Source organism: Planococcus sp. A6 (assembly GCF_028823615.1).
In the GTDB taxonomy this organism is placed as follows: Bacteria; Bacillota; Bacilli; order Bacillales_A; family Planococcaceae; genus Planococcus.
The window spans coordinates 1-40,530 of sequence record NZ_JAPEHT010000014.1; the positions used below are offsets into that span (position 1 = coordinate 1).

General features: G+C 49.6%; 43 protein-coding genes and 1 riboswitch. Of the genes, 17 read left to right on the top strand and 26 right to left on the bottom strand.

What is annotated here, in order from left to right; genetic code table 11:
• The 3 genes from ON064_RS03525 to ON064_RS03535 all read right to left on the bottom strand — a co-directional run.
• Positions 1-1,166: fructose PTS transporter subunit IIA (locus ON064_RS03525; protein WP_274623645.1), on the bottom strand; the 1,166-nt coding region annotated here is incomplete at its 3' end.
• A complete protein-coding gene (pfkB, locus tag ON064_RS03530) occupies positions 1,163-2,095 on the bottom strand; it encodes a 1-phosphofructokinase (RefSeq protein ID WP_274623646.1) in 933 nt (310 codons plus the stop codon). The genes pfkB and ON064_RS03525, both read right to left, overlap by 4 nt.
• Positions 2,092-2,844, bottom strand: coding sequence for a DeoR/GlpR family DNA-binding transcription regulator (locus ON064_RS03535; protein ID WP_274623647.1), 753 nt, complete (start codon positions 2,842-2,844; stop codon positions 2,092-2,094). The genes pfkB and ON064_RS03535 overlap by 4 nt, the downstream gene beginning before the upstream one ends.
• A gap of 146 nt (positions 2,845-2,990) precedes the next feature.
• On the opposite strand from ON064_RS03535, the gene ON064_RS03540 reads away from it, so the two are divergent.
• Together ON064_RS03540 and ptsP are read left to right on the top strand one after the other, a co-directional pair.
• The gene (locus ON064_RS03540; protein WP_101805477.1) at positions 2,991-3,260 is read left to right on the top strand and encodes a phosphocarrier protein HPr; all 270 of its coding nucleotides are present in this window, start codon (positions 2,991-2,993) and stop codon (positions 3,258-3,260) included.
• A complete protein-coding gene (ptsP, locus tag ON064_RS03545) occupies positions 3,257-4,969 on the top strand; it encodes a phosphoenolpyruvate--protein phosphotransferase (RefSeq protein ID WP_274623648.1) in 1,713 nt (570 codons plus the stop codon). The genes ON064_RS03540 and ptsP overlap by 4 nt, the downstream gene beginning before the upstream one ends.
• Before the next feature lie 46 nt (positions 4,970-5,015).
• Here ptsP and ON064_RS03550 read toward each other — a convergent pair whose 3' ends face one another.
• The 3 genes from ON064_RS03550 to ON064_RS03560 form a co-directional block, all read right to left on the bottom strand.
• Positions 5,016-5,738 (bottom strand): 3-ketoacyl-ACP reductase, encoded by a 723-nt coding sequence (locus ON064_RS03550; RefSeq protein WP_274623649.1) that lies wholly within the window; start codon positions 5,736-5,738, stop codon positions 5,016-5,018.
• Between the two features lie 113 nt (positions 5,739-5,851).
• Positions 5,852-6,787 (bottom strand): MBL fold metallo-hydrolase, encoded by a 936-nt coding sequence (locus ON064_RS03555; RefSeq protein WP_274623650.1) that lies wholly within the window; start codon positions 6,785-6,787, stop codon positions 5,852-5,854.
• Between the two features lie 99 nt (positions 6,788-6,886).
• A complete protein-coding gene (locus ON064_RS03560) occupies positions 6,887-8,026 on the bottom strand; it encodes a M14 family zinc carboxypeptidase (protein WP_274623679.1) in 1,140 nt (379 codons plus the stop codon).
• A gap of 386 nt (positions 8,027-8,412) precedes the next feature.
• Between ON064_RS03560 and ON064_RS03565 the strand changes: the two genes are divergently transcribed.
• Positions 8,413-9,267, top strand: coding sequence for an NAD(P)H-hydrate dehydratase (locus tag ON064_RS03565; protein WP_274623651.1), 855 nt, complete (start codon positions 8,413-8,415; stop codon positions 9,265-9,267).
• 316 nt (positions 9,268-9,583) lie between these two features.
• On the top strand, positions 9,584-10,351 hold the full coding sequence (locus ON064_RS03570) for a c-type cytochrome (protein WP_274623652.1): 768 nt from the start codon (positions 9,584-9,586) through the stop codon (positions 10,349-10,351).
• 45 nt (positions 10,352-10,396) lie between these two features.
• On the opposite strand, the gene ON064_RS03575 is transcribed toward ON064_RS03570, so the two are convergent.
• Positions 10,397-10,999 (bottom strand): class I SAM-dependent methyltransferase, encoded by a 603-nt coding sequence (locus tag ON064_RS03575; protein WP_274623653.1) that lies wholly within the window; start codon positions 10,997-10,999, stop codon positions 10,397-10,399.
• A gap of 158 nt (positions 11,000-11,157) precedes the next feature.
• On the opposite strand from ON064_RS03575, the gene ON064_RS03580 reads away from it, so the two are divergent.
• The 3 genes from ON064_RS03580 (at position 11,158) to ON064_RS03590 (ending at position 12,863) form a co-directional block, all read left to right on the top strand.
• The gene (locus ON064_RS03580; RefSeq protein ID WP_274623654.1) at positions 11,158-11,778 is read left to right on the top strand and encodes a hypothetical protein; all 621 of its coding nucleotides are present in this window, start codon (positions 11,158-11,160) and stop codon (positions 11,776-11,778) included.
• Positions 11,775-12,347 carry a peroxiredoxin family protein gene (locus ON064_RS03585; protein ID WP_211654227.1) on the top strand — a complete coding sequence of 191 codons (573 nt, stop codon included), beginning with the start codon at positions 11,775-11,777 and terminating at the stop codon, positions 12,345-12,347. The genes ON064_RS03580 and ON064_RS03585 overlap by 4 nt, the downstream gene beginning before the upstream one ends.
• A gap of 96 nt (positions 12,348-12,443) precedes the next feature.
• Positions 12,444-12,863, top strand: a complete 420-nt coding sequence (locus ON064_RS03590) for a DUF2892 domain-containing protein (protein ID WP_121299640.1) — start codon at positions 12,444-12,446, stop codon at positions 12,861-12,863.
• 36 nt (positions 12,864-12,899) lie between these two features.
• Here ON064_RS03590 and ON064_RS03595 read toward each other — a convergent pair whose 3' ends face one another.
• Positions 12,900-13,997 (bottom strand): acyltransferase family protein, encoded by a 1,098-nt coding sequence (locus tag ON064_RS03595; RefSeq protein WP_274623655.1) that lies wholly within the window; start codon positions 13,995-13,997, stop codon positions 12,900-12,902.
• Between the two features lie 211 nt (positions 13,998-14,208).
• The gene (locus ON064_RS03600) at positions 14,209-14,898 is read right to left on the bottom strand and encodes an SGNH/GDSL hydrolase family protein (RefSeq protein ID WP_211654229.1); all 690 of its coding nucleotides are present in this window, start codon (positions 14,896-14,898) and stop codon (positions 14,209-14,211) included.
• A 138-nt stretch (positions 14,899-15,036) separates the two neighbouring features.
• Here ON064_RS03600 and ON064_RS03605 point away from each other — a divergent pair, with 138 nt between their 5' ends.
• Entirely contained in the window at positions 15,037-16,038 is a 1,002-nt protein-coding gene (locus ON064_RS03605) for an ion channel (RefSeq protein ID WP_274623656.1), read from the top strand.
• Between the two features lie 189 nt (positions 16,039-16,227).
• A complete protein-coding gene (locus ON064_RS03610; protein WP_274623657.1) occupies positions 16,228-16,959 on the top strand; it encodes a YqcI/YcgG family protein in 732 nt (243 codons plus the stop codon).
• A 47-nt stretch (positions 16,960-17,006) separates the two neighbouring features.
• Here the strand turns inward: ON064_RS03610 and ON064_RS03615 are convergent, their stop codons facing one another.
• The 5 genes from ON064_RS03615 to ON064_RS03635 form a co-directional block, all read right to left on the bottom strand.
• Complete coding sequence (locus ON064_RS03615; RefSeq protein WP_274623658.1) at positions 17,007-17,993, bottom strand: LacI family DNA-binding transcriptional regulator; 987 nt, start codon at positions 17,991-17,993, stop codon at positions 17,007-17,009.
• Between the two features lie 330 nt (positions 17,994-18,323).
• A complete protein-coding gene (locus ON064_RS03620) occupies positions 18,324-19,214 on the bottom strand; it encodes an HNH endonuclease (RefSeq protein ID WP_274623659.1) in 891 nt (296 codons plus the stop codon).
• 123 nt (positions 19,215-19,337) lie between these two features.
• Positions 19,338-20,120 (bottom strand): cytochrome c oxidase assembly protein, encoded by a 783-nt coding sequence (locus ON064_RS03625; RefSeq protein WP_274623660.1) that lies wholly within the window; start codon positions 20,118-20,120, stop codon positions 19,338-19,340.
• Between the two features lie 4 nt (positions 20,121-20,124).
• Positions 20,125-20,604 carry a DUF2243 domain-containing protein gene (locus ON064_RS03630; protein ID WP_274623661.1) on the bottom strand — a complete coding sequence of 160 codons (480 nt, stop codon included), beginning with the start codon at positions 20,602-20,604 and terminating at the stop codon, positions 20,125-20,127.
• Between the two features lie 65 nt (positions 20,605-20,669).
• The gene (locus ON064_RS03635; protein WP_274623662.1) at positions 20,670-21,098 is read right to left on the bottom strand and encodes an Hsp20/alpha crystallin family protein; all 429 of its coding nucleotides are present in this window, start codon (positions 21,096-21,098) and stop codon (positions 20,670-20,672) included.
• 369 nt (positions 21,099-21,467) lie between these two features.
• On the opposite strand from ON064_RS03635, the gene ON064_RS03640 reads away from it, so the two are divergent.
• On the top strand, positions 21,468-21,665 hold the full coding sequence (locus ON064_RS03640; RefSeq protein ID WP_058380680.1) for a hypothetical protein: 198 nt from the start codon (positions 21,468-21,470) through the stop codon (positions 21,663-21,665).
• Here ON064_RS03640 and ON064_RS03645 read toward each other — a convergent pair.
• The 7 genes from ON064_RS03645 to ON064_RS03675 form a co-directional block, all read right to left on the bottom strand.
• Positions 21,627-21,920, bottom strand: coding sequence for a hypothetical protein (locus tag ON064_RS03645; RefSeq protein WP_274623663.1), 294 nt, complete (start codon positions 21,918-21,920; stop codon positions 21,627-21,629). The genes ON064_RS03640 and ON064_RS03645 overlap by 39 nt on opposite strands.
• A 193-nt stretch (positions 21,921-22,113) precedes the next feature.
• Positions 22,114-23,628 carry an AbgT family transporter gene (locus ON064_RS03650; RefSeq protein WP_274623664.1) on the bottom strand — a complete coding sequence of 505 codons (1,515 nt, stop codon included), beginning with the start codon at positions 23,626-23,628 and terminating at the stop codon, positions 22,114-22,116.
• 21 nt (positions 23,629-23,649) lie between these two features.
• A complete protein-coding gene (locus ON064_RS03655; RefSeq protein ID WP_274623665.1) occupies positions 23,650-24,963 on the bottom strand; it encodes a helix-turn-helix domain-containing protein in 1,314 nt (437 codons plus the stop codon).
• Positions 24,947-26,194 carry a M20 family metallo-hydrolase gene (locus ON064_RS03660; RefSeq protein WP_274623666.1) on the bottom strand — a complete coding sequence of 416 codons (1,248 nt, stop codon included), beginning with the start codon at positions 26,192-26,194 and terminating at the stop codon, positions 24,947-24,949. Before ON064_RS03660 ends, ON064_RS03655 begins: the two co-directional genes overlap by 17 nt.
• On the bottom strand, positions 26,187-27,500 hold the full coding sequence (locus tag ON064_RS03665) for an amidohydrolase (RefSeq protein ID WP_274623667.1): 1,314 nt from the start codon (positions 27,498-27,500) through the stop codon (positions 26,187-26,189). The genes ON064_RS03660 and ON064_RS03665 overlap by 8 nt, the downstream gene beginning before the upstream one ends.
• Positions 27,501-27,511: 11 nt before the next feature.
• Entirely contained in the window at positions 27,512-28,687 is a 1,176-nt protein-coding gene (locus tag ON064_RS03670) for a M20 metallopeptidase family protein (RefSeq protein WP_274623668.1), read from the bottom strand.
• A gap of 213 nt (positions 28,688-28,900) precedes the next feature.
• Positions 28,901-29,692 (bottom strand): hypothetical protein, encoded by a 792-nt coding sequence (locus ON064_RS03675; RefSeq protein ID WP_274623669.1) that lies wholly within the window; start codon positions 29,690-29,692, stop codon positions 28,901-28,903.
• A gap of 459 nt (positions 29,693-30,151) precedes the next feature.
• Here ON064_RS03675 and citZ point away from each other — a divergent pair, with 459 nt between their 5' ends.
• Positions 30,152-31,270 carry a citrate synthase gene (gene citZ, locus ON064_RS03680; RefSeq protein WP_274623670.1) on the top strand — a complete coding sequence of 373 codons (1,119 nt, stop codon included), beginning with the start codon at positions 30,152-30,154 and terminating at the stop codon, positions 31,268-31,270.
• 157 nt (positions 31,271-31,427) lie between these two features.
• Positions 31,428-32,888, top strand: a complete 1,461-nt coding sequence (locus ON064_RS03685) for a protein adenylyltransferase SelO (protein ID WP_274623671.1) — start codon at positions 31,428-31,430, stop codon at positions 32,886-32,888.
• A gap of 63 nt (positions 32,889-32,951) precedes the next feature.
• Here ON064_RS03685 and ON064_RS03690 read toward each other — a convergent pair whose 3' ends face one another.
• Entirely contained in the window at positions 32,952-33,164 is a 213-nt protein-coding gene (locus ON064_RS03690) for a hypothetical protein (RefSeq protein ID WP_274623672.1), read from the bottom strand.
• Between the two features lie 182 nt (positions 33,165-33,346).
• Positions 33,347-33,451, top strand: a riboswitch (TPP riboswitch).
• A gap of 80 nt (positions 33,452-33,531) precedes the next feature.
• Between ON064_RS03690 and ON064_RS03695 the strand changes: the two genes are divergently transcribed.
• Positions 33,532-34,137 (top strand): YkoF family thiamine/hydroxymethylpyrimidine-binding protein, encoded by a 606-nt coding sequence (locus ON064_RS03695; protein WP_274623673.1) that lies wholly within the window; start codon positions 33,532-33,534, stop codon positions 34,135-34,137.
• Positions 34,138-34,256: 119 nt separating this feature from the next.
• Here ON064_RS03695 and ON064_RS03700 read toward each other — a convergent pair whose 3' ends face one another.
• The 3 genes from ON064_RS03700 to ON064_RS03710 all read right to left on the bottom strand — a co-directional run bounded on the left by ON064_RS03700 (position 34,257) and on the right by ON064_RS03710 (position 36,936).
• Positions 34,257-34,676, bottom strand: a complete 420-nt coding sequence (locus tag ON064_RS03700; protein ID WP_274623674.1) for a sporulation protein — start codon at positions 34,674-34,676, stop codon at positions 34,257-34,259.
• Between the two features lie 67 nt (positions 34,677-34,743).
• The gene (locus tag ON064_RS03705; RefSeq protein ID WP_121297486.1) at positions 34,744-35,934 is read right to left on the bottom strand and encodes an AI-2E family transporter; all 1,191 of its coding nucleotides are present in this window, start codon (positions 35,932-35,934) and stop codon (positions 34,744-34,746) included.
• A 57-nt stretch (positions 35,935-35,991) separates the two neighbouring features.
• Positions 35,992-36,936: an LCP family protein gene (locus ON064_RS03710; protein ID WP_121297487.1), complete on the bottom strand. Its 945-nt coding sequence runs from the start codon at positions 36,934-36,936 to the stop codon at positions 35,992-35,994.
• A 235-nt stretch (positions 36,937-37,171) separates the two neighbouring features.
• On the opposite strand from ON064_RS03710, the gene msrA reads away from it, so the two are divergent.
• Together msrA and ON064_RS03720 are read left to right on the top strand one after the other, a co-directional pair.
• Complete coding sequence (gene msrA, locus ON064_RS03715; RefSeq protein ID WP_274623675.1) at positions 37,172-37,702, top strand: peptide-methionine (S)-S-oxide reductase MsrA; 531 nt, start codon at positions 37,172-37,174, stop codon at positions 37,700-37,702.
• 159 nt (positions 37,703-37,861) lie between these two features.
• The gene (locus tag ON064_RS03720) at positions 37,862-38,161 is read left to right on the top strand and encodes a hypothetical protein (RefSeq protein WP_274623676.1); all 300 of its coding nucleotides are present in this window, start codon (positions 37,862-37,864) and stop codon (positions 38,159-38,161) included.
• On the opposite strand, the gene ON064_RS03725 is transcribed toward ON064_RS03720, so the two are convergent.
• Positions 38,145-39,317, bottom strand: a complete 1,173-nt coding sequence (locus ON064_RS03725; protein ID WP_274623677.1) for an MFS transporter — start codon at positions 39,315-39,317, stop codon at positions 38,145-38,147. The two genes, ON064_RS03720 and ON064_RS03725, sit on opposite strands and share 17 nt — an antisense overlap.
• Before the next feature lie 86 nt (positions 39,318-39,403).
• Here ON064_RS03725 and ON064_RS03730 point away from each other — a divergent pair, with 86 nt between their 5' ends.
• Positions 39,404-39,637, top strand: a complete 234-nt coding sequence (locus ON064_RS03730) for a hypothetical protein (RefSeq protein WP_058380663.1) — start codon at positions 39,404-39,406, stop codon at positions 39,635-39,637.
• A 106-nt stretch (positions 39,638-39,743) separates the two neighbouring features.
• The coding region (locus tag ON064_RS03735; protein WP_274623678.1) for an ABC-F family ATP-binding cassette domain-containing protein at positions 39,744-40,530 on the top strand (787 nt) is incomplete at its 3' end.

The window sequence follows — 40,530 nt, forward strand, 5'->3', positions numbered from 1 at the left end:
ACGCCTGTGACCGTGATTGCAAGCAAGCCCCCGATCATCCCTGGAGCGAATCCGGGACGGTCGGCAATGCTCATCGCGATGAATCCGGCAAGGACAGGAACCATAAGGAAGAATGCCGTGCCGCCGCCGATGGTTGACAGCATCGCAGCAAATTCATTGTATTCCGGGCTATCCGGATTTGCCGCATTGATGCCAAAGAAGAACGACAGCGCGATCAAGATCCCGCCGCCGACGACGAATGGCAACATGTTCGAAACACCATTCATCAAATGCTTGTAGAACCCTGATTTCGGCTCTGTGCCGGCATCCGCGTCTTTGGTGCGGTCATGCTTATAGACAGGCGCATCTTGTGCTAGTGCGCGGTCCAAAAGCTGGTCCGCTTCGTATATCGCTTTACCAACTTGTGTCTGGATGACGTGTTTGCCATCGAATCTCGCCATTTCGACTTTCGTATCGGCTGCCACGATGATGGCATCCGCTTCGGCGATTTCTGCATCGGTCAAGCGGTTTTTCACGCCGCTCGAGCCGTTCGTTTCCACTTTCAAGTTGATGCCGCGCTCTTTCGCACGCCCGTTAAGCTTCTCAGCCGCCATATAGGTGTGCGCGATACCTGTCGGGCAAGCCGTAACAGCCAGGATCTTGCCGCCTGCAGCGGGTTCTGCTGTACCTGCAACCGGTGCGCTGTCATCTGCTTGTTCCGGCCCATCCACTTCCGCTTCTTTCGCAGAGACGATATCGAGCACTTGCTGTTTCGACTCAGCTTCTAGGATATTGACGCGGAATTTCTCATCCATCAAAAATGTCGCAAGACGTGATAAAGCTTCCAGATGATCATCATTTGCCCCGGCTGTTGCAGCAATCATGAAAAACAGCTGTGCAGGCTGTCCGTCCAGCGATTCGAAGTCAATGCCGTCAAACGAACGCCCGAACGCAATGGCAGGTGTTTTGACCGCTTCGGATTTTGCGTGGGGAATGGCAATGGTATCACCGATTCCCGTCGTGCTTTGTTCTTCGCGCGCCAGGATATCTTTCGTGAATTGCTTTTTGTCGTTCAATTTCCCGGCCCGGTCCAGTTGCCCAGCCAGTTCGTCCAATACTTCCCGTTTGGAGCCAGCTTTCAGATCCAGAATGATGGTGTTTTCCGTCAATAATTGTGTAATTCTCATTTTGTCACATCCTTTTCTTCGAATGGGATTACGGTTACTTCTGGGAGCAATTGTTCCACATCTGCCTGTTCGCATAAATCGGTCCGAAAAGCAGTGGCGCTACCGCTAGCGACACCGTATTGGAACGCTCTCTCAGGGTCTTGATGCTGAATATAGGAAGCGATGAATCCAGATACCAAGGAATCTCCCGAGCCGACGGTGTTGACGACTTTGCCTTTTGGCACTTGGGCTGTGTAGCGGTGTTCACGGGAAGCATAGATGGCTCCCGCCCCGCCCATGGAGACGACGACATGTTGGACGCCTCTTTCCACCAGCCGGCTGGCATAATGGAAAGCTTGTGCTTGAGTAGTGATTTCGACTCCGAACATCTCTCCCAGTTCATGCTCATTAGGTTTAATGAGGAAAGGCTTCGTGTCCAGCAATTCCTTCAGCGCAGGGCCGGACGTATCGAGCACGAAATGAATGCCCCGCTCCTGGCAGCTGTCTGCCAGGTCCTTGAAGAATTGGGTCGGCACCGATGATGGCAAGCTGCCCGCCAAGACGAACCAATCGCCTTGTGCCATAACGGCAATTTTTTCTTTCAGTTGTTCCAGCTGCGCTTCCTTTAGCACCGGGCCGGGCCCATTCAATTCGGTTTCTTGGTCGGTCTTGATTTTGACATTGATCCGGGTAATTGCGCCGGTGTCGATAAAATCGGTCTCGATGCCTTCTGCGTCCAGGAACTCTTCGATAAAGCGCCCTGTAAAACCACCAGCGTATCCGAGCGCCCGGCTTTTTAGGCCCAAGCGACTGAGTACGCGCGAGACATTGATGCCTTTGCCGCCCGGGTAATAATACACTTCATCCGAACGGTTCAAGGCGCCGCTTTCAAAATGCGTTAAATACGCTGTGTAATCAATGGATGGAGCGAATGTGCATGTGTAGATCATTGTGTCACCACCTTAATAGTCGTTTGTCGTTCGATTTCTTCTAATGCATCATCCGGCAAGCCGTCGATGATGAGTGCAGACCGGCTTAAGTCGAAGATATGCGCAAAACTGACTTTGCCGTATTTAGATTGGTCCGCAAGCACGTAACAGCTTCTGGATAATTCCCCGGCCCTTCGTTTGACGGCCGCTTCTTCGGGGTCCGGTGTCGTGAAGCCGTGGTCCGGGTGGATCCCGTTAACGCCGAGAAAGCTTTTATCGAAACGGTAATTCTCCAGCGATTGGGTGGCCTGCGGACCAACTAAAGCACCTGTGCGCGACTTGATGAATCCCCCCGTCAAATAGGAAGTGATCCCGTGCTCGATCAAGGCTTCCAGATGGCTCAAGCCATTAGTGACAACGGTTACATCTTTATCTGTTAAAAAGGGGATCATTTGCGCGGTCGTCGTGCCCGCATCCAGGAATAGCGAATCGCCTGTTTTGACGAGCGAGGCCGCATAGCGCGCAACCAGCTGTTTTTCCTTGAGGTTCTTTGCCGCTTTATCCGACAGACTCGGTTCCGGCACATTCGGGGCGATCCGGCTGGCGCCGCCAAAAACGCGTTCCAGCTTCTGCAATTCCTCAAGTTCCGTCAAATCCCGGCGAATGGTGGATTCGGAAGCCGCGGTCAACTCGACCAACTCCTGGATTTTGATGCTCTGCTTTTCTTTTAAAAGGTTTAAAATCAGTTGATGCCGCTCCGTCGTCAGCATTCCTTCACCTTCTTTTCTTTTCTGATTAAATAGATAATACTTGAAATCGTTTTCAAAATCAATCATAATCATTCATAAGCAGTCAAATTCATTCAAAAAAGAATGAATCCCGCTCAAATACACGCATATTATAGGAGGAACTCAACATGGTAGAAAAACAATATACAATTACAGACGAAGCGGGCATCCACGCTCGTCCGGCATCCGCACTGGTCGGTTCGATCTCGAAATTCCAATCGGACATCACGCTCGGCTTCAACGGCAAGCAAGTCAACTTAAAATCGATTCTCGGCGTCATGTCGCTTGGCATTGCTTCCGGGTCAACCGTGACGATCGCTGCGGACGGAACGGACGAAGAAGAAGCGATGGCTAAAATCGACGAAGTGCTGAAAGCGGAAGGGATTTCCAACCAATGACAAGCCCGCTCTCCGGTATCGCAGCCTCCACCGGGATCGCCATCGCCAAAGCATTCCGCCTGGAAAATCCGGAATTGACTGTCGAACAACAACAAGTGGGCAATCCTGCAGAAGAAATTGCCCGCTTTGATACTGCCGTGGCACAAGCTGCCGCTGAACTTGAAGTTATCCAGCAAAAGACCGCACAGCAGATCAGCGACAAGGAAGCCGCGATTTTCGGCGCCCATCTGCTCGTCTTGAGCGACCCGGAACTGATTGGGCCGATCAAAGAGCGCATTTCAGCGGATAGCGTCAATGCGGAATTTGCGTTGCAGGAAACAAGCGATATGTTCATCACGATGTTTGAAGCGATGGACAATGAGTATATGAAAGAACGCGCAGCGGATATTAAAGACGTCCGCAAACGCTTGCTGTCCCATCTGCTTGGCGTGAAGATCCAAGACCCGAGCATGATCGATGAGGAAGTCATCGTCATCGCAGAAGATTTGACACCTTCCGATACCGTCCAATTGAATGCCCAGTTCGTCAAAGGCTTCATCACCGACATCGGCGGGCGCACTTCGCATTCGGCCATCCTTGCACGCACTTTGGAAATCCCGGCAGTGGTCGGCGCCCAAAACGCCATGGCCACGATCCGCAACGGCCAGATGGTGATTATCGATGGCTTGGAAGGTGAAATCATCATCGACCCCGATTCAGCGACTATCCAGCAGTTCGAGCAGGAAAAGTCAGCCTATGACGCCCAAAAAGCCGAATGGGCCAAGCTCAAAGATGAGCCGACGCTAAGTGCCGACGGACAGCATGTGGAACTTGCCGCCAATATCGGCACCCCGAAAGACCTTGCCGGCGTGCTCGAACATGGCGCAGAAGGCATCGGCCTTTACCGCACCGAGTTTCTTTATATGGGCAGAGACGCCTTTCCGACAGAAGACGAACAGTTTGACGCCTATTCTAAAGTGTTAAAAGGCATGAACGGCAAGCCGACCGTTGTCCGGACACTCGACATCGGCGGCGATAAAGAACTCACGTATCTGGACTTGCCGAAAGAACTGAACCCCTTCCTCGGCCTGCGCGCGATCCGCTTGTGCTTAGAGATGCCAGAACTCTTCAGAACGCAACTGCGCGCCCTATTGCGCGCAAGCGTGCATGGCAATTTGAAGATCATGTTCCCGATGATCGCAACGATAGAAGAATTCCGCCAAGGAAAAGCAATACTTGCAGAAGAAAAGGCCAAATTACTGGATGCCGGCATCCCAGTCAGCGACTCGATCGAAGTCGGCATCATGGTGGAGATTCCTTCTACCGCCGTCATGGCGGATGTCTTCGCCAAAGAAGTGGATTTCTTCTCCATCGGCACGAACGACTTGATCCAGTATACGATGGCCGCAGACCGCATGAACGAACGCGTGTCGTATCTGTACCAGCCGTTCAACCCCGCGATTTTGCGCTTAGTCAAAATGGTTATCGATGCCGCGCATAAAGAAGGAAAATGGGCAGGCATGTGCGGCGAGATGGCCGGCGATGACATCGCCATCCCGATTCTTCTCGGGCTCGGCTTGGATGAATTCTCCATGAGCGCTTCTTCTGTCTTGAAGGCGCGTGCGCAGATCAGCCGCTTGTCAAAACAAGAAATGGCTTCGCATACCGGCCACATCCTTGCACTCTCGTCCTCTCAAGAAGTCGAAGCGTATGTTAAAGGAATCAGCTAAAAAAACCCCTGAATGCCAAAAAGGCGTTCAGGGGTTTTTCGTGTGATCAAAATGGGTTGGTCGCCCATTGTTTCGATAAAGGGATAAAGATGCGCGGGTTCAATTTCAATTGCGAAACGATGTATTCCGCGATGTCTTCCGGCTGCATGAACTTCTCTTTTTCCTGTTCCGTTTCATTGCCGGAATCAGTCATGCCCGTCACGACACGGCTCGGTGCCAAAGCGAAGACACGGATATTGTCAGGGCGCACTTCCTGCATCAAAGCCTCGCTCATGCCGAGCACCGCGAATTTCGATGCGCTATAGGCGCTCGAGCCTTTCGTGCCTTTGAGTCCTGATGAAGAGGAGATGTTGACGATATCGCCTCCCTGTTTTTCCACCATCTGCGGAAGCACCGCTTTGGTCATGTGGACCATGCCCATCAAATTGATATTGAGCATATTTTGCCAATCCTCGGTCTCGAGTTCCATGAACTTGCCGTATTTCCCGATTCCTGCGTTGTTGATGAGGATATCGATCGTGCCGAGTTCGTCGGTCAATTTCTGGACGGCCGCTTCGACTTGCTTGGGATCCGACACATCCGCAACCGCAAATGCTGCGCGGCCACGCAATGAACGGATCTCTTTCGCCAATTGTTCGATTTCTTTTTCGGTTCTGGCGATCAGCCCGACGGCCACGCCTTCATTGGCCAGTGCCAGGGCGGTTGCCCGGCCGATGCCGCGCCCTGCTCCTGTAATGATTGCTGTCTTTTCCGTTAACACTTGTGCCACTTTATTTTCCGCCCTTCAGGTAAATGAATTTTCTCTGCCCTAGTCTTTGCCCCTAAACGGGCGGCGGTAAACCGGCTGTTTGCCTGAGGGCGACATTTTTTTCTCCAGCCGCCTCAGCCTTGTCTATGGAAATAATCCAATAGGCCTTGTGCGCTGACCTGTAAGTCCATTTCGATATAAGGCATCACGCGGTGCGGCTGTTTGGCGCCTTTTTCCGCCAGCTGCGCCATGACCGGTGTCAGCAGACTTTTTGCCAATTGATCTGCGGATTCTTTGTTCTGATAGGCCGCCGCACCTTCTTCAACAAACAGCTCTAGCCATTCCAGCACCTGCTCTAGCGCTGTATCAGGGTTATGCGCAGCGCCGAAATGCCCGAAATAAAGCACATCGAGTTGCTGCCGTTGCATCCGTTCGATGGATGCCTTCATCGCCTCAGGGTCGAATTGGTTCGGTGAGGTGGACGGCAAGTAAAAGTCGATGCCGTCTTCAATTAACTGTGCATAGCGGATGCCGGCTGTATCCCCTGCGAAAAATCCATTCGATACAGGGTCTAAGATGCCGAAATGATGCTTGGCATGGCCCGGCGTATCCCAGAACTCAAGCGTACAGTCCGGGCCGATCTGCAGCCGGTCGCCTTCCGTTTTGATATCGATGCGGTGTTCGGGCACCGGGACAATCGGATTGAACAAGTCATCGAATTGGCCGCCGTATACCGCTCTCGCCCCGGCGATGAGACGGCTCGGGTCTGCCAGGTGCCTGGCGCCTTTCGGGTGGACGATGAGTGTCGCGTTCGGGCAGTCCTGCAAGAGTAAGCCCGCTCCCCCGGCGTGGTCTAGGTGGATGTGGGTCACGATGATGTAACGGACCTCATCTAGTGAGATGCCGAGTTCGTTCAATCCTTGTTTCACATGCTCCACCGACGGGCTCGGTCCTGTTTCAATAATGGTCAGCTGCTGTTCCATGATGACGTAGCTGCCTGTTCGTTGTTCCAGGCCGAGATCGAAACCGTCGATCAATTGAATGCGGTCGTTCAACTTGCTGATTGCCATGCTGGCACCCCTTTCTGTTTGTTTTCAGTCTACCAAAGCCCAGGCTTGCCTCACAACTCAGCACATAAAAACGCCGCCAGAATTCGGCGGCGTTTCTCATCAATTGCTGGATGGGCTATAGGAAGTCAATGGAATGTCTTCATAGTCTTCCGGGTCCAATGAGTAGACGCTGTCATCGGCAACGCCTTCCACAATGGCCGTCAAGCCGCGCTCCACCGATTTGACCAATTGGCCTTTTTCTTTTTGCCCAAGCGACTGGGTTTGGCCGCGTACTTCAAACAACACGGTGCCGCTGCCATTCAGCGCATAGCTGCCAAGCGCTGTGCCCGGCAAATCGAGCCCTTGTGAATAAAGCGAGATATTGGTGAATTTCGAATTGCCGTAGGACTGCAGTTCCTTATACGCCGCCACATTCAGCTGGCGTGAAAAATCATAATCGTATTGGTCTGCATATTCGCTGTATTTCGCCCCTTCAGCAGTCGATGGGTCCGGGACGAATTGTGCGGACAGCGATAACGTCACCGGATCCGGCGTGCCATCGACATAATACATCCCTTGGTGATGCAGGTCGATAAAGACGTCGACGGTGCCGTATTCCGCTTGCAGCGATTTATAGACCTCGCGTGACACTTGGGCTTCTTTCGTAATAAACCAGCCCGGTTCGTTCGATGCGCCAGGGAAATCTTCGGCTTGAGGCACATAGTCCAAGTCCGGGTTAAAGTCGCGGTTGACATCAAAGCCCGGGTTGGCGCCGTAATCATAGCTTTGGCTGACGCCGCGGTCCAAATAATTCCATGATGGCGTTGCAGCGGCGAGTTCCGGATAATCCGCCACGACATCGCTCCATGTCATGCTATTGCGGCGCTTATCGCCTTCTGAGGCATCCGGATTCATCATCGGCATGAAGACGATCGTCACTTCGTCGCGCAAGACTTTCGCCGCTTTCGAGTTGCCGGATAGGGATTTCAACATATTCAAAATGGCCACAGTGCCTGTTTTTTCGTTTCCGTGAATCTCACTTTGGATCAGCAGCACTTTATCACCCGTGCCGACAGTCGCCGTATAAATATCGCGGCCTTCGAAGGATTGGCCGGCGACATCCACGGAAACCGAGCCTTTGCTATTTGCTTCGATGCGCTGAAGTTCTTTTTTCAGCTCCCCATAATCGATAAATCCGGAAATGGCATTGTCATGATGGTGTTCAGTCGGCTGTGCCGGCTCTGTTGCTTGCACCGGCATCGCAAGCATCGCACAAAGCCCCGCCATCGTCATTGTCTTGAATATATGTTTTTTCACTATACCCACTCCTTTTCATTGAATAGGCTGAGTATAGCAAAGCTTGTCAATCTCGCCTATAGTTGTCAGAAATTTCAGTTCTTTGGATATATAATCCATAGCGCTAACCGCCCTTCGCCCGTTACCATTGCCGGAGCGCAAATTTCGAGCTCACTGATTTTCATTGTTTCGTGGGACGAAATACCTGCAGCATCCAGTTAGCGACTGAAGATATTCATCAGTAAAATACTGATTTCTCCGTTAGTTTCTATAAATGGCGCTTTAGGGTTTGCCTATTGCCCTGAATCGGCTACAGTTATACCATCAAGGAAGAAACTGGAGGTTTTCATATGAACGATCCACAAATCCCGCAAGACAGCCTCATCTGGTCTCAGGAAATGGTGCGCAGCACATTGCCAAAGCGCGCACAAGACAGCCATAAAGGTGTGTTCGGAACGGCGCTATTAGTAGCCGGAGGCCCGGATATGCCCGGGGCTGCCTTGATTTCCGGGCTCGGCGCGTTAACAAGCGGCGTCGGGAAATTGGCAATCGGGACATACCGCGAAACCATCCGCAGCATCGCTCACGCGGCGGCCGAAGCGACGTATGTACCGGATGCGCTGATCCATATCGCCAATGGCACCCATTCACTCACTTCCTATAAAGCCATCGCCTGTGGGCCTGGCACCTTGCCGGATGCCTTGACCGAAGCCGCTATTTACAGTTTGCTGAAGTCTTCTGCCCCACTCATTCTCGATGCAGGTGCATTGAGCGAACGAAGCTATGCCAAAAGAAGCGCCCCGCTTATCTTGACGCCGCACACCGGTGAATTCAGCCGGATCTCCGGTTATTCAATGGAGCAGCTTAGCGAGTCTCCCGATTCATGTGCTTCTGCATTTGCCACGGAACACAATTTGACGCTCGTCTTGAAAGGCCCCCGAACAACTATCGCGTTTCCGGACGGCGAACTGTTCCGCAACCCGACAGGAAATGCCGCGCTTGCAAAAGGCGGTACGGGCGATATGCTGACCGGCATGATGCTCGGCATGCTATGCTGCCATGAAAACTGGCGCCACGCCGTTTTGAATGCCGTTTACTTGCACGGAGCGTGTGCGGACGAATTCATCAAAACCCGCTCCCCCCACACCATGTTGGCACGCGATATTGCGGAGCTGCTGCCGGAAGTATGGAAACAATTCGAGTGATCCGTTGTTCGGAAAATCGTCACATGCGTAATAGCCTGACTGTGAATTAGTTCACAGCCAGGCTATTTTTTGTTTGTTAGGCTGAAAGTGACTTGAAAGGAGTGTTCGACATGATGAAAAGACTTGGCTACGGCAGCATTTTTCTGTTGATTCTCGCTGTCATTGCCATCGGCGTTAACTGTCTGCTGAAAAATCGATAACAGCGGAAGGCCAGCAAGATAAGGCTCAAACCGCCCAAACAGACCAAGCGACAGCAGGCGTCGCCCACAATCCGCCGTCTTTGGATGAGGTACCGGAAGGACCGGAAGGCGAAGCGGTGAAACGCGGCTACGAACTGGTCAATAACACCTCAGAAGTTTTGCGCGCAGATGCCGCCAGCGTAGAGGATGGCCAACAACGCGTTAACGAATTGTCCTGTACTAGCTGCCATGCAGGAGCCGGGCTTGAGAAAGATTCCTCTTCACTCGTCGGCATGGCTTCCGCTTACCCGATGTATATCGGGCGTTCGGGTGAAATGGTCACACTCGAAGAGCGCATCAACGGCTGCATGGTCCGTAGCATGAACGGTGAAATGTTTGCAGAAGACGATGAGGACATGGATGCCATGGTTGCCTACTTCAAATATATTTCCGAAGGCATTCCGCAAGGCGCAGAAATGCCTTGGCGCCACCAGAACACCATGGAAGACGTTCCAGTGCCCGATGTCGATAATGGAGAGAAGCTTTACCAGGCAAGTTGTGTAGCCTGTCACGCAGCTGATGGCGCCGGCACCGGCTCGAACAGCGGCCCTGCCCTATGGGGAGAAGGCTCGTTCAACGACGGTGCAGGACTTGCACGCATGTCGAAGATGGCCGGCTATTTGCAGAACAATATGCCAAAAGGCGCTGAGAATACATTATCCGACCAGGAGGCTAGCGACCTGGCTGCTTTCGTCCTGTCACAGGATCGCCCCGAATGGAAAGGGCATGAACAAGATTGGCCAAACGGCAACCGGCCCCCGGATGCCATGACTAAAGAACGGCGTGATCAAGTGACAGACGGCACGATCGATTGGAACGAAGTGCTCGGAAAAGATGCCAAGTAAAAAACACCCATCGCCAAAAATCGGTGATGGGTGTTATCTTGCCTATCATTCCACAGGTTTTTGGCAAGCGAGCTGGATGACATGCGACAAGCCATTATGCAACTTGCCTTCATGCCGCTCGACTTCCCCTGTGAAAAAATGGGTGATTTTAAACTCCTGAAAAGCCTCGAGCACTTCTTCTGGACGGTACAGGAATGATTCCTGTTTCGGGCCGCCGGTGCCATAAGCGGGTTGGTCGACGGAATATACTTCCATCAGGAAATGGCCGCCCGGTTTCAATGCATGCCGGATGCCATCGAACGTTTTGTGCTGCACGTCTTTTGGATAATGGCCGAATACGCAAATGATGAGGTCCCAGGCTTCTTCTGCCCATTCAGCGTGTGCCAGGTCCGCTTGCTCTGTCAAAACCGCCACGTGGCGTTCTTCTGCCAGCCGCTCCGTCTTATCCAATCCGCTTCTCGCCAAATCCCAAGCGGTGACATCCATGCCCTGTTCAGCCAGATAGACGGCGTTGCGGCCCTCGCCTTCCGCTATCGCAAGCGCTCGTCCAGACAGCCTGAGCTTATTTTGCATCATTTCGATAAACTGGTTTGGGTCTGTCCCATATACATATTCAGTTGTTTGAAAGCGTTCATGCCATGTAGCCATATAGCACCTCCTGATGCAGTCTTGATTCAATCATAATCGACAAACAAAAAAGATGAAAAGATTGTGCTTTCCGCTATAATGGAAAGCGCCAGGCATAAGATTTTCAATACGGACGGAGGTATCTTTATAATGAATAGACACCGTAATGGACAAAGCCATTGAGCTATGTTCCGATACTGCACCTGACCGTTCCTGCGGTATGGGTTTCTGTACTTTTGGCAGCCGCAGCGGCAAGCCTGCTGATGCGCGCCGCGAATGGGCATAAACCTGGCGAATGGTACTGGAACGCTTTGGCGCTTTACGTCCTGACATGGAAGCTCAGCTACATCGTTTTCAATTTGCAGCATTTTCTTGACATGCCTTTATCCATTCTTTATTTTAACGGCGGATTGTACGGGCATTTGCTCGCCATAGCATCGCTTATCGGCTATTTGGCCCTAGCACAAAGAAAACAGGCTGCCGTGGCGGAACAGGCTGCCACTGCCTGGCTATTGTTTTTTCTGGCATATCAGTCCATCCTGCATTATTTTGACGCCCAGTTTGTGCAAGCAGCCCTTCAAACCGCGCTTTTCGCAGCAGCTATCGTGGCCATCCGCATGCTGGGAAAACGGCCAGACGTCCCGAATGGCTTATTGCTTACCGCGTTTTTCACAGTGGAACTGCTCATCCTAAGCGCATTCGGCCCGCTAGTGACTTGGCAAAATGCGACGCTCATTGTTGTTGCCGCATTCACGATCGCCATGTACATACGTTTTGAACAGAAAGGACCGAGCAAATGATAAAAAAAGCCATCATCGGCATATTGCTGGTTGCAGCGATCGCCATCATTGCCATCAATTTCTTTGAAGAAGATGCTCAGCCAATCGACACGAGCGAATCCGCCACTTCCGCAAGCGCACAAGACGCGTCACTTGCCGAAGGCCTCTCACAAGGTCAGTTAGCCCCCGATTTCACATTGACTGACCAAAACGGCGAAACGGTCAAACTATCCGATTACCGCGGCAAAAAAGTCATCTTGAACTTCTGGGCGACCTGGTGTCCCCCGTGCCGAGCTGAAATGCCGCATATGCAGGAATTCCACGAAAACAACGCAGACGGCGATGTCGTTATCCTGGCAGTTAACCTGACCGCACAGGATAACGGAGATGAAGCGATTCGCTCGTTTATCGATGAATTCGGTTTGACGTTCTCCATTCCAATGGACGAAACCGGAAGCACCGCCCAAACGTATCAAATCCGTACTGTGCCGACAACGTACATCCTCAACACGAAAGGCGAAATCGCCCAAAAAATTGTCGGCCCGATGGATGAACAGATCATGAAAGACCAGACAGACAGCATCGACTAAGTTTCTCCGTAAGGCTTGCATGAACTTAAGGGTTTAAAGAAAAGCCATTTGCGGAATACAAGTAGCAGGACTTGCAATGAAATGGAGGATTTTTTCATGGAACTTGATTTAGCTAAAGAACAATTGCCATCGACACAATCTAAAGTGAACGACCACACACCTGACCACATCAATCAGCAAATCGAACGGGAAACGGAAGCTTCGGTCAATTACTACAAGCGCCAAGGCGAAAGTGAAATCCGGGCGCGCATTAACGAGTTGGACAACGAATGGGACACTGAACGCCTAATGAAAGTAAATATGGCGTCCGTTGCAGCCCTTTCCACTCTTTTGGCAGTAAAGGGCAACAGAAAATGGGCGCTTCTAGCGGGAGCGTCAAGTGCAGCCATCATTCAGCACGCGCTGCAAGGCTGGACACCGGCGATCGTCATTTTCCGTAAACTAGGCGTCCGCACCGTCGACGAAATCAACCGTGAAAAAAAGGCTTTGCAGAATTTATTGAATAAACCTGAATAAGATAAAATCCCCTAAGCCTTAGCGCTTAGGGGATTTTTAAGTATTTTTCGTCGCAGCGTCTGTATCACTACTTGGTGCCACACTAGGTGTTTTGTTTCGCTGCAGCCAGCCTTTAAAGATTCGGTGCAGCGGCAGTTCGAGCTTGAAATGCGCCAAAATCCCGAAAAACATCATCAAAGCCACGAGTACCATGCTCATGCCGACATTGCCCAATACTTCATGCAAACCGACTTGATCCATCCATTCAGAGAATACATCGAGCACTACATTATGGACGAGATAAATCGCAAATGCGGCGTTGCCGAGTTGATGAAACGCGTTCGGAATATGGATATCTTTTTTCAAATCGACCACGCCAAGCCCAATCAACAACAACATGATCGAGATGCTGGAGCTCATTTCAAAACTGACTTCCATAAACGGATTTATCGCATTCATCCATGTCACAGGAAAACCAATCAACCCACAGGCGATGAATAGATACCCGATGATGACCGGTATATTGGCGTGGAGAATGAGCCATGCACAAAACACACCCGCTATGAACATTAAATTATAGGAAGCAAACAGAAAGTCGAACAGAAAATGATCGATATAGACGATGCCGATGACACCCACAAGCGAAAGGATGCCCCAGGCGGCGAATAGTATCTTCCCGAGCAGGCGCGGGCTTAAAAACAACACGGAAAACATCAGATAAAAATAAATGGTGTATTCCAATGACCATGCCACGATCAAGAACGGGTCTTGCCATTCAGGATTCGGGACTAGGAAAATCGAAGTCAAAATGACAGCCATGTCCCGCTCCGCCCCCGTTGCAAACCATGGGAAGAGAAATGCCAGGAGTAGAAACGCCAAGGTCACAACCCAGTACAGTGGATAGATTCGAATAAAGCGATTGATCAGAAAATCCGATAATTGGCCTCTTTTTCCGAATTTTCGTCGGTAAATATAATAAGCCATAAACCCCGACAAGGAAAAGAAATAATAGACGCCGCCGGTCAGCGGCAAATACGCCAGGTTCCAAATGTTAAACCCGTAGTAATCCATCATGGTCGTCGATAAATGGTGAAGCATGACCAATATCGGCACCAATGCCCTGGACAATTGGATCAGTACCAGCTTCCTTCTCATGCGCCCCACCCCTCTATTGCAAATTCAAACACTCGGCAAAAGACCTAATGTAAACCATGAGCCTCATCAGAATTTAAAATTTATAGACATAATATACCACGTTTCTTTAAAACCACAAGCATTTTCTCCCACTGCCTGCTAGAGCATCTAGCGCTGGCATATTTCAAACATCAAAAAACCCGGAAACCATTAATGGCCCGGGTCTGGTCGTTCATCGACGGTCTTTTACAACCGCTATGCCGGTTGTCTGCAAAGTTTCCAGCAGCAATTGATGCATGATCGCATAGCCTTCTTCGTTCGGATGGATCGAATCCAGCCAAATGGACGGCACTTTCCCCATTTTCCGCGTGTTCGTGACGATGACGCCTTTCGCGCCGATTGCCGAATTCCACATGCGGAACAGCAGGTTGGTGAAACCGAAATACTGCACTTCTTTTTTCATCGAATTATATAAGCTGTTTTGGACGATCAACACTCGATTGTTGCCAGCTTGAATATGCCCGTAAATCTCCAACAAATTGCGGCGGTATTTCTTTTTCAATGCAGCAAACTGGCGGATCAATTCACTTGCGCCTCCATCCTTGTATTGACGCAGCAAATCGTTGCCGCCGATATTCAGCAGCACGAGATCGGCTTGAGCCAATTCCGACTGCCAATGATCGGCCCGGAGCCGTTCGACGAGGCCATCACTCGTCAATCCATTGATGCCGAAGTTCAGCACCTCACTAGCCGGAAAGCTGTCTTCCAAATGTCTTGCAATCCCGCCCTTTGTCCCGTAGCCATACGCTACGGAATCGCCGAGAATGACGATCTTATCTATATGTCGCGGCCTTGCCGCATTGCGTTGTTTACGTCTGAGTGCCTTTTGATAAAGGGCACTCGACCGGAAATTCTTGCCCAATCTTCTGCACGCCCCCCTCGCTTTCGTATCTCTTCATTTTAGCATATCTGCTTGTTTCTTTTCCCTTTTCACGCTTATATGCATAACCTATAGGACTGGAAGGGTATGGACAAGTAGAACAGATAAGGAGGGATGTTGATGGATCAGTTTTATCTACTTATCGGCATCATCATCGTCGTCCTCACACTGATCGATTTCATCTGGACGACTTTATGGGTCGATGGCGGCGCCGGCCCATTGACCCACAAGCTCACTTCCGCCTACTGGACGCTCCATAAGCAAGTGAGCCGGAATAACTCGAAATTCCTGAGCCTCGCGGGACCGATTATTTTGGTCTCCACCTTGGCGACATGGATTTTCCTATTATGGGCGGGCTGGACGTTCATTTTTGCCAGTTCCGACATGATCGTCGATACCAAAGACGGCGGGCCTTTGTCATGGGTTGAATATGCCTATTATGCAGGCTACTTGATTTTCACGCTCGGCAACGGCGAGTTCGCACCCGATGACGGCATCTGGCAAATCGTGGCCATCTTTGCGACCGGCACCGGCATGCTATTCATTACCTTCGGGGTGACTTATTTGCTGCAAGTGCTGAGCGCCGTGTCAGAAAAACGCTCGCTTGCCTCGAGCATTAGCGGCATTGCAATGGATCCCGCTTCCTTTGTCAACAATTCATGGAACGGGAAGAATTTCGACAACCTCAATCTATTGCTCGATACGTTCGCGAATGAATTAAGCAATGCTGTATCGAAATACAATGCCTACCCCGTACTCCATTATTACCGCAGTTCAACGCATGACCGATCGTTGCCGGTCAATATCGTTGTGTTGGATGAAGCATTGACTTTTTTACAGCACGGCATACCAAAAGACATTCGACCCAATGCTTTATTGATGCAGGAACTCTCAAGCAGCGTCACCAGTTATTTAGATACCTTGCATAGCTCCTCAATCGACGCATCCACGGTAGTTCCGCCCCATCAAGTGCTGGCGAATCTCGATGACTCGATTCCGACCGTTGATGCAGAATCCTATGAAAAGCTAATGGAATCACTCGAACTCCGCAGAAGAAAGCTTCTCGGGCTTGTGGAAATGACGGGTGAAGCATGGCCAGGCACAGCAAACGACCTTGAATAAATCGATGAATGAATCACAACGCCTTGGATAAATAACCGGATAGATTGACGTGAAGAAAGCGCAATTTCCTTGCGCTTTTTTCATTTCCTGTTTTTGTCGTTCTTCCCAATAAATTAAATTAAGGTGTTTCAATTAAAAGCATTCAGGGAACAATTTGAAAGATGAGATTTTGAAATTGGAGGCTAAGTAATGCAAACGACGATCCCTGCTTTATTAACAAAAGAAGATTTTACAAACCGCAACGACTTGCCTGACTGGTTACTGCGCGAATACAAAACCTTTCATGAGACGGTGACGGATAAGACTTTCCCGTGCTATTTCGGCAGAAGCGGCGAGTTGAAAAGCGAGCTGCGCTATGCATACATAACCCAAGACGATTGGTCAAACCTGCCGGGAGCCGTGGCGGAATTCTTGACTCTGTTCGAAGATCCGAAACATAAGCGGCATGGCTTGTTTGTGTTCGTGGAACCATTTGAATCGGAAGGGCCACTCGATGCTTACCGCAAGCAGTTCTGGGAAATCCTGCAGTATCTTCACGATATGGATGATACCGAATGGCCCGAACAAGCGCCGCGTGATCCTGATCATTATTTATGGGATTTCAACTTCAAAGGGGAACCCATTTTCATCTTCGGCAACGCGCCTGCCTACAAACAGCGCCGCACCCGTCACCTCGGCAATTCGATGGTGCTCGGTTTCCAGCCGAGAAGGATCTTCGAAGGACTGACAGGAACTGAAAAAGGCGGCATTATGTCGCGTGATAAGGTCCGGGAACGGGTCGAGAAATGGGATGAATTGCCGACCCATCCGGATATCAGCCATTTTGGCGACCCTGAACACAATGAATGGAAGCAGTTCTTCATCGGGGATGATGTTGAGCCGGTCAAAGGCAAATGCCCGTTTTTGCATAAGGAACTTTAATTTAAAAAGCGCCTGTACAGTTTGCTGTACGGACGCTTTTTTTATGGTTAAGCTTTGCTTTTTTGCCGTTCTTTAAATTTTTTCACCGTGTTGCCCTTGCTAAGTTGCAACTCGTCCTCGGCAGCTGGCATCGCCGTTTCGCTTCCTTCGATCTGCTGAAGCAAGCAATCCATCACTTGCTGGGTAAATGGCTGTGCAGCGGATGGCGGCTTGACGGCCGTCAATTCAGCGTCATTTCCTTCTTCCGGTTCCCCTACCACCACAATGCTGATGTCTTTTGGCACTTTGAATCCAGCGCTTTTCAAAGAATCGAGTAATTGCAGCCCGTCTTCATAGCTCGCGGCAACAAACGCACTGGTCGGTTTTTTAAACGCACGCAATTCAGCCGCAATGGCATCGAAATCCGCTGGGCTTTGTGTCGAATGGATGCGTTTTTTGCGCAGCTTCAATTGATGATGGGCCAAAGCTTCATAGTATCCTTGAAGCCTTTCGCTGCCATCCGGCAGATCTCCCCCGACCCAAGCGATTTGCTGGTGATCTTTTTCAGCAAGATGGCTGGTAGCAAGATATGCCGCTTTACGCCCGTCAAATGGTTTCCCTTCATCCGCAGCTTCTTCGGCTTGCAAAAAGGCACTTGTTTCCTTTAAATATTCCTTCAGTTCTGCAGGAAGGGTGCCGATGCCGATGACGCCTGCAACTCCTTTTACTAAAACCTTGCTGTCTTCCATCGATTCATTGCCAGTCAATGCATGGCCCTTCAGCTCGTAGCCCGATGCCTGTGCCGATTTGGTAAATTCGCGCAAACGGGCGAATTCAGCAGGCGCGCAATCCTCTGCAAACAGGACGGCGATACGTTTTTCTGGCTCTGCGGGTTGTTCACTAGCGGCGCTCGCATTTCCGTAATCCAATTCAGCTAAGGCTTGCATCACTTTGTCGTAGGTTTCCTTTTTAACTTGCTCTGGCCGATTCAACACACGGGACACCGTCGTTTGAGAGACTCCTGCATGCTTTGCAACTTCTGTGGTCGATACCATCCCCGTCACCCTTCCCATTCATTCATTTGTTGAATATACTATAACACATTTAACCAGGATATTCAGGGTTAGTTTCTAAAAGCACTAGAGACGAATGACTCGAAGGATGCGCCGAGTAACCAAAAACTTCTGGTGGATTTATAATATTTACAAACGAATAAATCTATTCATAAAGTTTGGTGATGATTATTTTATTCAATATTATTCAATAAACAACCACTTAGTCATTTATTCATCCACGACATTTGTGTAACTAGATTTTTATTCAAGCCTCTCGGATGAATAAAAATGAATAAAAAAACGCGCAGCAATCGCTGCACGCCACATTCGTTATTCACCCACAAAAAAATTATTTCGATGCCATCTGAAAAAAGCCGTATTCGAATCCTTCGCTGCGATGCGCATATTTTTCTTCAAACCATAATGGCTCGCTTGTGGTTGAATGGTTGCTGACATTCTCAGCGTACCTACGCCGGTAAAGGAAATTTGGCCGCTTTCATAAAGCGCTGCGTGATTGGCGCATAATAGCACCCCATTCGCTGGGTTGATCCGTTCTGCGTCAGTGCTGTCTTTCCAAGGCTTGCTGTAGGCCGCCTTCAACAATGCAGGATTATCGAGGCTGCAAAGGGCACATTTATTTCCCCACCGCTCCAACTGCACTGTTTTAAACTGCCTCTTCAAGTCTCTGAACTTTCGCCGCAGCAAGTATTCGGAATCCATCATCCAGGCTGTTAAAGAATTGTATTTCTCTTCACGCACAGCGTCGTAAACAAATTCCAATTGCTCGATATTGCGCCATTTTGAAGACGATAATAATTCCAAAAACACCAACGCCAACGCTTCATTGCACGGGTATACATAACCGGAGTTGCCGTTGCCGTCCGGCTGGAAAGCGGAATACTTGATCGGCAAATGTTCTGACACTATTTTGATGCAAGACGCAATTTCCAATGGGTCATCCAGTTCCAAGTATTCACAAGGCGCAATCCACTCAGCTTGTGCAGTACCTGATGCCTGCTCGCGCGCATCTTCTTGAATGGTCCCCACCGCAATCAGTGCCCCCCTGACGTAATGGAAGGTCCGGTCCCCTTTTTGCAATGATTTTACCCGCTCCCACGAATGTGGCGTGGTTCCCGATTTATCTTTCATAGGCGCCCGGACAATTCCTAGGCGTTTTTCTTCTCTATAGGTTTCCCCCTGCATGACGATGTAGCTATTCATTACGTGCCTCCTGACAATTGCTTTCTTCTATTCTACCATCATTTTGCCGTTTTCGCCCGGTGCTACCGCAAACAAACCAAATCATGGCCAATTAAAAAGCCATCTCCTGAAAGGAAATGGCTGTCAAACCGCACGGGCGATTCGACCAGGGGCGGTGGCTTTATACCAGCTATAGCAAAAAAGGATGATAAGGGCCAGATCGATAACATCTCCGCCATAGTACATGATCAGCGCTCCCATTTCCCCGTCACTGGTCGTGATTCCAGCAGGTGGCATGGCGTAAAGCGATTTCGCCAACACTTTATGGCTTGCTAGCGCCACAATCAAGACCGCTGCGCGCAAACGGAACGAATGCCGATGGGCAGTTAGGTCGGTATATAGAATCGACCACGTGAACATATATCCTGCCAACAAAATATGAATATGGACCAAAGCGTAAACCGCTGTCGATTGATGCATCAAGACGAATAAATCCGTTTTATACAAAATAAACAAGCCACCGAAATTTAATAAAGCGGTGCTGGCGGGATGGCTTGCGACTGCAATGAATCGACTATTCAATAGGCGGCTCAGGCGCCGTGCGGATGTGGTCGGCAACCCTCTCATCACCAAAGTCAATGGTTTGCCGTGCAGCAATAATAACGGCGCCAGCATGCCGAGCAACAAATGCCCGGTCATATGGGTGGCAAAACTTGTGTGTGCTGCATCCGCTAAAGGACCGACTAATGAAGCGCCTGCTGCGATCACGCCAACAAACCAAAATATGTAACGGTGCATGGGCCATTTTCTATAACGTTCGTTGGTCCATATCGAAAGCATCGGGTAAAACATCAGGGCCCAGGCAAGCAATAACGCCGCTGTTAGCTGAAACCAAGGTTCTATGGAGCCGAGGTAATGATGTATCATCGCTTTATGCGGACCGCCTTTCCTTGGCGGATTTTGCAAGGAACAATCCCGCAATAAGCAAAGCAGCGCCAAACAAATTCCAGCTCAAGTCATAAGGCCACAATTCGACCTGATAGCGGACTTGGTGGGTCCTGAACACTTTGTGGTCAATAATCCCGTCAAACAGCTGGAAAGCCCCTGCACCCATAAGGACTGAGGCAATCCAATACCGCATGCGGACTGCTTGCCGCCTTCTCAAGTCTGCAAACATGAAGAGCCCGCCGATCGCTGCAAACCAGGCAAAAGAATTCAACAAACCATCTGCAAAAATACCGATTTGAGGTGTCGCCAAATCATAGAAATGATGCCATTGAAGCAATTGGTGGAAGATTACTTCATCAATGAACGCCATCGAGCCGATCCCGAACAATATGCCGGACCAGAAATTCCTCTTTTGGAGTTTGTGGGCCGTTTCATCTGTGATAGCCTGTTCCTTACTTGCCATATATGCCCCTCCTTTTTTCTATGCTATTCTTAGCTCAATGAAAAAAGAGCCTCTGGCCGGGCTCTTTACTCGATCTCGATGCGTTTGCCATTGCCGGAGTCTTTTTCTTCCGGCTTTGGCACAGTTAATTGCAAGACACCATCTTTAAAGTTTCCTTTAATGGCTTGTTCATCGACATCCCCGACGTAAAAGCTGCGCTTGAACGAACCAAAAGAACGTTCTTTACGGATGTAATGGCCTTCGTCTTGCGAAGTTTCCGAGCTTTCTTCTTTTTTTCCGCTAATTGACAGGTAGCCGTCTTTGAAATCGACGTGGATGTCATCTTTTGAGAAACCCGGCACATCGACTACCACTTCATACTGACCGTTCGCTTCTTTCACATCGACTTGTGGGTAATTGCTTTCCTTGAAGAATCGGTCAAAGAAATCCGAATCCAAATCGCTTTGGAATAGTTTCGGGAAGAAATCCTCTCGTTTTCTGGGCATGAACTTCATCAGTCTTCCTCCTCGATCGCCGATTATTTTAAACAAGGCCAGAGACTCTTCGCTATAATTGGTGCTGTTACTGTGAATTATAGGGGGTTTTCACAAAAAGTCAACCAGTTTTTTACCAATTCCCAATAGTTTGACGAAAACTTTCATAACTCCCCTCCACCGGCAAAAACGGCCGCATTATTCCTTGTCGCAGACTCGGCAGCACAGTACTTGCGTTAGGTTTTTATCATATTTGGCTTGCTTATAGGTTTTGAACAGAAGATGGGTTTAAAAAGATACGATTACAGGAATACTACAGAAAGCATATGTGTACTACTCATAATGATTTCCCTGTTATAATGGGAGATATTACTGAAGGAGATGATAGCGATGGAAATGGGTACGATTAAAGGTTCGAGCATGATGGTGAAAGTAGTGCGTTCCCTTATGGAAGAAGGCTGGTCTTTTACACCGAACGAATTGGACATCATCGTCCGCGCCGAACATCCTGAAACTGGCGAATCCATCTCCTTCCCTTCATTCGGGAGCTTAAAAATGTGGCTTTACGAAAAAGGGCTTAGCTATTAACTGAAAAAGCTGCCCCTCTGCCGAATCGGCAGCAGGGACAGCTTTTTTGTTGGTCATTTCAAGTTCATTAGCGGCAATTCGGGTCGCGTACAGGTTAGACAGACGGTTGAAGAATTGTTGGCTTTTTGCATAGCGAAGCATTGACGCCTTGTTTTCGCAGTTCGGAAACGATGGCGTCGTGGTTTTTCTGCACGCTTCATACGATTCATCTAACATCCTTTTTAAATGCTTCATTTGATTGGATTGACGGTTCATTCGACACACCCTCCACTCGGATGACTTCCTAGACCAGTATACAGGGCAACTATGAACAAACTATTAACAAATGGAAAAAACTTTTTAAATAAGCGGTTTTTCTTAATCCGCGCCACGTAAGTCCCTGCCTATTCACCTTCTCGAGTCCTGGCTTTTTAAAAAAATCCGCCTGCAAAAAGGCGGATTTTTTCTTTTACATACGCAAGCTGATCCCAGGGCCGATTGGCAGCCCAGTCAATGCAAAGATGATCATCATGACCAGCCATACCCCGAAGAAGATGAGACTGTACGGCAACATCAAGGAAATCAAGGTGCCGAGTCCCGCTTTTTTGTCGTATTCGCGCATGAAGGCGAGCACAATCAAAATATACGGATTGAGCGGCGTAATGATGTTCGTCGATGAATCCGCAATGCGGAATGCCAACTGGACAAATGCCGGATGGTAATCCAGCAGCATGAACATCGGGATGAAGATCGGCGCCATCAACGCCCATTGTGCGGAGCCGCTGAAAATCAATAGATTCAAAAGGGCTGCAAGGACGCTGAAACCGACCATGACCGGCAAGCCCGTCATATTGATGCTCGTCAAGAATTCCGCGCTGTTGACGGCGAGCCAGATGCCCAGGTTGCTCCAGTTAAAATAACTGATAAACTGGGCTGCGGCAAAGATCAAGACGATATAACCGGACATGTCCTTGATGGCATCTCCCATATAAGCGGGAATATCTTTAGATTCAGTGATTTTCTTGACCGTGATGCCGTATGCGACAGCCACTGTAATGAAGAAGAACAGGATGATCGGCACGATGCCAGATAGGAATGGCGACGGGATGATGCCGCCGTCTTCGTTTCGGACAGGCGAGCCTGGGAAGAACAGCAGCAAAGCGATCAAGCCGATGTAAACGGCACCTGCAATCACGGCATTCAATAAGCCTTTGTTTTCCTGTTTCGTCACCGGTTCAAATGAATTATCGGCTTTGCCTGTGTATGTACCAAGGCGCGGTTCGACCAATTTTTCGGTAATGATCGCCCCGACAATTGCCATGACTATGACCGATGCACTCATGAAATACCAGTTATCGACCGGCGTTACGACCATAGTATCATCGATGGCTCTCGCAGCTTCTGTGGAAATCCCGGATAGCAGTGCGTCTGTACCGGTAATCAGGATATTCGCGGTGAATCCTGCGCCGGTTCCGGCAAAACCTGCCGCAAGTCCTGCGAGCGGATGCCTCCCGACAGAAGCGAAGACCATTGCCGCAAGCGGCGGCACCAAGATAAAGGCAGCGTCTGAAGCCAAGTTCCCCATGATGCCCGTGAAAATGACCGCGTAAGTGATCAGTGATTTCGGTGCATTCAAGATGGATTTTTTGATGGCGGTCTCCATCAGCCCGACTCGTTCAGCCAAACCGATCCCGAGCATCATGACGAGCACGAGCCCGAGTGGCGCAAAGCCGGTGAAGTTATTGATCGTCTCTGCCAGGATATAACGGATCCCTTCCCCTGAAACGATGCTTTGAATCGCCAGTTCCTCGCCCGTTCCCGGATGGACAACGGTCGTCCCGAGTGAACTGACCAGCCAGGACAGCAAAACGACAAAAACTGCTAAGTATACAAAAATGAAGAATGGATCGGGCAAGCGGTTGCCCCACTTTTCAATAAAATTCAAAAATCCTTTTTTGTCTTGTTGTTCTGTCGGTGTTGCCATTCCCATTCCTCCCTTTTCGTTTTATGCCCCGAATAACAAACGGTACAATTTCCGCGGCCGGCCGCGACGCCCGGCTTCTTCTCCTGCCACTTCCGCGAGGCCGATGTTCTCGAGCTCCGTTAAGATCCTGCGCGCATTGCGTTCTGTGCTGTTCATCCATTGCGATAATTCCAACGCGGTAAGTTCAACTTTCGCGTAATGGTGGGACAATGATTCAATGCGGGAAATGACGGTCTGGCTGATCGCTGCACCGTTCAGCGCTTCCTGCCACTTCGATTCGGAGCTGCGGCGGCTGTAGCGGAGACGCTCGCCTGATGAGTTGATTTCCGTGACTTTTCCACCTTCGTCGATATTGATGACCACGCCGTTCTCTTTTTCTCGGGCGTAGTCAAGCGCCAAGCGGACATTCTGCTCCGAGTCCGTGACGGTCCGGCCATAGCCGATGCCGATCCGCACCTGGAACTTGCTGTTGGCAAAAATCTCTTCTTTCAGCTCTTCCGGATGGTGGGATTTGCTGTAAAGTTCCAATTCTCCGCGAGTCGTATAGATGAAGTAAATGCCATTGCCCATCCCGACTTTTGAGCCTTTGACTTCTTCGGCAAAATCGATGAGCACCCGGTTCATCGCCAGTTCCTGGCGTTCAATCTTGAACGGCGTCTTGCGTTGCTGCGCTTGGCTCGGGTAGATGATTTCGATGCCAATCATCGCCAATTGCTTCATGCGGTACAAATCCGACAGGCTTCTTTCCTTGATGACTGAAATCGCGCGGTGGGCGGCCAGTTCCGATACGCTAATCCGGTATACTGGCACACCGCGCTCCTTCAAGCCGCTATAGGCGGCGTGTACGCAAGTGAGCGCTGCTTGAATGTGCCCGGAGCGGTACAGTTTCTCGTGGTAATCGATCAATTCTTCTGCTGGGATATAGCCGAGCTCCGGCGCGGTATGGATCTCCAATTTTTCCAGATCAAAATCCTTGAGCATTTTCAGCACTTCGCGGCGCGGAACCGAATCGACGCTGATGCTCGATAACACAGCGCCTTCTTGCATAAAGGCATCGAGCATCGTTCCGAGCAGACTTGACCCGTGCAGCAGGATATAATCCGCATGATCCGCATCGATTAATTTTTCTTTCAGCGCAAAATGATAAGGCGCCGGTCCTGAAAAGAGCCAATGGCCTATGCGTGCTGAATGTTGGTTGATGATGTTTTTCGTTTCTTCCGTGTGCTGGTAAATGAAGGGGATGAGCTCGATGCCTTCTAAGCTGCCAGCTGCTTTCATCGTTTCATTAACCGAATCGTTCGGCCCGATCAGCCCAACTTTAACAATCTCTCTCATTTGCAGTGGCCTCCATCAAGAAGCGGGACAATAATTCGACGCCCATCTTCAAATCTTCAGCAGTGGCAAATTCGTCAGGGTGATGGCTCAGCCCATCCTGGCAAGGGATAAACAGCAAGCCGCTTGGCCAAGCTTGCGCCATGTTCATGACATCATGACCTGCGCCGCTGTCCATCCGATGCGCCAAATAGGCCTCGTGGTCGCCGGCATCGACCAATTGCTGGGCGATTCCGTCATCGAGCAACACGGATGGATTGTCAACGAGCACTTCGATATCGATCTTTACGCCTGTCGTTTCTTCAATGCGCTTCACTTCGCTCTGTATGGCATCTGCCATCTTCTTTTTCAGTGAATCATCCACACTGCGGATATCGACGCCTGCCGTGACCGTTTGGGGAATGACATTCATTGAATTCGGCGATGATGTCAAGGTCGACACGGTCGCCACCAATGATTTGTCGTAAGCATCGTTCATTTGAAGCGCCGTCTCCTGGACGAACGAAATGAACGGCGCGGCAGCTGCCAGCGCGTCTTGCCTTTGGCCCATCGGTGTCGTCCCTGTATGTCCCGCTTTTCCATTGAACGTGACCGCTAAACGCACCGGGCAAGCGACGCCTTTGACGACCCCATAATCTTTTTCATGATTGACGATATGCATCCCTTGTTCGATATGCAGCTCGACAAAGCATTGTAATTCGTGTTTCGAACGCTTCGCATTCACCAGGTCTTGCCATACAAACCCTTGGCTTTCGACCGCTTGCGCGAGCGTGATGCCGTGTTGGTCTTCCAGTGTACCGATGGACGGATCCAATATTCCGCTCATTGCTTTGCTGCCGATTGTCGAGACCCCAAAACGCGACGATTCTTCCGAACGGAAGCAAATGACTTCGATCGGGCGCTGCGGTTTAAAATCGGCTTCCTTCAACATCTTGATGGCCCCGAGCCCGCATACGACGCCTGCTCCCCCGTCGAACGCGCCGCCGTTTGGCACAGTGTCGAGGTGGGACCCTGTTGCTACTGCTGCATGCCCGCCCGCAACATTCCAGCGGGCGATGGCATTTCCTGCGGCGTCTTCTGTAACAGCGAGCCCCAGTTCTTCGGCAATCGCTTTAAAGACTTCGATAGCCGCTGTTTCTTCCGTTGTATAGCCTTCCCGCGTAAACCCTTGCGGCTGGACCAGTACATCGCTTAAATTCATCCGTTGCAATTGCTCAACCAGCCAGTTATTCACGGGTTTCGTCCTCCTTCAGCAAATGATCGGTCGTCCGGATCAATGTTTCCAACCCTGCCGTCAATGCCTGTTCCTCGTAATCAAAACGCGGGTGGTGATGACCGGCCGGCAATGGACTGGCAAAAATCATAAATGTCGCTTTGCCGCCGTATTCACGGACGCGTTCCATCATATAAGTGACATCCTCGGAGGCGCCGATCGACAAATACGGCACAATGTTCAATTTAGACGCGGCGCAGGCACGTTCCACGATGGCGGCGAACTCGAGATCTGCGTCAGCAGAAATCGCTTTTCCCATATGCTCGATTTCCAGTTCAACATCAAACATCGCTGCACTCGCCTGTAGGATGCGCAATGCATTTTCCTGCATGTATTCATCCAACTCGTTGGTCTCGCCCCGCGTCTCGATTTCCATCAACGCTCGATCGGCGATGATATTGCGTCCCGATCCCGCGTGCAAGGTGCCGACATTGACGCGCGTCGCCCCGTCTTTATGGCGCGCAATGCCGTGCAAATTCATGGTGGCGGATGCCGCTGCGAGCAAAGCATTGCGCCCTGCGTTCGGCTCTAATCCGGAATGCGCCGATTTGCCGTTGAATTTCGCATTGATTTTGGAACTTGCCAAAAACTTTGATGTAGCTGCTGCGACGGTCCCAGACGGCAAATTATGTATACCGACATGGCCGCTCAGGAAATAATCGGCATCGTCCAACCAACCTTTATCGACAACAGCCTTCGCCCCTCTGCCGCCTTCTTCGGCTGGCTGGAAAATAATCGTGTATTTGCCCCGAAGATGGTTTTTTTGTTTTGATAGGTATTCGGCCAGCCCGAGCCCGATTGCGGCATGGCCATCGTGGCCGCAGGCATGCATCATGCCGGGGACATCTGAGCGGAATGCTTTCTTAGCCGGAACATGGCCTGAAGTATCGTCTTCTTCGATCGGCAAGGCATCGATATCAAAGCGATAAGCGAAATTCGGCCCTGGCTTCCCGGTATCGAGTACAGCAGCAAGCCCGGTATGCCCACCTTTCATCCGCTCCAAAAAATCAAGCGGGATGCCATAGTCGAGTGCGCGTTGTTCCTGCTGTTTCAAAAATTGCACGTCCGGCACGCCCATTCGTTCATCGCTCGTTAAAAAATCGGTGCCATAAAACAATTCAAAGCCTTTACCAGCCAATTGATCGCTTAACTCATAAGTCGTCACATATTCCGCAAATCCAATTTCGGGATATTGATGCCGTTTGCGCCGTTGTTTGATAAGATGCGGTTCGATTTCTTCCATAAACCGCTCGATAGCATCTGCCATGTCCATTCCTCCTAGTTATTCAATTCCGCGAGTACATCAAGCGCCGCCTGAGCCATCAGGCCGGTCCCGATCGACAATGCTTGTTCATCGATCATAAAGCCCGGGTCATGAAGGGGCTTTTGGGTCTCTCCGACTGATGTGCCGAGCCAGTAGTAAACGCCTTCGTATTTTTTCAAGAAGCGCCCGAAATCTTCCCCTGCCATGCTGCCGATCACTTCAGGAACACCTTCCGCGCCCAATTGCTTTGTGGCAGAGTCACGGACCACTTCAGCCCAGCGTTTCGTATTGACCGTAGCGGGATATCCATCTGAATATTCGATTTCACACGAGCCACCCATCATTTCGGCGGTGCCTTTGACGACTTCGTGGAATCGTTTTTTCAATAATTTCTTTGTTTCGTCTGATAATGAACGGATTGTGCCTTCCAATACCACACTGTCTGCCACGACATTATAGCGGTAGCCTCCCGAAATTTTTCCGATCGTGATGACGCCAGAGTCCATCGGGTTGGCGTTTCGGCTAATAATGGTCTGGATGGCCGACATCACCTGGTTGGCGATGACGATGGCATCAATTGTTTGATGCGGCATCGATGCATGGCCGCCTGACCCGTGGATCGTGACGTGGAACCGATCAGAGTTCCCCATGATCGCCCCATCAATGACGCCGACTTGACCGGCAGGAAGTCCAGGCCATACGTGCTGTGCCAATATGACATCCGGCTGGTATCGATCGAACACGCCGTCTGCCATCATTTGCTCTGCTCCTCCAGTCGGCGCATTTTCTTCGGCTGGTTGGAAAATGAGCAATACCGTACCTGCGATTTCATCTTTTTGTTGCTGGAGCAATTTCCCCACTCCCAATAGCATCGCTGTATGTGCATCATGGCCGCATGCATGCATTTTTCCATCGACTTTGGATTTAAACGGAACGTTTGCTTTCTCCGTAATCGGCAAGGCGTCAATATCGGCGCGTAAACCGACCGTTTTCCCGGGCTTGCCCCCTTCAATGACGGCCAGTACACCCGTTTTCGCATATCCAGTAAAGTAATGGATGCCATATTCATCGAGCTTTTCTTGTATTTTTTTCGAAGTTTCCATTTCTTCTCCGCTTAGTTCAGGCTGTTCGTGGAGATCCCGGCGGAACGCACGTATTTCTTCAAATAATTCTTCTGCTTGTTGTTTCATGGCTGTCACCTGCTTTTCGTATTTAAGGAAATAAACCTTAATCATTCCGTTAATAGAAAGTGTACCGTACTTGCCTTATGAAATGCTACCCCCCATTTTGATTTTTCTGAATATCCTTTCAATGAAAAAAGAAGCCTACGCTGCTGCGAAGGCTTCTTTAAAAGTTGAACTATCATGGGATTACTGAACGGTTTCAAAGTATAGAAAGGAAAATCAGCCATATAAAACCGCAAATTGATTTTTACGCTGCTCGATAACGTTGAAAATCTCACAATCATGTACTTCGTTGTATTTGATGCCAAGCGTTTCCAGGTATTCCGCCAGTTCGGCGTAAAGCTTCTCATAGATTTCCATAAAAGCCGGCTCGGTGAGTTCTCCGATCGTTTTCATAAAATCATCCACCTGTTCTGTATCACCCGCTTGCCTCATGACATACAGCTCACTTAAGGTATGGATCAAATGGCGGAATGTGCCTGTAATGTATGGGGTAGAAAAACTTTCTTCCTTTTTCGCCAAGACAAACGGCAAGCTTCTCAAAAACATATCCGCTGATCCTTCCAGCCCGTGCCGGATTACTGAACTATGGACTTGGCAGAAATATGTTTGCCAACATTGGTAACTGTCGCTTTTATCCAACTCCTGCCATTCGGCGTGCCGCCGGATGTCCATATTCTGTTTAAAATGCTCGATCGCCTGGCCCAGGACAAAGGCAATCAAAGGAATTGAGTCATTTCCCGATATTTCGATGCCAATGATGCTTTTGACGCCAAACGGATGATGGACGGCTTTCTTGCCGTCAAACTCATCGTCGATGATGCCGTATTCAGTGAAGATCGCATGGCTGAAATCTTTGCGTTCATTGTAAAAGAAAAGAAGTTCAATTTTATCTTTGAAATTAAATGGTTTATATGCTGTTTTCGCTTTTTTCACCATAGCCGGAATGTCCATTTTCGGCTCTCCATCCATCAATTCGATATAGCGGATCCCTTGTTCCGTAGTTTTCAATGGTTTAACTCCTTCTGTGTATGTCCATCTTTCGCCATTTTTCAAGTCATTTCCATACTCAATTGGTTAGCCCTATTATAAGAAAAAGCTTTTCAAAAACACAAGCAAGAGCTTTTTCCCTTTTTCCGTGAAATATAAACATTCCCGTGGCTAAACGGAGTGATCGCACGCGCTGGCACGCTTGAACTCTCCATAAGCTTAACTGTATCATTTGATGCAGAAATTTTTAAGCATTCACTCTTTCAAACTATCAATTAACTGCCTCAAGCCGTTTTTCCGTGTTTCAGCTCATCAACCCCTGCTGTTTGCTTATTTCCTGTAAACTTACATAATAATCAGTTAAATTCAGTCGTCAAAGGGCAGGTTTTTATTTTTTGAAACTAGATGAAAGCGCTTTAAAAAGCGGCACTTAAAGTCCCCGACCGGCAACCAGAATGATCAAAAAGGAGAGATTTTTTTATGACAGCAACAACAAAAGGTTTAGAAGGTGTAGTCGCAACTCAATCGGCGATCAGCTCGATCATCGATGACACACTTACATACGTCGGCTACAACATCGACGATCTGGCGGACAACGCCAGCTTCGAAGAAGTGATCTACCTGCTTTGGCACCAACGTTTGCCAAAAGCAGATGAACTCGCGGAGCTAAAACAACAGCTCGCTGACAACATGGCGGTGCCGCAAGCGGTGCTCGACCACTTCAAGACATACGACATCAAACACGTCCATCCGATGGCGGCACTGCGTACAGCGGTCTCCATGCTCGGCCTCTTCGACGAAGAAGCAGAAGTGATGGAACCGGCGGCGAACTACCGCAAAGCCATCAAAATCCAGGCGAAGATCTCGACGCTCGTGACGGCATTCGGCCGCATCCGCGCCGGCAAAGAACCGATCCAGCCGAAAACGGATTACAGCTTCGCAGCGAACTTCCTGTACATGCTGTCTGGCGAGGAGCCAAAAGACATCGAAGTCGAAGCGTTCAACAAAGCGCTTGTCTTGCACGCGGACCACGAACTGAACGCATCGACGTTCACGGCACGTGTGGCAGTGGCGACATTGTCCGACGTTTATTCTGGCGTGACGGCAGCGATCGGCGCCTTGAAAGGACCGCTTCATGGCGGCGCCAACGAGCAAGTCATGAAGATGCTCACAGAAATCGGATCCGTCGACAACGTCGAGCCGGTCATCAACGAAAAACTGGCGAACAAGGAAAAAATCATGGGCTTCGGCCACCGCGTCTATCAACAAGGCGATCCGCGTGCGAAGCACTTGCGTGAAATGTCGAAAAAGCTCACTGAGCTTCGCGGCGAATCGAAATGGTACGACATGTCCGTCAAGATTGAAGAAATGGTGACAAGCGCCAAACCGCTTCCGCCAAACGTCGATTTCTATTCGGCTTCGGTCTACCATTCCTTGAACATCGAGCATGATTTGTTCACGCCGATCTTCGCGGTCTCCCGTGCGTCGGGCTGGCTCGCGCACATCCTGGAACAATACTCGAACAACCGCCTGATCCGCCCGCGTGCGGAATACATCGGGCCTGGCATGCAGACTTACGTGCCGGTTGAAGAACGTTAAATCGATTAGCACAAGCTTGAGCCTCCCCTTCAATTGGGTGTATGGCTCAAGCTTTTCTATTTGCACGAGCCAGCCCGCTATGGTTGTTTCAAGGATTTCATTACGGCTATAATAATATAAAGACATGCCCCACAACTTGTAGATAGGAGGCGCTCCCATGAATTACACAGAAACCGGCTGGAAACTGCAGAATAGTTATGCAGGCCTGCCGAAAACTTTATATGCCCCGATGGAGGCCAATCCGGTTTCATCGCCTAAATTGGTTATCGCAAACCGAGCATTGGCAAAATCACTTGGCCTGGACCCAGCACGGCTAGACAGCCCTGAATCACTGCAGATATTTGCAGGCAATCAATTTCCTGAAGGCAGCTTCCCGCTCGCCCAAGCCTATGCCGGCCATCAATTCGGCCAATTTACGATGCTCGGCGACGGCCGTGCCATCTTAATCGGCGAACAGCAAACACCGGATGGCGAGATTTTCGATATCCAATTAAAAGGCGCCGGCATCACGCCTTTTTCCAGAAGCGGAGACGGCCGTGCGGCACTCGGGCCCATGCTGCGGGAATACATTATCAGCGAAAGCATGCATGCGCTCGGGATTCCAACGAGCAGAAGCCTTGCAGTCGTGTTGACAGGAGAAAAGATCCAGCGCTACTCTGCAGAGCCTGGAGCGATCCTGACGCGGGTGGCCTCAAGCCATATCCGTGTCGGCACTTTTCAATTCGCAGCGAAATACCGTTCGACTGAAGATTTGAAAGCTTTGGCGGATTATACGATCGAACGGCATTTCCCAGACATCACCGGGCCAGACCGCTATATCGAATTATTCCGCCAGACAGCGCAGCGGCAAGCTTCACTCATCGCGAAATGGCAGCTCGCCGGTTTTGTCCACGGCGTCATGAATACGGACAATATGGCGATCAGCGGCGAAACGATCGACTACGGCCCATGCGCTTTTCTGGACCGCTACGATGAATCCGCGGTATTCAGCTCGATTGATGCTGGCGGTCGTTATGCTTATCGCAATCAGCCGCTCATCGGAGGGTGGAATTTAGCGCGTTTTGCAGAGTCTCTGTTTCCTCTTTTAGATGAGATTCCGGAAAAACAGGCCTTGTCGTCTCTCCAAGGAGCGCTTGAGGAATATGTAAGTTCAGAAAAACAATTGTATTTAGCAGGCATGCGCGAAAAACTGGGCTTGTTTACCGTAGCGCCAGGAGATGAACAATTAATCGATGACTTGCTGGCATTGATGCACGACAAGCAAGCGGATTATACCAATACATTCCGTTTCTTGACCTTCGAAGCAGTGGAAGAGCCCCAACTGGCAAACGACGCGGCTTTTAAAGATTGGCATAGTCGTTACAAAGCCCGTCAGCAGCAAGAAGGCCGCTCCGCACAAGAAATCCTGGAATTGATGAAAAGCCGAAATCCGGCTGTCATCCCGCGCAACCACCGCGTGGAAGCGGCACTGGAAGCGGCAGCGCAAGGCGATTATGAAGTGATGGAAAAGCTTTTGGATATCCTTCGAAATCCATATGCCCATTCCGAAGAACAGCAGCCCTATACGGCCCCTCCACCGCCTTCGACGCCTCCATACCAGACCTATTGCGGAACATAAATCAAAAAAATCCCCTGCCTTTTCATCGGCAGGGGATTTTCTCTATTGCGCTTGTCAGATCGATCATTGCCCGTCTGTGACTTCAGTAACACTGACCATTTTGACTTCGTCCATCTTGAATTGGTAATACGTATCGTTATCGCCGATAAATTCGCGGAAATCATCCGCATCCAGACTGCTGACTGCTTGCTTCGGGGTATCGGCTTCGACGGTGCTGACCGCTTCGACGCCTGCGCCGAAATGATAAACGACACGGAATTTTTTGGTTGATGCCATAATAATTGGATTCCTCCTCAAATGCTTGTCTGCTTTAGGTTTACCCGATTTTTTAGGGAGTATTCACCACAACGATTATTTTCTTATTGTCGATGAAAATAGTAGAATCCCTTTACTTGGAAAAGCATTTGGCTTAGACTTTAGCCATCGGGCAAACCCGACACTTAAAACCGCATACCGTTTTTCTGCACTAGGGGTGCATGTTTTGCTGAGATGAGAGCTTTCGCTCCGATCCCTTATGACTCGATCAGGTTAGGACCTGCGTGAGGAAGTGCGGTGACTTTCCGACATGACTACGAAGTAAGGTAAAGTGGCTGCATCTTTACGGATGTGGCTTTTTTGTGCATATTTTTAGGAGGGATTCTAAATGGAACCAACTTCATGCGGCACCAGTCCAATCGTCGGATTTCGCTTTTCCTTGCATCCGATGAGCGGCAATTTTATCAAGATCATCAAAAGCGCGTTAAAGGACACCGACACATCCAATGTGTGGATGCAAACCGATGATGTCTCCACCGTCATCCGGGGCAAACAACAGCATGTCTTCAATGTTGCGAAGGCGCTCACTCTTCATGCGGCGAAGACAAAGGAACATATCGCCCTGTCCGGCACCTTATCAGCTGGATGTCCTGGAGATACCGCGGGTAATGTGTATTTGGAGGCGCCGGATGAACCGGCAAACCAAGACAGCAGCAAGCAATATGTTTCATCCCAATTCGCGCTTTACCCGATGAACAACCCCGACTATATGGATGTCATCTACCGCGAAGTGGAACGTGCAAAAGAGTTCGGTGTATGGAACGATTCCATGCACTACGCTAGCGGCATTCACGGGGATATCCATGAGGTCTTCTCTTTTTACGAAACGTGCTTTTCGAGCGCGCGCTCCGCTCAATATCCCCACCTCGTGATGACCGTTTCCATGAGCATCAACAGTCCTTCACATAAAACGGGCGCTGAAAATTTTTCTTAAAGAATAAATTACCTTGTGACCCTAAATGTTGGCCATACAAAAACAACACCCCGCAGTTGGATCGTTCTCTGCTGGGAGTGTTGTTTTGGTTAACATAATAAGATTATCATCAAAGATTTTTAACTGTCGATTTTGCCGTAAGTGATTTCGTCCTCATCCTGTACATCGACGCCGTTTTTGACGTGGACAATGGTCCGCAAGATCAATTTGGCATTCACGTTCTCCAGTACCCATCGCTCATCCGGGACAATTTCAAATTGCTGCATGACGGTGTTCTTCGATTTTACCGATCCCGCAAATTCCAAACTCTGTTTGGCAACTGGCGTTTCATAAAAGTCGAAATCACTGTCCTCCCGGTAATCTTCCACTAAGCGAATCACTTGCAGTTCGATATAATCGATTTCCTGATCGCCGCTTCCTCCATCCAAATAGACGGTCCCATTCAATGTTTCGCCTTCTTCAAGATGCGGCCTTTCCACTACAGTGTCCACTTTGATCGAACCAATGCCGATCGAAGATAAAAAGTCTTTGAATTTCATAAAAATCTATACCCCCAAAATTTGATAATTCTCCATACCACTTTTTCCTTACCTCTAAACGGCACTCTTAAAGCTCAGTGTAATCGTATTGTTTATCCAAGTCTGTCTCATAGCGGTTATAACGCCGTTTGAACAACTTGTACAGATGGCTGACGATGACCCGCAGCAACGCATACATCGGGATCCCCAAAATGACCCCGACGACGCCAAACAAGGAGCCTGCCGTCAATAGGACGAAAATGATCGTGACAGGATGGATGTACATCGTCTTGCCCATTACTTGCGGCGAGATCAAATTACCCTCCACCAGCTGCACGACGGTCCACACAATCGCCAGTTTCACGAGCATGAACGGCGAGGTAACAAGCGCAATGATCGCAGCGGGCGTAATCGCGATTGCTGGACCGATATAAGGAACGATACTGGTCACCATCGCCAAGGCGCCAAGCAGCAGCGCATAATCCATGCCGATGATCAAAAAGCCGATATAGACCATTACGCCGATGCAGAATGCCACGATGAGCTGGCCTTGAATATAGGCCCCCAATTGCTTGTCTGCATCCTTTAAAACTTCTCTTGTATCGTCGCGGAACCTCGGCGGCAACAGTTTCAGGAAATAGTCCGGGAGCTTATCGCCATCTTTCAATAAATAGAACAGGATAAACGGAACGATGACAATCGACAAGATAACGCCCGTAATGGTTGAAATCCAGCTGGTGACGCGCGAAATGATGCCTGTCACTGTCGCTTGCAATGTATCCGCGATGCTGGTCGGCAAAGTGGCAATCAACGCTTCGATATTGAAGCTTGAATCCCGGTAATAATCACCGACAAAGGAATTGCGCAAGAACTGGTCGATATTATTCAATAAGCGCATGAAATAATCCGGAAATTCCTCGATCAAGTTCTGGAACTGGTCCCTTAAAAATGGAAACACAAGGACGCTCAACAACGTCAAGAGCCCGATGCCCCCAAGGAAGATAATGAGAATGCCCCAAATTCTCGGGATCTTGAACCGTTCCAGCAACCGCAACACCGGCCGCAGCAAATAAAATAGGATAAGCGCCAGGACGACCGGCAAGACGACCGTTTTCATGAATACATTGAGTGGGTTGAAGATGAACGACACTTCCCTGAAGATGAACACGACAAGCCCGATTAAAATTAAAATCAATAAAGTAAAGAACGTATTCCTTCCGCCCAGAAAGCGGATATAGTTGGTAGCGAAAAACGGCGGTCTATTGTCATCTGGCGGCATGGCGATCCCCTTCTTTATACAGGCTTCTACCTGTAGTTTACCATATTATCTGAAAAATTAGTTGAGTGGCTGAGACAAAAATTCTTCCAGCGCACGGCGGTTTTGCTCTATATCAATTTCCAGGACAGAGCCCGCTTGCGGATAATTCGCATAGCTATAGCCGCCTTCCACTGGAATCGTCAAGCGTTCGATTTCCCCGCTGCCGCCGGTTCCGAGCTGTGTCGCCAATTTGATTTGGTCGACCAAAGGCATATCGGTCTGCACATAGCCTTGTGCCGCGCCTGCTAGTTTTGGCAGTTTCGGGATTGACGATACGCTGATCAATTCATCTTTCAATGCGGCAATTACTTGCTGCTGACGGCGCACACGGCCGAAGTCGCCTTCATTATCCGAACGGAAACGCGCGTAGCCTAGCAATTCCTGGCCGTTCAACTGCTGGACGCCAGGAGACAACGTCACGCCGATTTTCTCGGACATTTCTTTTTCAACGTCGATTTCAACACCGCCTGGCGCTGCGATATCGACGAGCGTTTCAAAGCTCTTGAAGTCGACCAGCGCGTAATTGTGGATTTCGACGCCAAACATTTCACGCAATGTCGATGCCAGCAAGTCGACACCTCCCAAATAATACGCGGTATTCAATTTATAGGATTGGTAGCCAGGAATATCCGCATAAATATCTCGCATAAACGACGTAATCTTCACTTCATTGTTTTCACGGTCGTGAGTCACCATCATCATCGTATCCGTACGGGACTGCTCTTCCCCACGCGAATCCACACCGAGCACGAGGATATTCTGGTACCCGCTGTTGTCTTCGTCTCCTGAAAATGGTTCTGGTTCAATTTCGGTTTCACCGGCTATGTTCTGCCCCTGTTGGTATTGGATGAAAAAGTAAATTCCCGCACCGAGCAATAAAATGATCAATAATAAGAAAAGTTTGCCTCTCGGGCGGAAACGTTTGCGTTTTCTGGTCTGCCTCGTTTCGTATTGTTCTTCCATGATGTTTACATTCCTTTCTGAGCTGTAGCAATTGATTAGACGCACATGAATGAAGCAAGGTTTCCCCTTACAACACGTTTTTATTGTCTGTGCTAGGCTGGAGTGGTAAAATTCTTCTTATTCTCAGGCGCTATTCCCCATCCCCAGTCAAACATCCAGCTGGCTGATGCCCAAAGCTGCGTGCATTGTATAGGGATGGTGGCTGCCAGTTTAATAAATAGAGGGAGGCAATCCGATGTTTGAAAAAGCAACATTCGCTGGCGGCTGTTTTTGGTGTATGGTCAAGCCTTTCGATCAATTCGATGGCATTGAATCCGTGGTTTCTGGATATACAGGCGGCCATTTGGCGAATCCTTCATACGAGCAAGTGAAAAACGGCTATTCCGGCCATTTGGAAGCGGTCGAAATCACTTTCGATCCAGCGGTCTTCCCGTACGAACAGTTACTGGAAATTTTTTGGCAGCAAATCGACCCAACCGATAATGACGGCCAGTTCCAAGACCGCGGGGCTTCCTATCGCCCGGCTATTTTCGTCCACAATGAAGCGCAGCGGCAAATGGCGCTTGCTTCCAGAAAACAGCTCGACGCAAGCGGCCGTTTCGATAAGCCGGTCATCACTGAGATCCAAGATGCTGAGCCTTTCTATCCGGCAGAAGACTATCACCAGGATTTCTACCTGAAAAATCCTGAACATTATGCCCAGGACCGCGCCGAATCCGGTCGCGATGAGTTTTTAACTGCTGTGTGGAAGAAAGCCGACGCCTAATGCGCCGGCTTTTTCTAGTTGTATAAAACTGTGAAAAAATCTAAATCATTTTCACGCTCCACATGGCTTCCATATTTTTCATTGACAGATTATTCACTTAGTTTAAAATCAGGATACGCGGGTATTCCCGCCATACTGCGTTAAACAGGAGGCTTCCCTATGAAATGGCTCAGCACATTGGACATCTTTTTCGTGCAATTAATTCTTTTTCCGCCGTTTGTCATTCTGCTTGGCGTCGCATCCGCTATCCTAGCCAGCCGGATATTCATCGGGCCCCTCATCACGCTCATTACAGCGCTTGAACTGAATTATTGGTATTTCTCAACTATCCTTCCAGAGGCGGAGATCCCCCCGATGATGATTGCTTCATGGGCAATCCTGTTCCCGCTTTTGTCGCTTTATTTTTCATGGATGGCGCTGGCCCCGCCCAATAAACAAACCATTAAGGCTCTCGATTGAGCAAGTAAGCAAAAAAGATCATGAAAAAGACGAATGCCAAGAACAACCATAAACTAATATCGTGGTTTCCTGTCTGGTCATAAACCACTCCGATGATAAAAGGCATGAATGCCGAAATTAAATAACCGCCGGACTGGGTCATGGCAGCCCAACTATTGGCTTCGTCAGCAGAATCCGTCGCATCGAGCGGCAAAAGCAACGCGATCGGGAATAGACCACCAAGCGCCACGCCGATCAAAGCGGCTGCCAGCCACACCGACCAAGTTCCTGCAAACATCAACAATAGGATGCCGGCAGTCCCGAACGCAAGCACTGACAATACCCACAGGAAGCGATTCGGATAACGGCTGAATAGCAGCGGGATCGAAATATTGCAGATAATCTGCACCGCCGTCATGACGGTAACGACCGCTCCTGCCGACAGCACGCTCAAGCCCTTGTCGATCGCAATGGGCGCGAGCCATGTCAGCATCGAGAAAAAGAAAGCAGATTGGAAGCCGAAGAACAAAAGCATATACCAAGCCTTCACATTTTTCCACGGGCTTCCGCTGATCGGCAATGAATCATCCGGCAGTTGTTCTGACTTTGCGTCCACTTCAGGCATTCTCAACCATACGATAAGTGCGGCGAGTGCCAAGCCTGACCAAACCGCAAGCCCCGCCGGCCATCCAGAAGCGGCATAGACGACACTTGTCAATCCTGCGGCTAGTGTCGCACCGAGCCCCATGCCGAACGAATAGACCCCGATCAAGGAAGCTGTCCGGGTCGGGAAATCCCGTTTGATCATCGCAGACAACATCGGCCCGATAATGGCGATCGCGATGCCGATGAAAAACGAACTAAGCAATAAATTGAAATAACTTGGCCAAAAGCCGCGCCCTAAAGTAAAAATGCCGATAACTACCAGTAAAAAGCCGATGGAACGCTTCAAGCCGAAACGCCGGTTGAAGACGATCGCAAACGGCGCGAATAGCCCCATGCATAGGACGGGCACAGCGGTCAATAAACTGACTTGTCCATTGGTCAGCATGAGATCCGAGCGAATCGGCTCGAGCATCGGGCCGATCGAAGAAATGGCCGGCCGCAAATTGAGTGCCACTAAAAGAATGGCAAAAATAACGGCAGTCAATGCTGATTTTGTTCGAATTCTCCTCATATTTTCTCTCTCCTTATCCCTCAGCACCAAACTTGTGTTCCTGCCGCTCCGTCCCTTAAAATAAGACTGGAAAGGCGGGTTGCTGGATGAAGCTCATAAATTGGAGCTATGCAAAACGATACAATATTAAAGCCACTTTTGATGAATTTCCGCACGTTGTCGTGCTGTTCCGTCAAATTGGCGGCTATTACTTTATTTACTCGATGAAAGGCCTGACGCCAGAACATGTTCCGGGCAGGCGCGAATATGTACAAATGGAGTATCTCCTGAATAAAGAACTCGGCCAATTGGATGCTTATCTCCGCAGAAAAAGCCGCTAAAGCTTTTCCTTTATTAGTTTAGCCGACACGGGCTTTGAACGCTACCGGTTTAGGGCGTATTCGTGTTATACTATTCATATTGTGAATTTTAGGAGGACGAATAATAATGATAGCAGTAAATGATGTATCTTTGCGTTTTGGCGACCGCAAACTATTTGAAGACGTCAACATCCAGTTCAACCCAGGCAATTGCTACGGCTTAATCGGAGCGAACGGCGCCGGTAAATCAACGTTCATCAAGATTCTTGCCGGCGAACTTGAAGCACAATCCGGCAATGTCTCTATGGGCTCTGGCGAACGCCTCGCCGTATTGAAGCAAGACCACTTTGAGTACGAAGAATATGCAGTTCTTGAGACAGTCATCATGGGCCATAAAAAGCTCTACGAGGTCATGTCCGAGAAGAATGCCATTTATATGAAAGAAGACTTCTCTGACGAGGACGGCATGCGTGCAGCTGAACTTGAAGGCGAATTCGCGGAACTGAACGGCTGGGAAGCTGAATCCGAAGCCGCCATCCTTTTGCAGGGCCTTGGCATTTCCGAGGATCTCCACGACAAGAAAATGGCGGAACTCTCCGGGTCCGATAAAGTCAAAGTTCTTTTGGCACAAGCTCTATTCGGTAAACCGGATGTTCTTCTTCTGGATGAGCCGACCAACCACTTGGATTTGAAAGCCATCCAATGGCTTGAAGAATTCCTGATCAACTTTGACAACACTGTCATCGTTGTATCGCATGACCGCCACTTCCTTAATAAAGTATGTACCCATATCGCCGACCTCGATTTCGGGAAAATCCAGCTCTATGTCGGCAACTACGACTTCTGGTATGAATCCAGCCAATTGGCAACACGCTTGGCATCCGACCAGAATGCGAAAAAAGAAGAAAAAATCA

Bases quoted from the DNA above. Each gene is read 5' to 3' on its own strand.
- ON064_RS03595 (WP_274623655.1), bottom strand. From the start codon at position 13,997: ATGAGAAGGAAGCTGGTACTGATCCAATTGTCCAGGGCATTGGTGCCG.
- ON064_RS03685 (WP_274623671.1), top strand. From the start codon at position 31,428: ATGAATTACACAGAAACCGGCTGGAAACTGCAGAATAGTTATGCAGGC.
- ON064_RS03695 (WP_274623673.1), top strand. From the start codon at position 33,532: ATGGAACCAACTTCATGCGGCACCAGTCCAATCGTCGGATTTCGCTTT.
- ON064_RS03640 (WP_058380680.1), top strand. From the start codon at position 21,468: ATGGAAATGGGTACGATTAAAGGTTCGAGCATGATGGTGAAAGTAGTG.
- ON064_RS03650 (WP_274623664.1), bottom strand. From the start codon at position 23,628: ATGGCAACACCGACAGAACAACAAGACAAAAAAGGATTTTTGAATTTT.
- ON064_RS03605 (WP_274623656.1), top strand. From the start codon at position 15,037: ATGGATCAGTTTTATCTACTTATCGGCATCATCATCGTCGTCCTCACA.
- ON064_RS03585 (WP_211654227.1), top strand. From the start codon at position 11,775: ATGATAAAAAAAGCCATCATCGGCATATTGCTGGTTGCAGCGATCGCC.
- ptsP (WP_274623648.1), top strand. From the start codon at position 3,257: ATGACAAGCCCGCTCTCCGGTATCGCAGCCTCCACCGGGATCGCCATC.
- ON064_RS03720 (WP_274623676.1), top strand. From the start codon at position 37,862: ATGAAATGGCTCAGCACATTGGACATCTTTTTCGTGCAATTAATTCTT.
- ON064_RS03610 (WP_274623657.1), top strand. From the start codon at position 16,228: ATGCAAACGACGATCCCTGCTTTATTAACAAAAGAAGATTTTACAAAC.
- ON064_RS03535 (WP_274623647.1), bottom strand. From the start codon at position 2,844: ATGCTGACGACGGAGCGGCATCAACTGATTTTAAACCTTTTAAAAGAA.
- ON064_RS03590 (WP_121299640.1), top strand. From the start codon at position 12,444: ATGGAACTTGATTTAGCTAAAGAACAATTGCCATCGACACAATCTAAA.
- ON064_RS03710 (WP_121297487.1), bottom strand. From the start codon at position 36,936: ATGGAAGAACAATACGAAACGAGGCAGACCAGAAAACGCAAACGTTTC.
- ON064_RS03555 (WP_274623650.1), bottom strand. From the start codon at position 6,787: ATGGCAATCAGCAAGTTGAACGACCGCATTCAATTGATCGACGGTTTC.
- ON064_RS03665 (WP_274623667.1), bottom strand. From the start codon at position 27,500: ATGGCAGATGCTATCGAGCGGTTTATGGAAGAAATCGAACCGCATCTT.
- ON064_RS03690 (WP_274623672.1), bottom strand. From the start codon at position 33,164: ATGGCATCAACCAAAAAATTCCGTGTCGTTTATCATTTCGGCGCAGGC.
- ON064_RS03725 (WP_274623677.1), bottom strand. From the start codon at position 39,317: ATGAGGAGAATTCGAACAAAATCAGCATTGACTGCCGTTATTTTTGCC.
- ON064_RS03625 (WP_274623660.1), bottom strand. From the start codon at position 20,120: ATGATACATCATTACCTCGGCTCCATAGAACCTTGGTTTCAGCTAACA.
- msrA (WP_274623675.1), top strand. From the start codon at position 37,172: ATGTTTGAAAAAGCAACATTCGCTGGCGGCTGTTTTTGGTGTATGGTC.
- ON064_RS03575 (WP_274623653.1), bottom strand. From the start codon at position 10,999: ATGGCTACATGGCATGAACGCTTTCAAACAACTGAATATGTATATGGG.
- ON064_RS03700 (WP_274623674.1), bottom strand. From the start codon at position 34,676: ATGAAATTCAAAGACTTTTTATCTTCGATCGGCATTGGTTCGATCAAA.
- ON064_RS03540 (WP_101805477.1), top strand. From the start codon at position 2,991: ATGGTAGAAAAACAATATACAATTACAGACGAAGCGGGCATCCACGCT.
- pfkB (WP_274623646.1), bottom strand. From the start codon at position 2,095: ATGATCTACACATGCACATTCGCTCCATCCATTGATTACACAGCGTAT.
- citZ (WP_274623670.1), top strand. From the start codon at position 30,152: ATGACAGCAACAACAAAAGGTTTAGAAGGTGTAGTCGCAACTCAATCG.
- ON064_RS03670 (WP_274623668.1), bottom strand. From the start codon at position 28,687: ATGAAACAACAAGCAGAAGAATTATTTGAAGAAATACGTGCGTTCCGC.
- ON064_RS03730 (WP_058380663.1), top strand. From the start codon at position 39,404: ATGAAGCTCATAAATTGGAGCTATGCAAAACGATACAATATTAAAGCC.
- ON064_RS03620 (WP_274623659.1), bottom strand. From the start codon at position 19,214: ATGAATAGCTACATCGTCATGCAGGGGGAAACCTATAGAGAAGAAAAA.
- ON064_RS03615 (WP_274623658.1), bottom strand. From the start codon at position 17,993: ATGGTATCGACCACAGAAGTTGCAAAGCATGCAGGAGTCTCTCAAACG.
- ON064_RS03565 (WP_274623651.1), top strand. From the start codon at position 8,413: ATGAACGATCCACAAATCCCGCAAGACAGCCTCATCTGGTCTCAGGAA.
- ON064_RS03705 (WP_121297486.1), bottom strand. From the start codon at position 35,934: ATGCCGCCAGATGACAATAGACCGCCGTTTTTCGCTACCAACTATATC.
- ON064_RS03560 (WP_274623679.1), bottom strand. From the start codon at position 8,026: ATGCCGGTGCAAGCAACAGAGCCGGCACAGCCGACTGAACACCATCAT.
- ON064_RS03635 (WP_274623662.1), bottom strand. From the start codon at position 21,098: ATGAAGTTCATGCCCAGAAAACGAGAGGATTTCTTCCCGAAACTATTC.
- ON064_RS03630 (WP_274623661.1), bottom strand. From the start codon at position 20,604: ATGGCAAGTAAGGAACAGGCTATCACAGATGAAACGGCCCACAAACTC.
- ON064_RS03655 (WP_274623665.1), bottom strand. From the start codon at position 24,963: ATGAGAGAGATTGTTAAAGTTGGGCTGATCGGGCCGAACGATTCGGTT.
- ON064_RS03645 (WP_274623663.1), bottom strand. From the start codon at position 21,920: ATGAACCGTCAATCCAATCAAATGAAGCATTTAAAAAGGATGTTAGAT.